This window comes from Pseudomonas sp. GM78 (genome assembly GCF_000282475.1).
Classification (GTDB): domain Bacteria; phylum Pseudomonadota; class Gammaproteobacteria; order Pseudomonadales; family Pseudomonadaceae; genus Aquipseudomonas.
This window is the reverse complement of the sequence record NZ_AKJF01000203.1, coordinates 1-57,024: the sequence shown is the minus strand read 5'-3', so window position 1 is coordinate 57,024 and position 57,024 is coordinate 1. Positions and strand designations below refer to the sequence as shown.

The 57,024-nt window shown below is 58.9% G+C and carries 53 protein-coding genes and 2 pseudogenes; 33 read left to right on the top strand and 22 right to left on the bottom strand.

Annotated features, from left to right (window positions below):
* The first annotated feature begins 156 nt into the window (after window positions 1-156).
* The 7 genes from PMI35_RS03335 to PMI35_RS03365 all read left to right on the top strand — a co-directional run bounded on the left by PMI35_RS03335 (window position 157) and on the right by PMI35_RS03365 (window position 5,090).
* The gene (locus PMI35_RS03335; RefSeq protein ID WP_008065431.1) at window positions 157-603 is read left to right on the top strand and encodes a DUF411 domain-containing protein; all 447 of its coding nucleotides are present in this window, start codon (window positions 157-159) and stop codon (window positions 601-603) included.
* Window positions 603-1,037: a YqaA family protein gene (locus PMI35_RS03340; RefSeq protein ID WP_086936021.1), complete on the top strand. Its 435-nt coding sequence runs from the start codon at window positions 603-605 to the stop codon at window positions 1,035-1,037. The genes PMI35_RS03335 and PMI35_RS03340 overlap by 1 nt, the downstream gene beginning before the upstream one ends.
* Before the next feature lie 83 nt (window positions 1,038-1,120).
* The gene (locus PMI35_RS03345; protein ID WP_008065429.1) at window positions 1,121-2,143 is read left to right on the top strand and encodes an alpha/beta fold hydrolase; all 1,023 of its coding nucleotides are present in this window, start codon (window positions 1,121-1,123) and stop codon (window positions 2,141-2,143) included.
* 13 nt (window positions 2,144-2,156) lie between these two features.
* Window positions 2,157-3,110 carry a D-2-hydroxyacid dehydrogenase family protein gene (locus tag PMI35_RS03350; protein WP_008065428.1) on the top strand — a complete coding sequence of 318 codons (954 nt, stop codon included), beginning with the start codon at window positions 2,157-2,159 and terminating at the stop codon, window positions 3,108-3,110.
* A 136-nt stretch (window positions 3,111-3,246) separates the two neighbouring features.
* Window positions 3,247-3,780, top strand: a complete 534-nt coding sequence (locus PMI35_RS03355; RefSeq protein ID WP_008065425.1) for a tetratricopeptide repeat protein — start codon at window positions 3,247-3,249, stop codon at window positions 3,778-3,780.
* A gap of 66 nt (window positions 3,781-3,846) precedes the next feature.
* Window positions 3,847-4,332 carry a sigma-70 family RNA polymerase sigma factor gene (locus tag PMI35_RS03360; RefSeq protein WP_081504868.1) on the top strand — a complete coding sequence of 162 codons (486 nt, stop codon included), beginning with the start codon at window positions 3,847-3,849 and terminating at the stop codon, window positions 4,330-4,332.
* Window positions 4,329-5,090, top strand: a complete 762-nt coding sequence (locus tag PMI35_RS03365) for an anti-sigma factor family protein (RefSeq protein ID WP_008065421.1) — start codon at window positions 4,329-4,331, stop codon at window positions 5,088-5,090. The genes PMI35_RS03360 and PMI35_RS03365 overlap by 4 nt, the downstream gene beginning before the upstream one ends.
* A 107-nt stretch (window positions 5,091-5,197) precedes the next feature.
* On the opposite strand, the gene PMI35_RS35765 is transcribed toward PMI35_RS03365, so the two are convergent.
* The 6 genes from PMI35_RS35765 to PMI35_RS03380 all read right to left on the bottom strand — a co-directional run bounded on the left by PMI35_RS35765 (window position 5,198) and on the right by PMI35_RS03380 (window position 8,847).
* Entirely contained in the window at window positions 5,198-5,827 is a 630-nt protein-coding gene (locus PMI35_RS35765; protein ID WP_338010045.1) for a hypothetical protein, read from the bottom strand.
* A gap of 17 nt (window positions 5,828-5,844) precedes the next feature.
* Window positions 5,845-6,030, bottom strand: a complete 186-nt coding sequence (locus PMI35_RS35760; RefSeq protein WP_338010044.1) for an RHS repeat-associated core domain-containing protein — start codon at window positions 6,028-6,030, stop codon at window positions 5,845-5,847.
* Window positions 6,031-6,039: 9 nt separating this feature from the next.
* Window positions 6,040-6,312: a hypothetical protein gene (locus PMI35_RS35755; protein ID WP_008065419.1), complete on the bottom strand. Its 273-nt coding sequence runs from the start codon at window positions 6,310-6,312 to the stop codon at window positions 6,040-6,042.
* 164 nt (window positions 6,313-6,476) lie between these two features.
* The gene (locus tag PMI35_RS03370; RefSeq protein WP_008065418.1) at window positions 6,477-6,731 is read right to left on the bottom strand and encodes a hypothetical protein; all 255 of its coding nucleotides are present in this window, start codon (window positions 6,729-6,731) and stop codon (window positions 6,477-6,479) included.
* Window positions 6,732-6,842: 111 nt separating this feature from the next.
* On the bottom strand, window positions 6,843-8,141 hold the full coding sequence (locus PMI35_RS03375) for an ATP-binding protein (protein ID WP_008065416.1): 1,299 nt from the start codon (window positions 8,139-8,141) through the stop codon (window positions 6,843-6,845).
* A gap of 4 nt (window positions 8,142-8,145) precedes the next feature.
* Window positions 8,146-8,847, bottom strand: coding sequence for a response regulator transcription factor (locus PMI35_RS03380; RefSeq protein ID WP_008065414.1), 702 nt, complete (start codon window positions 8,845-8,847; stop codon window positions 8,146-8,148).
* Window positions 8,848-9,138: 291 nt separating this feature from the next.
* Between PMI35_RS03380 and PMI35_RS03385 the strand changes: the two genes are divergently transcribed.
* The 3 genes from PMI35_RS03385 (at window position 9,139) to PMI35_RS03395 (ending at window position 14,150) form a co-directional block, all read left to right on the top strand.
* On the top strand, window positions 9,139-10,296 hold the full coding sequence (locus PMI35_RS03385; RefSeq protein ID WP_008065413.1) for an efflux RND transporter periplasmic adaptor subunit: 1,158 nt from the start codon (window positions 9,139-9,141) through the stop codon (window positions 10,294-10,296).
* Window positions 10,297-10,311: 15 nt separating this feature from the next.
* Window positions 10,312-13,410 carry an efflux RND transporter permease subunit gene (locus PMI35_RS03390; RefSeq protein WP_008065412.1) on the top strand — a complete coding sequence of 1,033 codons (3,099 nt, stop codon included), beginning with the start codon at window positions 10,312-10,314 and terminating at the stop codon, window positions 13,408-13,410.
* Between the two features lie 98 nt (window positions 13,411-13,508).
* The gene (locus PMI35_RS03395) at window positions 13,509-14,150 is read left to right on the top strand and encodes a DUF1345 domain-containing protein (protein ID WP_008065410.1); all 642 of its coding nucleotides are present in this window, start codon (window positions 13,509-13,511) and stop codon (window positions 14,148-14,150) included.
* Here the strand turns inward: PMI35_RS03395 and PMI35_RS0133095 are convergent.
* Window positions 14,139-15,863, bottom strand: coding sequence for a fibronectin type III domain-containing protein (locus PMI35_RS0133095; protein ID WP_008065408.1), 1,725 nt, complete (start codon window positions 15,861-15,863; stop codon window positions 14,139-14,141). The genes PMI35_RS03395 and PMI35_RS0133095 overlap by 12 nt on opposite strands.
* Window positions 15,864-16,120: 257 nt before the next feature.
* On the opposite strand from PMI35_RS0133095, the gene PMI35_RS03400 reads away from it, so the two are divergent.
* The 5 genes from PMI35_RS03400 (at window position 16,121) to PMI35_RS03420 (ending at window position 21,469) form a co-directional block, all read left to right on the top strand.
* Complete coding sequence (locus tag PMI35_RS03400; protein WP_008065406.1) at window positions 16,121-17,146, top strand: LacI family DNA-binding transcriptional regulator; 1,026 nt, start codon at window positions 16,121-16,123, stop codon at window positions 17,144-17,146.
* Between the two features lie 167 nt (window positions 17,147-17,313).
* Window positions 17,314-18,096: a sugar phosphate isomerase/epimerase family protein gene (locus PMI35_RS03405; RefSeq protein WP_008065397.1), complete on the top strand. Its 783-nt coding sequence runs from the start codon at window positions 17,314-17,316 to the stop codon at window positions 18,094-18,096.
* Window positions 18,089-19,114 carry a sugar kinase gene (locus tag PMI35_RS03410; RefSeq protein ID WP_008065396.1) on the top strand — a complete coding sequence of 342 codons (1,026 nt, stop codon included), beginning with the start codon at window positions 18,089-18,091 and terminating at the stop codon, window positions 19,112-19,114. Before PMI35_RS03405 ends, PMI35_RS03410 begins: the two co-directional genes overlap by 8 nt.
* A gap of 67 nt (window positions 19,115-19,181) precedes the next feature.
* Window positions 19,182-20,477 carry an MFS transporter gene (locus PMI35_RS03415; protein ID WP_008065395.1) on the top strand — a complete coding sequence of 432 codons (1,296 nt, stop codon included), beginning with the start codon at window positions 19,182-19,184 and terminating at the stop codon, window positions 20,475-20,477.
* Between the two features lie 14 nt (window positions 20,478-20,491).
* Window positions 20,492-21,469 (top strand): 2-hydroxyacid dehydrogenase, encoded by a 978-nt coding sequence (locus PMI35_RS03420; protein ID WP_008065394.1) that lies wholly within the window; start codon window positions 20,492-20,494, stop codon window positions 21,467-21,469.
* A 127-nt stretch (window positions 21,470-21,596) separates the two neighbouring features.
* Here the strand turns inward: PMI35_RS03420 and PMI35_RS03425 are convergent, their stop codons facing one another.
* On the bottom strand, window positions 21,597-22,784 hold the full coding sequence (locus PMI35_RS03425) for a pyridoxal phosphate-dependent aminotransferase (protein WP_008065393.1): 1,188 nt from the start codon (window positions 22,782-22,784) through the stop codon (window positions 21,597-21,599).
* Between the two features lie 343 nt (window positions 22,785-23,127).
* Between PMI35_RS03425 and PMI35_RS03430 the strand changes: the two genes are divergently transcribed.
* Complete coding sequence (locus PMI35_RS03430) at window positions 23,128-23,412, top strand: helix-turn-helix transcriptional regulator (protein WP_008065392.1); 285 nt, start codon at window positions 23,128-23,130, stop codon at window positions 23,410-23,412.
* 150 nt (window positions 23,413-23,562) lie between these two features.
* Entirely contained in the window at window positions 23,563-24,210 is a 648-nt protein-coding gene (locus PMI35_RS03435; protein ID WP_063887085.1) for a response regulator transcription factor, read from the top strand.
* Window positions 24,211-24,261: 51 nt separating this feature from the next.
* Here PMI35_RS03435 and PMI35_RS03440 read toward each other — a convergent pair whose 3' ends face one another.
* The 3 genes from PMI35_RS03440 to PMI35_RS03450 all read right to left on the bottom strand — a co-directional run bounded on the left by PMI35_RS03440 (window position 24,262) and on the right by PMI35_RS03450 (window position 32,111).
* Entirely contained in the window at window positions 24,262-29,016 is a 4,755-nt protein-coding gene (locus tag PMI35_RS03440) for an RHS repeat domain-containing protein (protein WP_008065389.1), read from the bottom strand.
* A gap of 76 nt (window positions 29,017-29,092) precedes the next feature.
* Window positions 29,093-31,336 (bottom strand): Ig-like domain-containing protein, encoded by a 2,244-nt coding sequence (locus PMI35_RS03445; RefSeq protein ID WP_032832099.1) that lies wholly within the window; start codon window positions 31,334-31,336, stop codon window positions 29,093-29,095.
* Between the two features lies 1 nt (window position 31,337).
* Window positions 31,338-32,111, bottom strand: a complete 774-nt coding sequence (locus PMI35_RS03450; protein WP_008065387.1) for a hypothetical protein — start codon at window positions 32,109-32,111, stop codon at window positions 31,338-31,340.
* 334 nt (window positions 32,112-32,445) lie between these two features.
* On the opposite strand from PMI35_RS03450, the gene PMI35_RS34790 reads away from it, so the two are divergent.
* Window positions 32,446-32,982, top strand: coding sequence for a hypothetical protein (locus PMI35_RS34790; RefSeq protein ID WP_157295819.1), 537 nt, complete (start codon window positions 32,446-32,448; stop codon window positions 32,980-32,982).
* Between the two features lie 226 nt (window positions 32,983-33,208).
* Here the strand turns inward: PMI35_RS34790 and PMI35_RS03455 are convergent, their stop codons facing one another.
* Both PMI35_RS03455 and PMI35_RS03460 read right to left on the bottom strand, forming a co-directional pair.
* Window positions 33,209-34,351 (bottom strand): glycerate kinase, encoded by a 1,143-nt coding sequence (locus PMI35_RS03455; protein ID WP_008065386.1) that lies wholly within the window; start codon window positions 34,349-34,351, stop codon window positions 33,209-33,211.
* A 112-nt stretch (window positions 34,352-34,463) separates the two neighbouring features.
* A complete protein-coding gene (locus PMI35_RS03460; RefSeq protein ID WP_008065385.1) occupies window positions 34,464-35,585 on the bottom strand; it encodes a sugar diacid recognition domain-containing protein in 1,122 nt (373 codons plus the stop codon).
* 169 nt (window positions 35,586-35,754) lie between these two features.
* On the opposite strand from PMI35_RS03460, the gene PMI35_RS03465 reads away from it, so the two are divergent.
* Together PMI35_RS03465 and rarD are read left to right on the top strand one after the other, a co-directional pair.
* Entirely contained in the window at window positions 35,755-36,765 is a 1,011-nt protein-coding gene (locus tag PMI35_RS03465; RefSeq protein WP_008065384.1) for an aldo/keto reductase, read from the top strand.
* A gap of 201 nt (window positions 36,766-36,966) precedes the next feature.
* Entirely contained in the window at window positions 36,967-37,854 is an 888-nt protein-coding gene (gene rarD / locus PMI35_RS03470; RefSeq protein ID WP_008065383.1) for an EamA family transporter RarD, read from the top strand.
* 104 nt (window positions 37,855-37,958) lie between these two features.
* On the opposite strand, the gene hppD is transcribed toward rarD, so the two are convergent.
* A complete protein-coding gene (hppD, locus tag PMI35_RS03475) occupies window positions 37,959-39,035 on the bottom strand; it encodes a 4-hydroxyphenylpyruvate dioxygenase (RefSeq protein WP_008065380.1) in 1,077 nt (358 codons plus the stop codon).
* A 443-nt stretch (window positions 39,036-39,478) separates the two neighbouring features.
* Between hppD and PMI35_RS03480 the strand changes: the two genes are divergently transcribed.
* Together PMI35_RS03480 and PMI35_RS03485 are read left to right on the top strand one after the other, a co-directional pair.
* A complete protein-coding gene (locus tag PMI35_RS03480) occupies window positions 39,479-41,011 on the top strand; it encodes an EAL domain-containing protein (protein WP_008065379.1) in 1,533 nt (510 codons plus the stop codon).
* A 237-nt stretch (window positions 41,012-41,248) separates the two neighbouring features.
* On the top strand, window positions 41,249-41,611 hold the full coding sequence (locus PMI35_RS03485) for a histone-like nucleoid-structuring protein, MvaT/MvaU family (protein ID WP_008065377.1): 363 nt from the start codon (window positions 41,249-41,251) through the stop codon (window positions 41,609-41,611).
* Window positions 41,612-41,777: 166 nt separating this feature from the next.
* Here PMI35_RS03485 and PMI35_RS03490 read toward each other — a convergent pair whose 3' ends face one another.
* On the bottom strand, window positions 41,778-42,302 hold the full coding sequence (locus tag PMI35_RS03490) for a DUF4946 domain-containing protein (RefSeq protein ID WP_032832108.1): 525 nt from the start codon (window positions 42,300-42,302) through the stop codon (window positions 41,778-41,780).
* Window positions 42,303-42,447: 145 nt separating this feature from the next.
* On the opposite strand from PMI35_RS03490, the gene gloA reads away from it, so the two are divergent.
* Complete coding sequence (gene gloA, locus PMI35_RS03495; RefSeq protein ID WP_008065374.1) at window positions 42,448-42,969, top strand: lactoylglutathione lyase; 522 nt, start codon at window positions 42,448-42,450, stop codon at window positions 42,967-42,969.
* 135 nt (window positions 42,970-43,104) lie between these two features.
* Here the strand turns inward: gloA and ahpF are convergent, their stop codons facing one another.
* The gene (ahpF, locus tag PMI35_RS03500) at window positions 43,105-44,667 is read right to left on the bottom strand and encodes an alkyl hydroperoxide reductase subunit F (RefSeq protein WP_008065373.1); all 1,563 of its coding nucleotides are present in this window, start codon (window positions 44,665-44,667) and stop codon (window positions 43,105-43,107) included.
* Between the two features lie 127 nt (window positions 44,668-44,794).
* Window positions 44,795-45,358 (bottom strand): alkyl hydroperoxide reductase subunit C, encoded by a 564-nt coding sequence (gene ahpC, locus PMI35_RS03505; RefSeq protein ID WP_007975937.1) that lies wholly within the window; start codon window positions 45,356-45,358, stop codon window positions 44,795-44,797.
* Window positions 45,359-45,566: 208 nt separating this feature from the next.
* Here ahpC and PMI35_RS03510 point away from each other — a divergent pair, with 208 nt between their 5' ends.
* The gene (locus PMI35_RS03510) at window positions 45,567-46,580 is read left to right on the top strand and encodes a DNA-binding protein (RefSeq protein WP_008065372.1); all 1,014 of its coding nucleotides are present in this window, start codon (window positions 45,567-45,569) and stop codon (window positions 46,578-46,580) included.
* Here PMI35_RS03510 and gorA read toward each other — a convergent pair.
* Both gorA and galU read right to left on the bottom strand, forming a co-directional pair.
* Complete coding sequence (gene gorA, locus PMI35_RS03515; protein WP_008065370.1) at window positions 46,577-47,935, bottom strand: glutathione-disulfide reductase; 1,359 nt, start codon at window positions 47,933-47,935, stop codon at window positions 46,577-46,579. The two genes, PMI35_RS03510 and gorA, sit on opposite strands and share 4 nt — an antisense overlap.
* Window positions 47,936-48,632: 697 nt before the next feature.
* Window positions 48,633-49,472, bottom strand: a complete 840-nt coding sequence (gene galU, locus PMI35_RS03520; protein WP_008065368.1) for a UTP--glucose-1-phosphate uridylyltransferase GalU — start codon at window positions 49,470-49,472, stop codon at window positions 48,633-48,635.
* A gap of 293 nt (window positions 49,473-49,765) precedes the next feature.
* Here galU and PMI35_RS03525 point away from each other — a divergent pair, with 293 nt between their 5' ends.
* Window positions 49,766-49,954, top strand: coding sequence for a hypothetical protein (locus tag PMI35_RS03525; RefSeq protein WP_008065365.1), 189 nt, complete (start codon window positions 49,766-49,768; stop codon window positions 49,952-49,954).
* Window positions 49,955-50,084: 130 nt separating this feature from the next.
* Window positions 50,085-50,366, top strand: coding sequence for a hypothetical protein (locus PMI35_RS03530; RefSeq protein WP_008065363.1), 282 nt, complete (start codon window positions 50,085-50,087; stop codon window positions 50,364-50,366).
* Between the two features lie 11 nt (window positions 50,367-50,377).
* Here the strand turns inward: PMI35_RS03530 and PMI35_RS03535 are convergent, their stop codons facing one another.
* Window positions 50,378-50,608, bottom strand: coding sequence for a hypothetical protein (locus tag PMI35_RS03535; RefSeq protein ID WP_008065361.1), 231 nt, complete (start codon window positions 50,606-50,608; stop codon window positions 50,378-50,380).
* A gap of 72 nt (window positions 50,609-50,680) precedes the next feature.
* Window positions 50,681-51,037, bottom strand: a complete 357-nt coding sequence (locus PMI35_RS03540; protein ID WP_008065359.1) for a hypothetical protein — start codon at window positions 51,035-51,037, stop codon at window positions 50,681-50,683.
* 212 nt (window positions 51,038-51,249) lie between these two features.
* On the opposite strand from PMI35_RS03540, the gene PMI35_RS03545 reads away from it, so the two are divergent.
* The 5 genes and pseudogenes from PMI35_RS03545 to ada all read left to right on the top strand — a co-directional run bounded on the left by PMI35_RS03545 (window position 51,250) and on the right by ada (window position 54,407).
* Complete coding sequence (locus PMI35_RS03545; RefSeq protein ID WP_008065357.1) at window positions 51,250-51,552, top strand: DUF1883 domain-containing protein; 303 nt, start codon at window positions 51,250-51,252, stop codon at window positions 51,550-51,552.
* Between the two features lie 35 nt (window positions 51,553-51,587).
* Window positions 51,588-51,755 carry a hypothetical protein gene (locus PMI35_RS34860; protein ID WP_162135948.1) on the top strand — a complete coding sequence of 56 codons (168 nt, stop codon included), beginning with the start codon at window positions 51,588-51,590 and terminating at the stop codon, window positions 51,753-51,755.
* 120 nt (window positions 51,756-51,875) lie between these two features.
* The gene (locus PMI35_RS03550; protein ID WP_008065347.1) at window positions 51,876-52,580 is read left to right on the top strand and encodes a 2OG-Fe(II) oxygenase; all 705 of its coding nucleotides are present in this window, start codon (window positions 51,876-51,878) and stop codon (window positions 52,578-52,580) included.
* Between the two features lie 5 nt (window positions 52,581-52,585).
* A pseudogene (gene alkB, locus PMI35_RS0133090) lies at window positions 52,586-53,252 on the top strand (DNA oxidative demethylase AlkB).
* Window positions 53,253-53,339: 87 nt separating this feature from the next.
* Window positions 53,340-54,407: a bifunctional DNA-binding transcriptional regulator/O6-methylguanine-DNA methyltransferase Ada gene (gene ada, locus PMI35_RS03555; protein WP_008065345.1), complete on the top strand. Its 1,068-nt coding sequence runs from the start codon at window positions 53,340-53,342 to the stop codon at window positions 54,405-54,407.
* Between the two features lie 125 nt (window positions 54,408-54,532).
* Here the strand turns inward: ada and acuI are convergent, their stop codons facing one another.
* Window positions 54,533-55,516 carry an acrylyl-CoA reductase (NADPH) gene (acuI, locus tag PMI35_RS03560; RefSeq protein ID WP_008065344.1) on the bottom strand — a complete coding sequence of 328 codons (984 nt, stop codon included), beginning with the start codon at window positions 55,514-55,516 and terminating at the stop codon, window positions 54,533-54,535.
* A 174-nt stretch (window positions 55,517-55,690) separates the two neighbouring features.
* Between acuI and PMI35_RS03565 the strand changes: the two genes are divergently transcribed.
* The gene (locus PMI35_RS03565; protein ID WP_008065343.1) at window positions 55,691-56,755 is read left to right on the top strand and encodes an NAD(P)H-dependent flavin oxidoreductase; all 1,065 of its coding nucleotides are present in this window, start codon (window positions 55,691-55,693) and stop codon (window positions 56,753-56,755) included.
* Window positions 56,756-56,876: 121 nt separating this feature from the next.
* Window positions 56,877-57,024 (top strand): annotated as a pseudogene (locus PMI35_RS03570) (molybdate ABC transporter substrate-binding protein); the annotation flags it as partial.

Below are 57,024 nucleotides of genomic sequence, written 5' to 3'. Positions count from 1 at the left end.
ACAAACTCGTCATCTTCCCCTCATCCACCTGACAGCCTTGCTCTACGATAATAAGGCCAAGCAACTCGGTAGCACTTCGAAACACACTCGGAACGCCTACCCGCAAAAAACCTTCAAAATATAATCTTTTGCCCGCAACCCGAGACCCCTTCCCTCATGCGAACCCCTTTACGTCTGGCTGCCTTGGGCGCCCTGTTCATTTCCTCCCTGGCCCAGGCCGCCGACCTGATCCCGATCGAAGTCCACCGGGATGCCAATTGCGGTTGCTGCAAGAAATGGATCAGCCACCTCGAAGCCAATGGTTTCAAGGTAGAAGACCACGTCGAAAGCAACATGAGCGAGTTCAAGCAACAACACGGCGTACCGCCGCGCCTGGCGTCGTGCCACACCGGCTTGATCAACGGCAAATTCGTCGAAGGCCATGTGCCGGCCGATCAGGTGCTGGCCCTGAGCAAGCGCGATGACCTGCTGGGCGTTGCCGCCCCCGGCATGCCAATGGGCTCGCCGGGCATGGAAATGGACGGCATGAGCGATGCCTATCAAGTGATCGGCCTGAAAAAGGACGGCACCGATGTGGTGGTGGCGGACTACCCCGCCCATTGATTTTCACGGCCTGCTTCGGCTTGTTCCTGGCTGCATTCGGTGCAGCGACTTTGCTGCCGCTGCAGTCCGAAGCGGTGCTGGTTGGCCTGATCCTCAGTGATCGGTACTGGTTGTGGTTGCTGCTGGCCGTTGCCACCCTGGGCAATGTCCTCGGCTCAGTGGTGAACTGGTGGCTGGGGCGCGCCATCGAACGCTTCCAGGACCGGCGCTGGTTTCCGGTCAGCGCCAAACACCTGGAACACGCCCGTCGTCACTATCAACGTTACGGCCACTGGTCGTTGCTGCTCAGCTGGCTCCCGGTGATCGGTGACCCACTGACCCTGGTGGCCGGCGTCATGCGTGAATCGCTGGGGCGCTTCCTGCTGATCGTGACCCTGGCCAAGGGCGCCCGTTATGGCGCACTCGCCTTGGCCACCCTGGGGTGGATGGGTTGAACCAAGTGCCGCGGCGATTGCCTGTTTAATGTCGCCCTAATCGTGTCGATCCAGTATCGGCGGATTTTCAACGGAGTTCATCCATGCCCCCTACCCGCTCAAGCTGGCTGTCCGGCCTGCTGCTGACCGCCGCCCTGCCCGCCATCGCTGCCGAAGGCCCGGCCTACGGCCCGGAACTGCAAGGGTTCGAATACCCCTACACCGTCAAGCATTTTGCGTTCCAGTCCCAGGGCAAATCCCTGCAAATGGGCTACATGGACGTGGCGGCCCATGGCAAGGCCAACGGCCGCAGCGTGGTGCTGATGCACGGCAAGAACTTCTGCGGCGCCACCTGGGAGACTTCGATCAAGGCCCTGAGCGATGCCGGCTACCGGGTCATTGCACCGGACCAGATCGGTTTCTGTACGTCCAGCAAACCGGACAATTATCAGTACACGTTCCAGCAACTGGCGAGCAACACCCAGCAACTGCTCAAGGCCCTGGGCATCCAGAAAGCCACCTTGCTCGGGCATTCCACCGGCGGCATGCTCGCCACTCGTTACGCACTGCAATATCCCGAGCAGGTCGAACAGCTGGCGCTGGTCAATCCCATCGGCCTGGAAGACTGGAAAGCCCTCGGCGTGCCTTATCGCACGGTGGACCAATGGTATGAGCGCGAACTGAAAGTGAACGCCCAAGGCATCCACGACTACCAGCGCAGCACCTACTATGATGGCCGCTGGAAACCTGAGTTCGACCGCTGGGTCGACATGTACGCGGGCATGGCCAAGGGCCCTGGCAAAACCCAGGTGGCTTGGAACTCGGCGCTGATCTACGACATGATCTTCACCCAGCCGGTGTACTACGAGTTCAAGGACCTGAAGGTGCCGACCCTGCTGCTGATCGGCACCGCCGACACCACGGCCATCAACAAGGACATTGCGCCGCCTGAAGTGAAGGCAAAAATCGGTCATTACGATGTGCTCGGCAAGCAGGTGGCGAAACTGATTCCCCAATCGACCCTGGTCGAATTCCCCGGCATGGGCCACGCGCCGCAGATGGAAGAACCGGCGCAGTTTCACAAGGCTTTGCTTGGCTGGCTGGACAACACCAACCCCGTTCCTTGATGAGGTAAGGCTGATGGCGCTACAGATTGCAGTGATTGATGATTGGCAGGACGTGGCCCGAGGCGTCGTGGACTGGTCGGCGCTGGAGTCCATCGGTGAGGTCGCGTTCATCCACGACTACCCCGCCGACAACGCGACCCTGGCCGATCGCCTGGGCAGGTTCGAGGTGATCTGTGTGATGCGCGAGCGCACGCGGTTCGACGACGACCTGCTGCGCCGCCTGCCGAAACTCAAGCTGCTGGTCACCGGCGGCATGCGCAATGCCGCCCTCGACCTCAAGACTGCCGCAGCGCTGGGCATTCAAGTCTGTGGCACCGACAGTTACAAGCATGCCGCGCCGGAGCTGACCTGGGCACTGATCATGGCCGCGACCCGCAACCTTGTGGTCGAAGCCAATGCGTTGCGCGCCGGGAAGTGGCAGCAAAGCCTGGGTGGCGACCTGCACGGCAAGACCCTGGCGATCCTGGGACTGGGCAGCATTGGCCAACGGGTCGCCCGCTTCGGTCAGGCCTTCGGCATGCGGGTCATAGCCTGGAGCGAAAACCTCACCGCCGAACGCGCTGCCGAGTTCGACGTGACCTATGTCGGCAAACAGGAATTGTTCGAGCAGGCCGACGTGTTGTCGGTGCACCTGGTACTCAGTGAGCGCAGCCGTGGCCTGGTGGACACCCAGGCGCTGGCATGGATGAAACCCACGGCGCTGCTGGTCAACACCGCACGCGGGCCGATTGTCGATGAGGCGGCGCTGATCAAGGCCCTGCAGAAACAACGCCTGGGTGGTGTGGCGCTGGACGTGTTCGAGCAGGAGCCCTTGCCCGAACATCATCCGTTCAGAACCCTGGACAACGTGCTGGCAACGCCCCATGTCGGGTACGTCAGCCAGCAAAATTACCATCTATTCTTTGCGCAAATGATCGAGGACATTCAAGCCTGGTCGGCGGGAACACCGATTCGCCTCTTGAGCTGATAGCGCCCGGCGGCTGGGGTTTTTCTTGCAAAAAACGCTGCAAAAAATGAATAAATGTTCAGGCTGCGGTGTTTATGTTTCGGTTGAAGGGTCATCAGCCCTTCTCAACATTTTCGGTCCGTTCGGAGCATTGCCCATGAATCGCCGTCTCTCGATCGTTACTGCACCGCTGGTGCTCGCCGTCGCACTGTCCAGCTCCCTGGCATGGGCCAACGGCGAGGAAGATACCCCCGCCAAACCGCAGTGCCCTCGAGGGCAGGTGTTCGACAGCAAAGCACAACGGTGCGTCAAGCAAACCAGCATGCTCTTGCCGGACGCCGACCGCACCGATTACGCCTATCAGCTGGCCAAGGATGGGCGTTACGAAGAAGCCCTGGCCCTGCTCGATACGCTCATGCAGCCCAACACCGCCAAGGCCCTGAACTATCGCGGCTACGCCACGCGTAAACTGGGGCGCACCGATGAAGGCATCGGTTATTACCTGCAAGCGGTCAAACTCGACCCGCAGTATGCGCTGGTGCGCGAATACCTCGGCGAAGCCTATGTGATCAAAGGCCGGCTGGACCTCGCCCGGGAACAGTTGCAGCAGATACAATCGATCTGCGGCAATACCACCTGCGAGCAGTACCAGGACCTGGCCGAAGCCATCAACGCGTCATCGAACACCTGACAACCCGATTGGAGGGAGGTCGCTATCGCCAGCGATCAGGAAATTAGGGCAGAACTGGGGCAGCATCTGGCGCGCCTGTGGCGCTATGGCCTGCTGTTGTCCCGACAACGGCATGTGGCCGAGGACCTGGTGCAGGCCACCTGTGTGCGGGCGCTCGAACGCGGCGGGCAGTTCGAATCGGGCACGCGCATGGACCGTTGGCTGATGAGCATTCTGCATTCGATCTGGATCAATGAAGTGCGCACCCGCCGAGTGCACCAGGGCCAGGGCGTGGTGGATGCCGATCAAGCCTTGTCGTTCGATGGCGAACAGGCTGCACAGACCCATGTGCGCGCCGCACAGGTGATCCGACGGGTAGAGGCGTTGCCCGAGGCCCAGCGCGAAACGGTGTTTCTGGCCTACGTCGAAGGTTTGTCCTACCGCGAAGTGGCCGATGTCCTGCAAGTCCCCATCGGCACCGTGATGAGCCGACTGGCCGCCGCCCGGCTGAAACTGGCCGAGTATCCGCCGTTGCACACGGTGCCGAACCCTTCCACCGGAGAACGTCGATGAACGCGAAACTGTCGGATGAGCAACTGGTGGCCTACCTGGACAACCAGCTCGATGCCGAACAACGCACCCGCATCGACGCCGCCATTGCCGAAGACCCGATGCTCGGCCTGCGCCTGCAATGGCTGGACCGCAGCAGCATGCCATTCAAATCGGCTTACGACGAAGTGACTCGACAAGCCCCGGTCGAGCGCCTGCAAGCCATGCTCGACACCTTGCCCGCCCCTGCACGCCCGGGGCTGAGTCGGCGCTGGTTCCTCGCGGCCGCCGCCGGATTGCTGGCCGGCGGTGTGCTGGCGGACCGTTTGTTCCTCGGTTGGCAAACCAGCCAGCAAACGCACAACTGGCGCGGCCTGGTCGCCGACTACATGGTGCTTTACGTACCGGAAACCCTCGACCATCTGCCCAGTGACGAAGCGACGCAACTGGCGCAGTTGCGCACCATCGATGCACGCCTGGGTCTCAATCTTGCGCCGGCAAAACTGGCGTTGCCCCGCGCCCAGTTCAAACGCGCACAAATCCTTGAGTACGACGGCGTGGCCATCGCCCAGATCACCTACCTGGATCCGGTTCACGGCCCGATGGCGTTGTGCGTCACGCGCTCCAACAGCGGCAGTCGGCATTTCGCCAAGGAGCGACGGCACGGGATGAACATCGTGTATTGGGCGGATATGGAACATGCCTGGATGCTGATCGGGCGTAATCCAGCGGTGGATCTTGAGGAGATGGCCACGCAGTTGCGTATCCGACTAAGCGTGTAAAAGTAATGTGATAACCCATTCGAATTTTGACCATCAGGCTTGACCAACCACCGCTCCGTGCTGGGAGCAGTCGTTACGAGGAAGGTACGATGTATGAGTAAGCAGAGTTACTTTCCACCTCTGATTTTCGCGATATTAGAAGGTATAAAGATTTCTCTTTGTAGTAGAAAATCCGGAATAGGCTCGTTTGCCTGCCTGTAGATTTCAAACTGCCTATGCCGATCCAGCATTAATGGACCTTGTCTTTTTGGGTGCCCAAAATTGTGAACCCTGGAGAGTACTGGATGCGGATATTGGCCTTCTGAGATCAACCGCGAATACTCATTAGCTCTCTGGGGTAAAACCCCATTCAGATTTCCAGCAACACCCTCACTAATGATTTTGTACTCCGAAAGATGATCTCGCATGTCAGTAGCACCGAGGTGGAATTCCATATTGGCCAGCCCAGTTTTTCGATTCCAAATTTGCACCGAATTAGCCATGGGGCCATTGTGCAAAGCTTCTATCTGCTTTCCTGGCATCGCACCCAACACTCTTTCTACTTCGGTCATCGCCATATCGTTAAGCGAAAGTGAGCTCGATTTACTTTTTACGTAATCAGCGACATTAAACTCGTTATAAAACAATGGATTACTCTTCACTCCAACCGATTTATCACCTCTAAACATTGAAGCAATACGAGCAAAAAAACCTGGTTTATGACCGCTTGAGTCTCCCAGATTAATCGGATCGCCCAAACAATACGCATACGGATTTAACCCCCCCTTCCAAATGGACTCCAACTGTCCGGACTGTTGAAGCGCATCAGCACAGGATTGAATGCGCGATAACCGTTGCCCAACAGATAATGACCGGTCAATGGATCAGGGCGCTCACCATTGAACGCTAGCAGGATGCCAGCGCCACTTTCGCCATGATGACCATAAGGTGTGTATGCCAACTGATGTCGTTACTCATCTTTCAGTGCCTGTAAAATCGAGCGTTGTAAATCGCTACCCAACAGTGTAGTTTCAACTTTTCCATCCTTGCGTAGTTGCTGCGCCAACAACTGCTCGCCCTGTTGGACAATAGAACGTCGAACCTGGCCTTGAATTTCTGTGACCAGTCGGTTTTTGCAGTAAAAGCGCTGAAGTAGTTCATCCAATACAGGTGCGTAGCCGACCAAGCGACTCAGTGGGTCATAGAGGTAGCGGCACTTTATTTTTTCGTGTTCGACGGGCATTTTTCTGTCCCTCAAAAGCTGATGGTTCGATATTTAGCCTGCAATACTTTGGGTGCCTTTCCTCCTATCAAATCTGATAGTACCGGTTGGCTTCAGAAATCATGGCTTAATGGCACCAACTGTCAGGAATCATTCGTGATCGAGTTTGACGGTTCGCCGCAAGGTCAAAACCTCACCAGATCCTGCGCTCGTGTAACCGCCCCCACCGGCCCCTTCAGCAAGGTGTATTGCACCTTGTCACCCACGTGAAAATAGTCGCTGCCATCCGCCATGAGATTGAGCCCGATCCGAATGGCCAGCCGGGAGCAGCCCTCATCAGGCAGGACCATGGCGAACTGGATCGACGTTGCGTCGACCCAGACTTTCCTGATGGCGTTGATCGTGCCAATGCCCGTTCTTTTTATTGTCGGTCCCTGCATCACTCGCCTCCAGTCCTTGGTGTTTGGCGCGACAACCTGACTGCGATGGGACCATGAAACGCCGAATTGGCATGCCTGGCTACTGTCAGGTTTGACAGGTGTGACGCGGTTTCAAACCGGCGCCGGCAACCACAACCGAAACCGCGCCCCGCCCAACGGCGATGCTTGCACGGTCAACGTGCCACCCTGGGCCTCTAGCGCCCGACGACTGATCGCCAGCCCCAGGCCAAACCCGCCAGTCGCCCGGTCCCGGCTGCGGTCGAGTCGGTAGAACGGCTCGAAAATCCGCTCGCGCTCGTCATCGGGAATACCGATCCCGTCATCGTCCACCCAGATCTCACAGCCTTTGGCGCACACCTGTACGCCGACCTGAATGCGTTTTTCGCAGTAGCGCATGGCGTTGCGCAGCAGGTTTTGCAGGGCGCGGGCGGTCAGGCGCGGGTCGAGGCTGAAGCGCTCGAGCTGGCCGTGCAGCAACACGTCGATGACGATGTCCGGCGATTGTTCTTCATCGACGCTGCCCAGGATGCTGTCGATGAACTCATCCAGCGACACCTCGATGGGTTCGGGCAGCCGCGCCGGGTTTTGCAGGCGGCTGTAGGAGAGCAATTCCAGCACCAGTTCGTCGAGTTCTCGAATGTGATCGACCAGCCCTTGCAAGCGTTCGCGGCTGGCGGCGGGCAAATCATCCGACAGCGCCAGGGCCAGGCCAAAATCCAGACGGGTCAATGGCGTGCGCAATTCGTGGGACACCGCGTTGAGCAGGTCCCGCTGCTGATTCAGCAGGTTTTCGATGTCGCCAGCCATGGTGTCGAAGACGTTGGCCAGGCTGCCGATATTGGAGCTGGCGGCAATCTGCGTGCGCTCGCCCAGGTGCCCCTTGCCGAAGCGTTCCGCCGCGCTTTTGAGACGTTCCAGGTCACGCCAGTGCGGACGCAGCCACAGCAACAGGCAAGCGAGCATGGTCGCGCCGATCAGCACGTTGATGCTCCAGTACAACAGGCTGACGTCCATCGGGTCCGGCGGCACGACCATTTGCACCACCGTGCGCTCGTCCAACGGTGCCACCGCCAGGGTGCGCCAGCCCCAGTCGCCGATGCGCACGACGTTTTCGCCGCGTTGTAAACGCTGCTGTTCCTCGAGGGAGAACTCGGCATTGTCGTTACCGCTGAGCAGGATGTGCAGCGGATGGAACTCCTTATCCATTTCCGCCGCCAGGGCCGGCCATTGCTCGACCGGGACGGCTTTGAACTGCTTGACCATCAGGGTTTGCAGCCCCCTGGAATAATCAAGGTTGTAGGTAACGAAACGCTCGTGGAAGACCTTGATCACCAGGTCCGGCACCAGGTAGATCGCGGCGCTGAACGAAATGATGGTCACCAGGTACAGGCGAAAGAGGATTCTGAACATCGCTTCAGCATTCCCACTCGGATCGACTGAACAGATACCCCTTGCCCCACACGGTCTTGATCTTGCGGGCCTCGCCGGCATTGTCGTCGAATTTGCGCCGCAGCTTGGAGATGGCCACGTCCACCGAGCGGTCGGTACCGTTGAACTCGATGCCGCGCAGGCGTTGCAGGATCTGGTCGCGGCTCAACACTTCGCCAGCATGCCGGGCCAGCACCACCAGCAGGTTGTACTCGCCGCTGGACATCTCCACCGCTTGCCCGCGCCAGGTCACCGTGCGCTCGGACAGGTCGATGCACAGGTTGCCAATGAGGATGCGGTCATTGGCCGCCAATGGCTCGGCGAGGCTGCTGCGCCGCAGCAAGGTGCGCACCCGGGCCAGCAGCACCCGGGGTTCGCAGGGTTTGGTGACGTAGTCGTCGGCGCCCATTTCCAGGCCCAGCACCTGGTCGTGACTGTCGTCGCGGGCGGTGAGCATGAGGATCGGCAAGGTCGCCGAATCGGCGCGTAGCAAACGGCAGACTTGCAGGCCATCGAGGCCGGGCAGCATCAAGTCGAGGATCACCAGATCCGGCGGCGTGAGCCGTGCGCGTTCGCGCACCTGGTCGCCTCGGGTGATCACGTTGACGGAGTAACCGTTGCGTTCCAGGTAGCTGGCGATCAGCTCGGCGAGTGCGGTGTCGTCTTCGACCAGGAGGATGTTGGGCATGGGGTGTTTCCAGAAATGCTGTGGCGCCAGTCAGGCCCTCATCGCGGGCAAGCCCGCTCCCACAGTGATTGATGGTGTACACATAATTTGTGTTCACATCGGACCCTGTGGGAGCGGGCTTGCCCGCGAAGGCGACCTGACAGGCGCAATAAAATTCAAGGCCTCAAGGATATACGCCCCGGCACACACCTGAGCAAAACCCTTACACAATTTCACACAGCACTAACAAAGCTTCACCGCTACCATCGCCCCCGCCCAGTAGGATGCTGGGGGTCACTATTGGGGTCATTCATGTCAAAGAATCCGCTTGCCAGGCTCAGCCTGATAGCACTGGCGTTGGCGCTGGGCGCGTGCGACAAGTCCTCGATCGCCGAAGAGCAGCCGCCGTTAGCCAGCGTTCGCATCGAAACCATCGAAACCCGCGCACTGTCGATCAGCAGCGAACTGACCGGGCGCATTGCCGCCCCGCGCATGGCCGAGGTGCGCGCCCGGGTCGCAGGCGTGGTGCTGCAGCGGGCCTTTCGCGAAGGCAGTGACGTGAAAAAGGGCGAGGTACTGTTCCGTATCGATCCAGCGCCGTTCAAAGCTGATCTCGATAGCGCCGAAGCGGTACTGCGCAAGGCTGAGGCCAACGCGTTCCAGGCCAGACTGCAGGAGCAGCGTTACGCCCAGTTGATCGATGACAAGGCCATCAGCGGCCAGGACTATGACAACGCACGGGCCAGCGCCCGGCAAACCGCCGCCGAGGTGGCCGCCAGCAAAGCAGCGGTTGAACGCGCGCGGCTGAACCTCGGTTACGCCACCGTCACCGCGCCGATTTCCGGACGCATCGGCCGCGCGCTGGTCACCGAAGGCGCGCTGGTCGGGCAGAACGAAAACACGCCCCTGGCACTGATCCAGCAACTCGATCCGATCCACGCCGACCTGACCCAGTCGACCCGCGAACTCAACGACCTGCGCCGGGCCTTGCGCTCCGGCCAGTTGCAGCAAGTGGGTCAAGGACAGGCCAAGGCCACCCTGATCGAGGACGACGGCAGTCTCTACCCGCTGCCCGGCAAGCTGCTGTTCACCGACATCACCGTCGACCCGGGCACCGGCCAGGTCATCCTGCGCAGTGAATTCCCCAACCCGGACCTCGACCTGCTGCCTGGCAGCTTTGTGCGCGTGCGCCTGGAGCAAGCGGTCAACCAGCAAGGCATCAGCGTGCCGCAGCGGGCCATCCAGCGTGACAGCGCCGGCATCGCCCAGGTGCTGCTGCTCGATGCAGAGCAGCGCGTCAGCCAGCAGCCGGTCGAACTGGGGCCGGTGCAGAACGACCGTTGGGTCGTCACCGGCGGGCTGAAACCCGGCGATCGCATCGTCATCGAAGGACTGCAACACGCCCGTCCCGGCGAAAAAGTGCAGATCGACGACACCCCTCTCCCCCTTGCCCAGGTTTCTGGCCAGTAAGCAGGACGCTTGTTTATGCCGCAGTTCTTTATCGATCGCCCGGTGTTTGCCTGGGTGGTTGCCCTGTTCATCCTGCTGGCCGGCGCCCTGGCCATCCCGCAGTTGCCGGTGGCGCAATACCCCAACGTGGCGCCGCCGCAAGTGGAAATCTATGCCGTGTACCCCGGCGCCTCGGCGCAGACCATCGACGAGAGCGTGGTCAGCCTGATCGAAGAGGAGCTCAACGGCGCTGACAACCTGTTGTATTTCGAGTCCCAGAGCAGCCTGGGCAGCGCGACGATCAAGGCCACTTTCCAGCCGGGCACCAACCCGGAACTGGCCCAGGTCGATGTGCAGAACCGCCTGAAAGTGGTGGAGTCGCGCCTGCCCCAAGCGGTGAACCAGCAGGGCTTGCAGGTGGAAAAAGTCTCCTCCGGCTTCCTGCTGCTGATCACCCTGACGTCCAGCGACGGCAAGCTCGACGAGACCGCGCTCAGCGATTACCTGGCGCGCAACGTGATGAACGAGATCAAGCGCCTGGACGGCGTCGGCAAGGCCCAGCTGTACGGCGCCGAACGGGCCATGCGCATCTGGATCGACCCGCGCAAGCTGATCGGTTTCAACCTGACGCCGGCCGACGTCAACGCAGCCATCGCCGCGCAGAACGCCCAGGTCTCGGCCGGCAGCATCGGCGACCTGCCGACCCGTGGCACCCAGGAAATGACCGCGACCATTCTGGTCAAGGGCCAACTGTCGACCCCGGAAGAATTCGCCGACATCGTGCTCAAGGCCAATCCCGACGGTTCCACCGTACGCATCGCCGATGTGGCGCGGGTGGAGATCGGCAGCCAGGAATACCAGTTCGGCACGCGCCTGAACGGCAAACCCTCGACCGCCGTCAGCGTGCAACTGGCGCCGAGCGCCAACGCCCTGAACACCGCGACCCTGGTGCGGGCGAAGATGGATGAGCTGGCGCGTTACTTCCCGGCCGGCGTCGAATACAAGATTCCCTACGACACCTCGCCCTTCGTCAAGGTCTCGATCACCAAGGTGGTCTACACCCTGGTCGAAGCCATGGCGCTGGTGTTCGCGGTGATGTTCCTGTTCCTGCAGAACATCCGCTACACGCTGATTCCGACCCTGGTGGTGCCGGTCGCGCTGATGGGCACCTTTGCCACCATGTTGGCCCTGGGTTACTCGATCAACGTACTGACGATGTTCGGCATGGTCCTGGCGATCGGCATCCTGGTGGATGACGCGATCGTGGTGGTGGAAAACGTCGAGCGGATCATGGTCACCGAAGGCCTGTCGCCCAAAGAGGCGACGCGCAAGGCGATGCAGCAGATCACCGGGGCAATCATCGGCATCACCCTGGTGCTGGTGGCGGTGTTCATTCCCATGGCGTTCATGCAGGGCTCGGTCGGGGTGATCTACCGGCAGTTTTCCCTGTCGATGGCCACCTCGATCCTGTTCTCGGCCTTCCTCGCCCTGACCTTGACCCCGGCCCTGTGTGCGACCTTGCTCAAGCCGATCGCCAAGGGCGAGCATCATGAAAAACGCGGTTTCTTCGGTTGGTTCAATCGCAGTTTTGAACGACTGACCGCGCGTTATCAATCCTGGGTCGCCTATGCGCTCAAACGCACGGGTCGCTACCTGTTGATCTATGGCGTGCTGCTGATCGGCCTGGGGATTTGCTTCGTTCGCCTGCCCTCCTCGTTCCTGCCGGTGGAAGACCAGGGCTACACCATCACCGACGTGCAACTGCCGCCGGGTGCCAGCAAGAACCGCACGGTGGCGGTGGTCGAGCAGATCGAGGCGCATAACGCCGGGGAGCCGGGGGTTGGCGACAGCACGGTGATCCTCGGCTTCAGTTTCTCCGGCAGCGGACAGAACGCGGCGTTGGCATTTACCACGTTGAAAGACTGGTCCGAGCGTGGCAGCGACGACTCGGCCAGCTCGATTGCCGACCGTGCCAACATCGCCCTCAGTCAGATCAAGGATGCCGTGGCGTTCTCGGTGCTGCCCCCTCCGGTGGACGGCCTGGGCACCTCCAGCGGCTTCGAGTTTCGCCTGCAGGATCGCGGCGGCCTCGGCCATGCCACGCTGATGCAGGCGCGCACCGAATTGCTGGAGGCGGCCGAGAAAAGTCCGATCCTGATGAACGTGCGCGAAAGCGCCCTGGCCGAAGCGCCGCAGGTGCAATTGATCGTCGACCGCAAGCAGGCCAACGCCTTGGGCGTGTCGTTCGCCGAGATCAGCAACGTGCTGTCCACCGCCGTCGGCTCAACCTACGTCAACGACTTCCCCAATCAGGGGCGGATGCAGCGGGTCGTGGTCCAGGCCGAAGGCGACCAGCGCAGCCAGGTGGCCGACCTGCTGAAAATGCACGTGCGCAACAACGCTGGAAAAATGGTGCCGTTGTCGGCCTTCGTCCAGGCCAGATGGACCCAGGGCCCGGCGCAGCTGACCCGCTACAACGGCTACCCGGCGATCAGCATTTCCGGGGAACCGAAACCTGGGCATAGCACCGGCGAGGCCATGGCCGAAATCGAACGGCTGGTTGCGCTGGGGCCGATGGGACTGGGCCAGGAATGGACCGGACTGTCCTTGCAGGAACGGCTGTCCGGCAGCCAGGCACCGATACTCTTGGGTTTGTCGTTGCTGATCGTGTTCCTGTGCCTGGCGGCGCTTTACGAGAGCTGGTCGATCCCGACTTCGGTGCTGTTGGTGGTGCCGCTCGGCGTGCTCGGCGCGGTATTGGCCGTGACGTTGCGCGGGATGCCCAACGACGTGTTCTTCAAGGTCGGGCTGATCACCATCATCGGCCTGTCGGCAAAAAATGCGATCCTGATCATCGAGTTCGCCAAGAGCCTGTACGACGAAGGCCACGACCTGATCGACGCCACCCTGCAAGCGGCGCGCCTGCGATTGCGGCCGATCGTGATGACGTCCCTGGCGTTCATCCTCGGCGTGGTGCCGCTGGCGATCGCGACCGCCGCAAGCTCGGCAAGCCAGCAGGCCATCGGCACCGGTGTAATCGGCGGGATGATCACCGCGACCCTGGCGGTGATATTCGTGCCGGTATTTTTTGTGGTGGTGATGAAGCTCGTCCGCAAACACCATAAAGATCGATAACCGACACCACAAACCCATGTGGGAGCGATCCCGGATTGTGGTCACACCTGACGGCGTTAGGCTAAGGTGCTTTCAACGCACTGACTCATCGAGCCTCCATGCCCTACCTCACCCACACCCACCCTCGCCTGTCCGCCGCCACCACCCTTGGCGTCGCGGCAGGCATCCTGGCCCCCTCCGACTCGATCATCGGCAAAATCCTCATCGGCTGGAACGTCGGGGTCTGGACCTATCTGCTGCTGATGTTCTGGCTCACCGTGCGCTCCAAGGCAACCGATGTGAAACGCATCGCCGAGATCGAAGACGAAAACGCCGGGCTGGTGCTGTTGGTGGTGTGCATCGCGGCGATTGCCAGCCTGGCGACCATCGCCTTCGAGCTGGCGGGCAGCAAAGACCTGGAAACCACCCGCAAGCTGCTGCACTACGGCTTCACGGCGTTCACTGTCATTGGGTCATGGTTGCTGATCGGGGTGATTTTCAGCGTGCACTATGCGCGACTGTTTTACACCTGGGAAGGCAAGGAACCGGCACTGCGTTTTGCCGATGGCTTGACGACCCCCAATTACTGGGACTTTCTGTACTTCTCGTTCACCATCAGCGTGGCGGTACAGACCTCGGATGTCGGTGTAGCAACCCGTGATTTGCGCAAGACCGTACTGGCACAGTCGTTGATCGGTTTTCTGTTCAATACGGCGATTCTCGGGTTTTCCATCAACATTGCCGCGGGACTATTTGGATGACGGCAGCGCTGTTGCGTGGTTAAAGCCAAGTTCGGTCGGCACGTTCGTTAACTCGCCTTCAACGATAACGTTGACAGTCACTGTCTCGGAGACGTTTGCCAACGGATCCATGGCGCATACCTCAAAGGTATACATGCCGGGCAGAAGATTAACGGCTGTGTAGGTATTAAGCGTCGTGCTATCAAAGTACTCACGATTGTTATAGACAACGTATTCAAGTACATCGGTTTCATCTTCTGCAGCGTCCCAGCCCAATGTGACCGAATCGGCGCTCGAATCAATGCATCTTAAATTTTCCGGACGGCTGGGTGGCGTCACGTCCTTTTGCTCATGATAAATAGTTGTTGGCTCTGACATCTTCCCTACTGAATCATAAGCAAATATTTCAATAACATATTCAGTGCCCGGAATCAGATTCCGTAGCAACGCAGAATTACTCACCATCGTCGTTTCGTAATGACTGCCGTCAAGCATGATCATTACCCCAACCGGCGGTAAGCTGCCACCCTCGTCAAGTGACCACTCCAGTCTGGCTGTCGTGGGTGTCAGGGCGGTAATGGCGGCTACCGGCGAAGGTAAAGGGTCATCCTCCGGCCCTGAGTGTCTAAACACAGTTCGCTCGCTGGGTATGGAAAGGTTCCCGTCCTTATCTTCCGCCCGTATATAGACACACTTGTATTTGCTGGGGCCTGTTCGAAGAATGCAATGGGTATTCACGGTAGTAAAAACACGTATACCGTTGAGCACTACCCTGTACCCGGTAACACCCGTATTGTCGCTTGCTGGCGCCCAAGTCAACTGTGCTGAGTCATGAGTAATATCACTAACAACAGGCTTTCCAGGTTGGGTGGGCGATACGAGGTCATCCAAGGTGGTCGTAAACGTCGTTATTTCGGAGACTTGCAAACCCAGTTTAGCCAGGATCGTAAAGTGGAAGTGGTGCGGCGCTAGCCCAGGAGACAGCTCGGCAAGACTAAAGCTATAACCCAGAGGCCCGGCGGTGAAGGGCTTCCCGTTAACTGTCCCCTCATGAGTGGGTAAACTCGCAAAACCAGGATCCCAGGTCAGTCTGCAGGTTCCAGCATTGTGCCGCAGCCTCAGATTGGCCGGGGCACGCAGCAAGGTCCTGAAAGTGGCCCACGCGGGATCGGACACACCTTGCTCGTTGATTGCGCAGATCTGCACTAAAAAACCGAAACTTGATTTCAAAAAACTCAAGTTGAAACGAGTCTCTTTTGTCAGGCCAACCAGAAACCCATTCAGATAAATTCCATAACGTTTGATCTCGCCACTGTCGGTCGACGGTGTCCAGGACAATGTCGCGGATGAATACGTGATATTGCTCAGCTGTGGAGTGCCGGGCTTGTTGGGTCTGGTCTTGCAAAAATGACAGACGCTGGGCGTCGATACATTATCCCCTCCCGCTTTAGCGGTAACGTAGACCAGATACTCGATATGTGTTTGCAAACCCGTTATTTCACAAGGCGGTCGAACCACATGTTGTGTAGTAATGCCTTCGCCGTAGACATCATAGCCAATGGCATCTGGGCATATACTGCACGTCGCGTAGGGTTCGTCCCAAGTCAACTCGGCGGTGTTGGGTGGTTTGCGCTGTGCTCGTATATTACCGGGGGCGCAAATTCGCACCTCAGAGTTGGATACGGAATTAAACGGCTTTTCGGTCGGGCTGCCGGGGGGGTCGTAACTGCTCAAGGTGCATCTCCTCGCGCAAGTGATTCAATACAGTAAAACTGATACCTGTCGTGCGCACCACTATCAGACCTGATAGTGGTGCGGTTGGTTTGTCTGTGGTAAAGCCCATTGCACAACATCGCTTTGCCGCCGCCGGTCGGTATGAATCGATTCCGGGAGAAATCGGTACTTGACGGCACATTTGCTTTTGGTGTCTCCTGAAACCGGTTTCAGCGCCATGCGCCAGCCATATAAATCCAATAACAAGGTTTCAGACCGTGAACGATTTCTCCGCCGCCCAGCGCAGCCGCGTGACCATGCTCGACGTGGCCGAACATGCCAAGGTCTCCAAGGCCAGCGTGTCACGGTTCATTGGCGAAGACCGCGCCCTGCTTTCCGATGCCATCGCCCAGCGCATCGAACAGGCCATTGCCGAACTGGGCTACCGCCCGAACCAGATGGCCCGCGGCTTGAAACGCGGGCGCACGCGCCTGATTGGCATGCTGGTGGCTGATATCCGCAACCCCTATTCGATTGCCGTGATGCATGGCGTGGAAACCGCCTGCCGTCAGCACGGCTACAGCCTGGTGGTGTGCAACACCGACCGCGATGACGAGCAGGAACGCCAGCACCTGGCCCTGCTGCGCTCCTACAACATCGAAGGCCTGATCGTGAACACCCTCGGCCATCACCGCGACGAATTGCATGAGCTGCATCGGGAAATGCCCCTGGTGCTGGTGGATCGCAAGGTCCAGCACCTTGAGAGCGACATGGTCGGGCTGGACAATCCGGCAGCCGTCGACATGGCCCTCGCCCATCTTGAAGAACGCGGGTACCGCGACGTGATGCTGGTGACCGAGCCTTTTGACGGCACCAGTTCGCGGATCGAACGGGTCAGCAGCTTCAAGGCGCGGATCGAGCAGCGACCCGCACTTCGCGGGGCAATTACAGAAACCGGCAGCGAGCTGACGGCGAATCTGAAAACCTTCCTCGACACACCTGGCCCAGGCCTCAAAGCGTTGTTTTGCGCAAACGGGATTGCGGCGTTGGCCAGCACCCATTCATTGCGAGAGCTTGGCTGCAACCTGTTCGAGGACGTGGGCCTGATTGCCCTGGACGACCTGGATTGGTACCCGTTGGTGGGTAGTGGCATTACCGCCCTGGCACAGCCGACCACCGAGATGGGCGCCAGCGCGTTTGAGTGTTTGCTCAGGCGTTTGCGTGGCGAAGATGGCCCGGTACGGACGCTGGATTTTGCCGCGCGTTTGATTGTGCGGGGGTCGACCCTTGGAGATCTTCGGTGATTGTTCCGGCCTCATCGCGGGCAAGCCCGCTCCCACAGTGTTAAATGTCGTACAAAACTGTGTGTACACCTGGGATTCCTGTGGGAGCGGGCTTGCCCGCGATGGGGCCAGCAGGATCAACTATTTTTTTGAACAAAAATGAAACCGGTTTCAGAGGTAAAAAAACAATGAATAGACCCGCCGTTTCCATCAGCCTCTCCAGCTATGGCGCCGACCTTGTCCGCCAACGCGGTCAAGGAAGCTTCATCCAAATCCTGGCTCTCGCCGGCGCCACGCGCATCGAATGGCGCGAAGAATTACTGACCGGTGAAAACCCGGCGCAACTGGCCGAAGCGACGCGCGCCGAAGGCCTGGAAAGCGTGTATTCCTCACCCATGGAGCTGTGGCTGGCCGGTCAGTCCAAACCCAACCCCGAATTGATTACTGCCCTGCAACGGGCCCAAGCTTTCGGCGCCAGATGGTTGAAAGTGTCGCTCGGCTATTTCACCGACAACAACGATCTGCAAACCCTCGCCCGGGTATTGAGCGAAAGTGCCGTGCAGTTGCTGGTGGAAAACGACCAGACCCTGCACGGCGGTCGCATCGAACCTTTCAAGCGTTTTTTCGATGAAGTCGAGCAGCACACCCTGCCGATCAAGATGACCTTCGACATCGGCAACTGGCACTGGCAGGACCAGTCGCCTGCCAGCGCTGCGCGATTGCTCGGACGCCATGTGGGTTATGTGCACTGCAAGGCGGTGACCCGTCGTGCCGACGGCAAGCTGGTTGCCATCCCGCCCGCCGCCAGCGATTTGCAACAGTGGGAAGAACTGCTGCGGCACATGGCCCAAGGCGTCATGCGCGCGGCGGAATACCCGTTGCAAGGCGATGACCTGGTGCAGTTGACCCGCGAACACGTCGCCGCCCTCGCCCACCTGGGCCAATCGCAGCGGGAGAACGCCCATGTCTGAGATCGATATTCTGTCGTTCGGCGAAACCATGGCAATGTTCGTTGCCGAACAGGCCGGCGATCTGTCCAGTGTCAGCGCTTTCCACAAGCGCATAGCGGGGGCCGACAGCAATGTCGCCATTGGCTTGTCGCGCCTCGGGTTCAAGGTGGCCTGGTTGAGTCGGGTGGGTGCCGATTCCCTGGGCCGGTTTGTCATCGACACGCTGGAAAAGGAAGGCCTGGATTGCCGCCACGTCGACATAGACCCTGCCCACCCCACCGGTTTCCAGCTCAAATCCCGCACCGACGATGGCAGCGACCCCGCCGTCGAGTACTTCCGTCGCGGTTCGGCGGCCAGCCACCTGTCGCCGCACTCGATCGTGCCCCAATTGCTCAAGGCCCGGCACCTGCACGCCACCGGCATTCCTCCAGCCCTGTCGGAAACCGCGCGGCAGATGTCGTTCGAGTTGATGACCCGCATGCGCGAGGCCGGGCGCAGCGTGTCGTTCGATCCGAACCTGCGCCCCAGCCTGTGGGCCAGCCAGCAAAAGATGATCAGCGAAATCAACCGCCTGGCCGCCCTCGCCCATTGGGTGTTGCCGGGGCTGAGTGAGGGGCGTTTGCTCACCGGTTTCGAAGACCCGGCCGACATTGCCCAGTTTTACCTCGACCAGGGCGCCGAGGCCGTGGCGATCAAACTCGGCCCGCATGGCGCTTACTACCGCACGCACCTGGATGCCGGCTTTGTCGACGGCGTGCCGGTGAAAACCGTGGTCGATACCGTCGGTGCCGGTGATGGCTTTGCCGTCGGCATGATCAGCGCCCTGCTCGAAAACCACAGCTTTGCCGAGGCCGTGAAGCGCGCCAACTGGATTGGCAGCCGGGCGGTACAGAGTCGTGGGGATATGGAGGGGTTGCCGACCCGATCCGAAATGTCCATGGAGTTCGAGGCCGCCATCGCGAGCAGGCTCGCTCCCACACGGGATCGGGTTCCAACACAAATCCCCTGTGGGAGCGAGCCTGCTCGCGATGAGGCCTGACCATTCACTGAAGATTTCTAATCTCGTTACCTGCTGCGACAAAAACAACAAGCTCAGGAGCACCACCATGAAAACCGCAACGCTCGCCACCCGCCGCTGGTGGTACATCATGCCCATCGTGTTCATCACCTACAGCCTGGCGTATCTGGATCGCGCCAACTACGGGTTCGCCGCCGCCTCCGGCATGGCGGCGGACCTGATGATCACTCCGGGCCTGTCGTCGATGCTCGGCGCACTGTTCTTCCTCGGCTACTTTTTCTTCCAGGTGCCGGGGGCGATCTACGCGCAGAAACACAGCGTGAAGAAGCTGATTTTCGTCAGCCTGATCCTCTGGGGCAGCCTCGCGACCCTCACCGGGATCGTCTCCAATGCCTACTGGCTGATCGTCATCCGCTTCATGCTCGGCGTGGTCGAGGCCGCAGTGATGCCGGCGATGCTGATCTACCTGTGCCACTGGTTCACCCGCGCCGAACGCTCGCGGGCCAACACCTTCCTGATCCTCGGCAACCCGGTGACCATGCTGTGGATGTCGGTGGTCTCGGGGTACCTGGTGCAGCATTACAGCTGGCGCTGGATGTTCATCGTCGAAGGTCTGCCGGCGGTGCTCTGGGCCTTCATCTGGTGGCGTCTGGCCGATGATCGTCCGTCCCAGGCCAAGTGGCTCAACGACCAGGAAAAGCAGGACCTGGAAAGCGCCCTGGCCGCCGAACAGGTCGGCATCAAGGCGGTGAAGAACTACGCCGAAGCCTTCCGCTCGCCCAAGGTCATCATCCTGGCCCTGCAGTTTTTCTGCTGGAGCATCGGCGTCTACGGCTTCGTGCTGTGGCTGCCTTCGATCCTCAAGGCCGGTGCGCAGATGGACATGGTGCAGGCGGGCTGGCTGTCGGCGTTGCCTTACCTGGCGGCCGTGATCGGCATGCTGCTGGTGTCCTGGGGCTCGGACAAATTGCAAAAACGCAAACGCTTCGTCTGGCCGCCACTGCTGATCGCCTCGTTCGCGTTCTATGGCTCCTACGCCCTGGGCGCCGAACATTTCTGGTGGTCCTACACCTTGCTGGTGATTGCCGGCGCCTGCATGTACGCACCTTACGGGCCGTTCTTCGCGATCATCCCGGAAATCCTCCCAGCCAACGTGGCAGGCGGCGCGATGGCGCTGATCAACAGCATGGGCGCCCTCGGTTCGTTTGGTGGTTCCTACCTGGTCGGCTACCTGAACAGCTCCACCGGCTCGCCCGGTGCCTCGTACCTGTTGATGAGCGGCGCGCTGATGCTCTCGGTGGTGCTGACGATTTTCCTCAAGCCCGGCGCCAGCGATCGGGAGCGGCCCACGGTCGCATTAACCCGCACCGCTGCGCACTCCTGATTTGGATGACGACAATGAAAAAGCAGGTTGTTCTGTACAAGAAACTCTCGCCGCCGCTGATGGCCCGCTTGCACGAGCAGGCCGAAGTGACCCTGATCGAAAACCTCGATGCCGATGGCCTGGCCCGTTTGCGCGATGCCCTGCCCCGCGCTCATGGCTTGCTTGGCGCCAGCCTGAAGCTGGATGCCGAACTGCTCGACCTGGCGCCCGATCTTGAGGCCATCGCCAGCGTCTCAGTGGGCGTCGACAACTACGACATCGACTACCTGACCGAGCGGCGCATCCTGCTCTGCAACACGCCGGACGTACTCACCGAAACCACCGCCGATACCGGTTTTGCGTTGATTCTTGCGACCGCCCGACGCGTGGTGGAACTGGCGAACATGGTGCGGGCAGGCCAATGGAAGCGTAACCTCGGCCCCGCGCATTTCGGCAGCGACGTGCACGGCAAAACCCTGGGCATCATCGGCATGGGGCGCATCGGCGAGGCACTGGCCCAGCGTGGGCATTTCGGTTTCGGCATGCCGGTGATCTACCACAGCCACTCGCCGAAACCTGCGGTCGAGCAGCGTTTCAATGCACAATACCGCAGCCTGGACGAGCTGTTGCAGCAGGCGGATTTCATCTGCCTGACCTTGCCGCTGACCGCTGAAACCGAAGGGTTGATCGGTGCTGAACAGTTTGCACTGATGCGCCCCGAAACCATCTTCATCAACATCTCCCGGGGCAAGGTGGTGGATGAAGCGGCGTTGATCGAGGCATTGCGTGCAGGGCAGATTCGCGCGGCGGGGCTGGATGTGTTCGAGCGTGAACCGCTGAACCTCGACTCGCCGTTGTTGCAGATGGACAACGTGGTGGCAACGCCGCACATGGGTTCGGCGACCCATGAGACACGGGAGGCGATGGCCAGCTGTGCGGTGGACAATCTGTTGGCGGCGTTGGCGGGTGAGCGGCCGGCTAATCTGGTGAATGTGCGGGCGTGGAAGGCCTAAGAAACTTGTCGGTTGTCAGTCAGTCATCGCGGGCAAGCCCGCTCCCACAGGGGATCTGTGAACACCGCAAATCCAATGTAGGAGCGGGCTTGCCCGCGAAGGGGCCGGTGCGCACAACACAAACCCCTCATGCCCGCCGTGCCTCCAGCAGGTCCATGGCACACAGCGCAATCCGCCGACAGGCATCCGCCAGTTTGCGCTGATCCACCACCAGGCCGATGCGGATATGCCCCGCCGCACTCGGCCCGAACGCTTCACCTGCCAGCACCGACACGCCATACCCCTGCAGCAGCCGCTCGGCGAAATGCTGGGCGGACAACCCGGTCTGGCGCACGTCGGCCATCACGAACATCCCGCCGTCCGGGCGAATGGCCCGGATGCCCGGGCATTGGTTCAGGCTGGTACACACCAGGTCGCGGCGCTGGCGATATTCTTCGCGCATCATTGCCACCTCCGGCAGGTCTTCATCCAGTGCCAGCTGCGCCGCCTTCTGGACGAACTCCGGAATGCCAAACAGCATGCTCAACGAGAGATGCTCCAGATGGTCGTTCAAGAGTTTGGGCCCGATCACCCAACCCACGCGCCAGCCGCTCATGGCGTGGGATTTGGACAGGCTGTCGATGGTCGCGGTGCGCTCGGCCATGCCCGGCAGGCTGGCCGGGCTGATGTGCTCGCCCTCGTACAGCAGATCACCGTAGACCTCGTCGCTGATCAACCACAAGTCGTGGCGCACACACAGCAAGGCCAGCTCCTGCCAGATCATCAGCGACAAACTGGCCCCGGAAGGGTTGTTCGGGCTGTTGAGCAGCAGCGCCCGGGTCCTGGGAGTGATGCGGGCTGCTACATCCGCCGGATCGACCCGAAAGCCGTTCTCCGGACGCACCGGCACCGGCACCACGGTGGCCCCGCACGCACCGAACACGCCTTCATAGGTCACGTACATCGGCTCGGCGACGATCACTTCGTCGCCCGGATCGAGCAGGCATTGCGCGACCGAGTACACCGCGCATTGCGCACCGGGCATCACGATCACATGGTGGGCATCCACCACCTGGCCACTGCGACGCCGATGTCGGCGGGCAATGCTGTCGCGCAACCCCCGACTGCCGCGCACTTGTGAGTAATGGGTGTCGCCCGCCAGCAAACTGTCGATGGCGGCCTGGATGATGGGTCTGGGTGTATCAAAATCAGGGTCGCCGACCGACAGCAGCAGTATGTCGACACCCTGTTCGCGCATTTGCAGAGCGCGGTCATGAATCTGCCAGGCCGCGGCGCCTTCACCGGCGATGCGTTGGGTCAAACCTGAATAGCGCATGTATTTCTCCAATCGCGCGAGTTCCTGAGTCAACCCTATCTCAAATCGCGCCACGCGCCACTGCCGCAATCAAATCGACGAATGGATTAAGCGACGAAATTTCAGCGATTTCTCCTACAAGACTGGGTTCCTTTGCTGACAGCCAATTCACTGGAGTCCGATTAAAGTCCACCACCTGTAATTTGTGACAGGTTCCAAGTGGAGTGATTCGCGCTATAAGGAAACCGAGCCTCCAGCCCTCAAACCAGGTGCCTGAAGGACGGCCGCGCGAACCATGCCATCAAGATGTAGGAAGATTCCGCCGCGCCCACGCCGTCAATGATGATGAATGGGAGATTCAACTATGTACCGTGCCAATACCGTATCGGCTAGTTCAACGCCCGCCCAGGCCAATTTCCAGCCGCAAGAGTGTCCCCTCCCTAAAGCGATCAAGCTGACGGCACGGGAAAAAGAGCTTTTGCAGTGGACAGCCATTGGTAAATCGTCCTGGGAAATCGCGCAGATCTGCCAATGCACCGAGGCGGGTGTGAACTACCACTTTTGCAATATCCGCCGAAAATTCGGCGTCAGGTCGCGCTGGATCGCCATGGTGATGGCGCTGGAACGAGGTCTGATTCAGGCTCCTTGAACCACGTCTCTGCAGCGGTCGACCTGTCATTGACCCCTGTTGAGACTTTTCATGAACCCAGCCCCCGCACCTCGATCCCAACCGCTTGACTTCTCCCGAGCCAGTGCCCGTGAGGATACGCCAGTATCCCATGGGCTCCGCCCAAACAAAATGCTGCGAATCATCATCGCCGACGATCATCCGGTCGTGCTGACGGGCATCGAAATGGTGCTCTCCTCCTTTGCCGATCCCACCTGTTCAGTGGTCGCCAAGGCTGAAAATGCCGATGAGCTGATCCATCATCTGCAGCACACGCCCTGTGACCTGGTGATCAGCGACTACGCGATGCCTTATGGACGCCACCCCGATGGACTGGCATTGATGGGCTACCTCAAACGGCACTTCGCCCCGCTGCCTCTGATCGTGGTGACCATGTTGCGCAACCGGTCTTTATTGCAAGCACTGCTCAACATCGGGGTGAACGGCCTGTTCGACAAGCGCAGCGCCTTGAGCGAGTTGAAACGGGCGGTAATCGCTGTCACCAAGGGACGTCGATACCTTTGCCCCACTTTTGCCGGGATCCTCGATACCCAGTCGTTGCCTGCCTGCGGTACCAACGCACCCTCAGCGAGCCTTTCGAACCGGGAAATCGAAGTCGTCCGGTTGTTTGCCCAGGGACTGTCCGGACGACAGATTGCCGCGCAATTGAACCGCAGCGAAAAAACCATCAGCCGACAAAAGCGCACCGCCATGGACAAGTTGGGACTTGGCCATGACGGTGGGTTGGTGGAGTTTGCGCGGGTAAGTGGGTTGGGATGAGGAGGTGTGCACCCGCATAAGCGCAGGTGCACTAACTCTCAAGCCATTGACTTACTGCTGCTCATGCTGAAACCGTCCTTTTCTTTCAGGCGCTGCCGGTTTCCGTAGCCCTTGGGCGCGTTTGGGCACACCAAAATATTCATCATGTCCCTCGATGCGTGGGAGATTGAATCTCTCCAGGCCATTCTCCAGCTTTTTGGATACAACTGTACCCGGCTCACTGGCCTTTCGAAGTTTTTCAAAGTGATCTGGAAAGTTGGCTCTATTTTTTTCAATCGCACCTTTTACTAATTTTGGCTCGTTCTGCGTCACTGCTCGAGTAGCCTGTCGGGGTGCCGATGGACCCGCTAAACTCGCGACTTGTCCCTCCCTAATTGGAGAATAATCCACCTCAGGCGAAGCATCGCGAGCCGCCCTTGAAGGAGCACGTGTAGAGGGTCTGGATCTACTTTGAAGAGTGAGATCGGCCATTCGGGAAGTGACCCGGGCGCCTCCCACATCAGCCACCTCCGATACAGTGCCAGTCACTTGCCGAGTCGGGCCAGCACCGGGGGATATGAACATGAGAGGCAACATTTTTGGAACACCCATATGCCCTGTGTGATCGGTAAACCCGACCGGATTCCCCAAGCAATACGCATAGGTATTCAACCCGCCACTCCCAAATGGACTCCAGTTGTCGGGGCTTTGGAACAGCATCAATTTCGGATTGAACACCCGATAACCATTGCCCAGAAAATAGCAATCCGTGTGCTTTTCGCGTAACTCACCGTTGTATCCCATCGCGCCTGTTGTGCCATCAGCATGGCCATAGGGAGAGTAAGCAACGTGATTGCGTTCTACCCCTCCACACTCACTGAGCACACTGTTCTTTTCATCACTGGCCAGCAACAGGGACTTTGGGACAACACCTGCCTGGTGCTCGGCGAGCACAACTCCATTTTCTGCGCGCACGAAGGTGCTCAGTTGTTCACCCTTAAGGCGGTTCGCCAGTAGATCACGACGATAAAAACGTTGCTCTTCCTTGCTGGCGCTGCTCATTGTCGACAAGATGTTTTCGCTGTCGTACCGATAGGATTGGGATGATCCACCGTTTATCTCACTGACACTTGCCAACCGTCCCAAGGCGTCGTAGCCCAGAATGCGCTTTTCTTCATCCTGCAACAGGTTGCCATTGGCGTCGTAGTTCAAAGTGAGGTTGGGGTAGTCGGCATGGTCATTGGTGACACTGCTCAATTGTGCAGGGTCGTCGTGTTCATAGGCATACTTCGCAATATTGGTGCCCCCCACGAACTTGGTCCGGACTTCCTCGATATTGTCCCAGGGACTGAAGAAAAATAGCTGTTCGAGCAGTGTTTTGCCGTAAGGGTCCACCGGGGATAGCGGGCCGGAACAGCTGTAGAATTCCAGGCGTCCTCGCAATTCATATTCATAACGCTCGTCCCGCAGCGTTGTCCCCCCTGCGTCAGCCCCCTCGCTCAACAATCTGCCCATCAGTTGATCAAGACCGTTCCAGGTCTGGCTCAGGCGTTGCGCAGAATCACCAAAATCAAACACACGCAGCGTCTCTCGGCCCGAGGCGTCGTACTCGAGGTTAATCTTCAGGCTTTGCCCGGCCGTGGCCTCCCGGGTATGAATGCTCTCCGTCTGACCCTGTGCCGTGTACGTGAACTCGCTCTTGATATGGCCGGGCTGGCCTTCTTCCCCCAATGCCGTCCACTCAAGACGCCCCTTGTCGTCGTACTCGTAGTGCTGCACCTGTTTAAGCACGTCGATGTAACGTATCAAGCGTCCTGCGCGGCTGTAGACGTAAAACATTTCATAAGGCGGGTTGCCGTCATGAACGCGCTTTTCACTGTTCACCTCCCCCTGGCTGTTATACGTGCGGCTCAATACCAGGCCTTGTTCTGAAGAACTCTCTAGCCGTGCGTCTTTTGGGTCGAAAAAATAGGACGCTTCAATGGCGGCCACGGTCGGTGTTTTTGGAATCGCGGTGCGTTTGGTCGGCTCCTCCGTCAGTTCAAGCATGTAATCATAGGCGATGACATCACCGCTGGGTTGGATCACCCGATCCGGCTTGCTCTGGCTGGAGTCGAACTCATAAATGGTTTTTCGACCGCCAGTGACAGACTCTTTCATGCGCTCCAGCCCATCGAAGGTCTGAGTGCCCAACACGGTCGCGTTAACGCGAATCAAAGTTGGCAAATCGCCTCGGCTGTGCGCCGCATACTCACGCACGACCTTGTTGCGATCGGGCAAGGTGGTTTCGGTCATGCGACCGTACACGTCGTAAACGTACCTGGTTTCCAGTTTCGCGGTAATCTCAGGGGCAGTACGCATCTCGGAGGCGGTACGCGCCAGCCCGTCGTACTTGTAGCTGTGCAAACTGATGCGTTTTTCGCCCAGGTCAAAACGTTCGACCGTGACCGGCTTCTCGAATCGATTGGTCAGGGTCCTGGTCTTGCCCATGCCCTCGATCCACTCTTCATTGATGAAGGTAATCGGGTTGTTCCGGGTGAAATTTTTCACCCCGTCCGGCCCCGTCTCGGAGTCCTGCTGGCTCCAATCATCGTAGGTGTAGGTGGAAGTCAATCGCAGATCCCTTGTTTCCAGCCAATCGATCTCGGTCTCATTGATCAATTGCCCCAAGGGGTTGTAACGGGCTTCATAGATATCGCGCATGACCGGCGCTTTACCCCCCGCGTTGTCGACGTCCTGCTGCGCCTCCCTGACCGCGCGGCTCAGCCCGTCGAACCAGGTCCGGGTGATCACACCCTTGACGTTCTCCAGTTCCTGGCTCGCCTGTTCAGTCACCGGTGAATCGCTTGGGCCTGCAGGGCGAATCAATGTGTAGCGGTAGGTTCGAGTCGCCGAGTTATCCGTGCCCGGAGCAACGGTTTCAGTGAGCACCCGGCCCAGTGGGTCGTAGGTGTTGCGAATTTTTACATCTTTGTCGCTGATCAGTACTGGCAAGCCGCTGAATAGCGAGACTTCTTCGGTAATGCTTTTGCGGGTGGTATCCAGATCGTTGCTCAACTCTCGCAACGTTCGCAGTACGGTTTCACCGGCAAAGCTTTCGTAAGTAGCGTTTTCCCTGGTGTAGGTAAAGTCGGTGAATGTGGTGCAACCAGCCAAGTTGCCAAGGGTCACGACTTCACGATTGCGCTGACCGTGAAGAAACGCGTCGTCAGGCTGGTCGATGTATGTGTAAACCGAGTGCTCCAGTTGCGTTTCAGTTAGTGCATTGACCTCCAGCAGACGCTCATCCACCAGCGCCACCCAAGGTGTAGTGCTGGCGCGGATGCCGGGTAGCTCTACATACCGATAACGGGAGCGCAAAATCGGCGCGCCCGTTTGCACATCAGGCACCAGTGCGGTGTCCGAGGTTGGGGTCACGGTTTTTTCCCGCACATGCCGGACGAAGCCATAGGGGTCCTTCGGACATTCGCCGGCCACCCCTTCGGCCGGAAAGTAAGTGGTGGCTTCAGTGACACCGCTGGCCTGAACACTCAAGGTTTGATTGCCGTGAATGTCGTACTCGCTGAGCTCCTTGTCTTCACGCCATTCACGGGCATCGTTGGTCAGCTCCCAACGTGTCACCACCTGTTTGGGCAATTGGCACTGGCGCACCTGCTTATCAAACGGTTCGGTATCGTTGGCGTAGTAGGTGGTCTTGACCGTGTTGCGATGGGTGCCCTGAGTGGTCTCTTCCGAGACCAGCAAGTGAAAGCGGTTGAAAGTGCGGTGGACGGTGCGAACCGCATCCTCACCCACCATGAGGCTTTCGGTGACTTCATATTGGTAGGCGCCGATAACTTCGTACAGATTGTCCTCACCGTCGGTCTTCCAGTCGATCGGCGCGTTGTAGCCCAGGAAGTTATTGCCGCTGTAGCTGTATTTCACCTTGATCGGTGGCTGACCGGCACCCGGCTCGGTGACATGGTCGGTGACCCGCGGCAGGTTCAGGTACTTAATGTTACCGGGGAAACCGTGACCCTCATCGTTGTACTGGATCCGCTCATGACTGCCCAACGGGGTCCAGACTTCCTTGATGCACAGTTGGTCGCGCTCCAGGCCGTAGAGAAAACGCCAGCCGGCGTTGTTCGAGGTCGGCAGGGTCAACCGGGTCATCCGGTCGCCTTCCAGATGCAGGACAAACAATGCAGATGGCACACCCGCTACCGGTTTGACACGAATCTCGACAGTACTGGTGTCGGTATTGCGCAGCACCTCGAGCAACAGGCCCGTGCTGTCCCTGACCGTGCTGAGCATACGCCCGTCACCAAAACTGCCGTACTCAAGCGTGACTTCGTGACCCTGCGAGGAGTACATCATGGCCGGCATGGCCACCTGCGGCGTGGCGCCGGTGAGCTTGAGGATTTCGACCAGGCCGGAGGTGTGCACGACTTTGTATTGCCCACGCGGATCGCCGATCAACTGGTAGAGCTTGAAGCTCTGGATTTTCTGCTCTTTCATCTTCAGGCGATTGGCGTCGCCTTCGTCACCGTAATTGCCGGTGACCTTGAAACTTTCCCCCGAATGCACGGCGATGATCTGCGTACTGGGTGTGTATTGAGTCAGTCCCAGGCTCCAGCCAACACCGTAACCATTGTTGACGGTATTGATCGGATTAAAGTGGGCTTTCAGCGGCACCACCGGGCCACGCAAATCGTTGGCTTCCACCTCATGAAGGGAAAACCCAACGGTATACAAACCCGTGCGTGGATCGACACCGGATTGAACAAAGCTTTTAAAGTTGAAGGCATTGGAATGGACAGCGGTTTTTTCTTCGTCAATGGCGTTCATGAACGAGGCCTCGAAAAATAGAATATCGAAAACATTAGAAAGCGGCGCATTGCGCACCGCTTATATGAAGTGTCAATTACTCACGCAGAATCTTAAGTGCCGGTCTGTTCCTGTTTGTCGTAAACTCGACTGTGAGCGGATGTCGGTGGCCTTCGATGTCAGTCAGGATCAAGTTGACCTCCTTTTTCAAAGGATAAAGGTCCGCGTTACCAACCTTACTTGGATCATCCGGGTGGGTTGCCTGTCGGACGTCAGTCCGGCGAAACACTCCGATCAGAAAGCGACCTTCTGCCAACTCCTCTGCAAGCATTGGATCAAAATGATCTTTGAGCGCCTTATTATTTTTTATGATCGAATCAAACTTCATCAGCTCATGGTCGTGAGGGGCCTTGGGATTATTGAAAGCATAACCGGTAAAAGTAATCAGTTGTTCATTGTGAAAGGTGCTTTCCCACCTGACGGTCGAAATAAATGGATCCTTTCTTGGAGCGCCAGGGAGTCCTGGCACTCCCGGAAATTCCAATGCAGCGAAATTCAAACTAACCGACCCCTCTCGTTTATAGGTCAAGTCCCAGTAATCAATTGTTGTCAGGTACAGGTCAAAGTCATCGTCATTCTCTTCGCTGCCTGTCCCCTCATCAGAAATACGACGCCTTTCAAAGGTGTAGTCCTTCAAATCAATAATGGGAGAATTTTGAGGCTCCAGTGTGATGATTCCGTCTGGATGGCCTGTATGTATATCTGATCGGTAGAATTTATCTAACTCCTCATCGAAAAACCCTGCATAAAACCTTTTGACTTGAGTGGACCGACTTACCACAAACAGGGGTATATTGGTTTTCGGAATATCGGCCGGGGCGTCGTCCAACCTGCCCGCTGGCGGCCGGAAGCGGCTCTCAATACGCGTCTGGCTCCACAGGACAGGCATATCGGGGTCGTAGGGAATACCGTCCTGTAAAGACGGAACGTCGGGCACTACCTGGTCAGAATCGACATAGTAAAGCCTCAGTGAGGCCGCTTGCTCAGGCGTCAGCTTTGCTCCCAATGTTTCAATCCTGGCCTCAAGGGGCAATTGCTGATAGCCATTTCCGTATAGCTTGTTTTGACGCAAGGCCACCAATATGAACGATTTTATCTCTTCGAAACGGGGCTCTGGAGTGAAGTTGGCCAACTGGATGATGCTATATCCGGTCCTGACGAGCAGCTCATTCCAATAGATATCGCATTTAACGACGCTATAAAGGCTTGAAGACTTGCCTGGCGCGGTGAATGTTCCATCTTTCACCGTGCCACCCCCTAACACGTCCCAGCGCCGTTCAAATTCAGGTGGTAGGGTTTCGGTCACTTTCAAGTCCACTGTTGCGGAGGGTGCCAGAGCGCTTACAAACGGCGGTTCAATCGTTGTGGATGCCGCAAACTTGGTCAGGAGTACGCAGGCTTGCACGGTTTCGCCGGCGCCATCCTTGACTTCAATGGGTTGCACAACAAAATGCTCCGGCAACGACTGGGGGTCAGCGGGCGGGGTGTAAATCGCCGTGTTGCCATTGACCGACAACGTACCGTGCGCAGGTACGCTCCAAGTCAAGGTGCTGCTGCTGAGTGCCGTCGCGACAAAGGTAACCGGAGCGCCGCCGACGCTGCGCGGAACATAGCCAGGAGACAGCGTCATGGCTTCCGTTGTTACCAACAGCAATGCCGAAACCCTGTGTTTCTGCCCGCTGGTATCGGTATACGCTGCGGTGACAATATTGCGCACCGACTGCTTGCCGATCAGCTCGGCAGACACTGGCTGATAGACCCCGCTAACGGAATCGATCATGCCGGAGGACGTGTTGGTGTTAAGACTTTTTACGCTCCAGCTAACACCGTCCACCGGCAGGTTGTTCAGCAACGCCTTATACGACAACGGCTGGCCGCCAGCCTTCAGGCTATACACGGCCGGCTCGATGGTCAGCGAAGTTTTCGACGGATCCAGGCTACCGAAAATCACCAGGTCGTGGGGTATGTGACGTGAGTGCTCGACAAACACATTTTTCTGACCGGGGAACAAAACGCTACGGATCAATTCCAGCTTGTCGTCGTCAGAACGCTCGATGAATTCCTTGGCCAGCACCATGGTTGCAGAGTACTTTTTGACCCCGTTTTCCATGTCGTCCGCAATCAGGTAGGGGAAATGGTCCTTTGAAGGAATGTCTCCCCCCATGGCGTTTCCTCTGAGCTTGATCATCACCACCACAGCACCGTCGGCCACGTTCAAGGCATTGGGTTGTTCTGCACCTGGTGCACGCTGGGTCAGAATGATGAAATTCGTTGGGGTCAAGTCACAGCACGTAGAACACACCATCCTTCTTGTCTTCTATATAGGCGCGGGGAATGGTGACACTTCGACTGGCGGGAACATCTGCTGGAGGCGCTACGGGCGTGAGCGACGAGGGGTCGGGTGGCAAAGGATCACTGGCGTACCAGTAGACAAATTGATCCCCCGGGGCCTTGTCGGTGTAGTCGGGGATGGAGCCGTTTACACTGCCGATGTTGCTGTCATCCAGTTGTGTCGTGGCGAATGTCATGGCTTGGGGTTCAGGAGGATCGGTCATTTCATACGGAGCAGTGATGTCGCTGGTGACGTGAATCAGCGGGCTGTCTACAGGTTTGCCGCCGGTGTGTAGATACAGTCTATGCTTGAAGGTATAAGGTCCATTGGGGGTAATTTTGTTTAACGCAACGACGAAGTCCCCTACCCAGGTATCTGCAAAGGGATATATCAGCTCGGGAATATCACTGACCTTGACGAAGGACGCATCCTCCGGATCGACGACATGCCCCGGGGCGATATGTAGCTCGAGCGTCTGTATATCCAGATCAGGTACACTACCGGTATCCGCCCAGATTGGAACATTGACCTTCATGCCATTGGCCTTGATGGCAGGACCATTCAACAACCCAAGGGGATCCAGGGGTTCGATGATTGCCTCGATTGTCGCGCCGGGAAGCGCGTGTGGGCCATCTGCCGCACGAGCCTGATTACGTTGGTTTCGCAGCTTGCGATACGCCTCACGCGCCTCATCCGACTGGCGCTTGGTCTGCATGGTTGTCATGTTCACTCTCCACAGAATTGAAAACTGCCATTTGAACTGCGATGGCTATGGAGGCTGTGCGGCGGTCCGAACACTGCGAGGGATGTCTGAACGTTTCCCTACGATCTGCACCACGGGGCCTTGGGCTGATTAAGCGTCAAAACCCCAAGCTCCGATACTGTCAAAGTTGACAGGTACACCAAGCTGAAAATGTGTGCGAACATTGGCCGGTTAATGCCTGGAGTTCTTTAGCGTTTGAACTAGCAGATTTGCTAGGTTTCACAAATAAAAAATCCTGTTAGTGTTTTATTCAACGGCCCTGGTGGCCACAGTAAAGTCGCGACAGGAGATAAACATGAAATATTTCAAGAAAACCTTTAGTAGCTTGGGTATTGGATTTTACCTTCTTCTAACGGGTTGTACTTCCCAAGCTGTGGACATTCCCGAAACAACATCTGGCCCTGGATATATCGTTTTAAGCGAGGTAGAAACCTACGGTGTTGATCCCGAGCATTGCGTTATCCCTGCAGTGCCGGGCACGTATATGTTGAACCAATTAACAGGCTGCTACACCGACGATTATGACTTAATTCGGTTCAATGAAGTAGATTCCGGATTGAGCGTCAAGATAATGGATCATGGCAAATGCACCGACAACAAAGACAACTGGGCAATTGAAATGAAAACCGTTAAACAACCCACTACCACTCCTGGCGCAGATAGTAACGCTCCATCAGACTGGATTTCATTTCAACGAATTTGGGCAACCGAACCAGACGGAGCAGTTATATCACCAGGGGTCATGAAAACAGGTCGCTGGCAAGACGGCAACTCGTCCGAAACTCCAGACTTTATAAACACAGCGAGCTGTGTCATGATTTATCGCCATTAGTCACTCAAGTATAACTAACACATTATTGCTCACGTGCTTTCACGTACAAAACAATATCTTGAGCACATGAGATAAATTATTGTACTCAAGCTTGGAAAACAGCCCTACTATCAATACAGTGAGTACGCCCACAAAATTTGAAATCGTACTCATTGTATCTGATTACTGACATGGATAAGGATTGCATACGGAAGCTCATCCTCGAACCTTATCAGGTATCGAACACTCAGCGGTTGCGAATCGCCAGGCTCCATACCCGCGCTATATCCCCCGCCCGCTCGCGCAACAATTGCGACGCATGGGCACAGGCTTGCGCAAGGCTCATCGGTCCCGAGGGCAAGGCAAATGCGGCGTCGACGCCGTGTTCATACATCTGCTCGTAGCCATCACCCAAGGTGCCGGCGATGACGATCACCGGCACGCCGTGCTGCCTGGCAATCCGCGCGACACCGAACGGCGTTTTGCCACGCAGGGTTTGCGCATCGAAACGACCCTCGCCGGTAATCACCAGATCGGCATCTTTCACCGCATCCTCCAGACCGACCAGTTCGGCGACCACGTCAACTCCGGCTTTGAATTGCGCCCCCAGAAATGCCTTGGCGGCAAACCCCAGGCCGCCTGCCGCACCGCTGCCCGGCTCGTCGCGCACGTCGTTGTTCAGGGCTTGGGCGCAGAGCTCGGCAAAGTGCCCCAAGGCGCGATCCAGTTGCTGGACCTGTTCCGGCGAGGCACCCTTTTGTGGGCCGAAAATCGCCGAAGCGCCTTGAGGGCCACACAGCGGATTGTTGACGTCGGCGGCGATGTCGAAGCGCACCTCGGCCAGGCGTGGATCGATGTTGCTCAGATCGATGCGGGCCAGTTGTGCGAGCGCCAAACCGCCGGGTTCCAATTCCTCGCCTTGAGTGTCGAGCAGCCTCACTCCCAAGGCTTGCATGGCCCCGGCGCCACCGTCATTGGTCGCACTGCCGCCAATCGCCAGGATCACCCGTTGCGCGCCGGCATCCAGTGCAGCGCGAATCAATTCACCGGTGCCGAAGGTGCTGCTGATGCAGGCATCGCGGCGGTCGACCGGGACCAGCTGCAAGCCGCTGGCCTCGGCCATTTCGATGATCGCGGTGTGGCTGTGGGGTAACCAGCCCCAGGCAGCGTCGACGACTACGCCGAGCGGTCCGCGAACAGTTGTGTGACGCAGCTCGCCATTACACGCGGCCAGCACTGACTCGACCGTCCCTTCCCCACCGTCGGCCATCGGGCATTTGACTAGCTGTGCATCGGGCCATACCTCGGCCAGACCGAGGGCAATGGCATCGGCGACACCTTGAGCGCTGAGGCTGTCCTTGAACGAATCGGGGGCGATGACGATTTTCATGAGGGTTCTCCTGTTCCAATGCGACCATGCTGCCAGCCGCCATGAACAAAGACGCCAGGCTGCTGCACAAGCGGCACTGGGGATTATTGTTCATTTCCACAAAACCCGGGGTTCACGCAGGGGTGTCTGCCTGGGGCAGCAACTGCACGCCAAGGTAGAGGGTGAGCATCCCGTCCAGCTTCAGTGGATCAACGCCACTGAGCTCGGCAATCCGCTCCATCCGGTACCGCAAACTGTTGCGATGTATGCCCAGCGCATCGGCACAGGCCTGGCTTTGCCCATCGTGCTCGCACCAGCTGCGCAGGGTTGCCAGCAACTGGCCGTTGTTGTCCCTGGCGATGACTTTACGCAACGGGTTGAGCAGCTCGTCCAGTGCATCGTCGTTGCGATGGCGCCACAGCAACACCGGCAGCCGATAGCGGGTAAGCGTCAGCAAACGAGACTGGGGCAACACGTCGCGCCCATAGGCCAGCAAGTCGCCGACCCGGTGATAGCAACGACGCAATCCCGGCAGCCCATCCGCTTGCCCGCCCACGGCCATGCGCAGGATGTTCCAGCCCAGGCCATCGAGTTTTTCCAGCAGCCGCTCGTTCTCGATGGCCTGGTTCGCCGATCGGCACCACAGCAACGAAGACTTGGCCGAACTCACGCACCAGCTGTCCGGGTAACGACTTGTCAGCCACGCACTGAGCGTCTCGACGGTGTGCCCCGGCCCCTGTTCCGTGCCCAGCTCAAACAGGTAAGGCACCCGCGCCATGTGCGGCTTGAGCCCGAGCTGCTGCGCTTCATCGATCAATCGCGGCGAGCTGCCGCCGTCGCTGAGCAACAACGCCAGCAGGTCATCGCGACGCTGGCGCCGCCATTGCTGTTCGGCCTGCTGGTTGCGCTGGCCCACCAGCATCTCGGCGGTCATGCGCACCAGCTCGGCGTAGGTGCGCAATTGCTCGGGTTCGCCGGTGATGCCCAGCACGCCGATCAAGCGCTGGTCGAGCATCAGCGGCAGGTTGATGCCCGGCTGCACGCCTTTGAGGTGGATCGCGGTCTGCGCGTCGATCTCCACCACGCGACCGTTGGCCAACACCAGTTGCGCGCCTTCATGCCGGGTGTTGACGCGCTCCGGCTCGCCGCTGCCCAGGATCAGCCCCTGGCTGTCCATGACATTGACGTTGTACGGCAGGATGGCCATCGCCCGGTCGACGATGTCCTGGGCCAGGTCGTGATCGAGTTCGAACATAACGGGGTTCCTTGAAACGGGGGGTGGTCGAAACTCATTGGGCGATCAACGTTACCCTGTGCATCGCAAGAAATCATGATAAAGCGTGCCACCCTGTCACAGAGCGTTTGCCCCGCCCTGCCATTCTGGTATTTGATTGAGCCTTTCCCTCCGGCAAAAGGATTTCCCCATGAGCTATCGCACGCTGGGTCACTCGGGCCTGCAGGTGTCCACCCTGACCCTGGGCACCATGATGTTTGGCGAGCAGACCAATACCGAATATTCCCTGCGGATCATCGACAAGGCCTGGGACCAGGGCATCAATTTCATCGACACCGCCGACGTCTACACCAGCGGCCGGTCCGAAGAGATCGTCGGCGAGGCCATCGCCAGTCGCCGCCAGGAATGGGTGCTGGCCACCAAGGTCGGTTTCGGCCCGGCGGACGGTGTGCCGAACCGCAGCGGCCTGAGTCGCAAGCACATCTTCAACGGCATCGAGGCCAGCCTGACGCGCCTGGGCACCGACTACCTGGACATCTATTACCTGCACCGCGAAGACCACAACACGCCGCTGGAGGTCACGGTGTCGGCCATTGGCGACCTGATTCGCCAGGGCAAGGTCCGCTATTGGGGCCTGTCCAATTACCGTGGCTGGCGCATCGCCGAGGTGATTCGCGTGGCTGACAAGCTCGGTGTCGACCGACCGGTGATCAGTCAGCCGCTGTACAACATCGTCAACCGCCAGGCCGAAACCGAGCAGCTCACTGCCGCGCAAAATTACGGCCTCGGGGTGGTGCCCTACAGTCCGTTGGCGCGCGGCGTGCTCAGCGGCAAGTACGCGCCGGACGCCAAGCCGGACGCCAACAGTCGCGCTGGACGCGCGGACAAACGCATCCTGGAAACCGAATGGCGCGTCGAGTCCTTGCGCATCGCGCAGAAAATTGCCCAATACACTCAGGAGCGCGGCGTCGGTATCGTCGAGTTCGCCATCGCCTGGGTACTGAACAACAGTGCCGTGACCTCGGCCATTGTCGGCCCCCGTACTGAAGAACAGTGGGATGCCTACACCAAGGCGCAGGCGGTGAAGATTACGGCTGAGGATGAGGCCTTCATCGATTCGCTGGTGACACCGGGGCATGCATCGACGCCGGGGTTCAATGATGTGAGCCACTTCGTGACCGGCCGCAGACCGTATAGCTGAAGAAACACTAAGCCACTGTAGGAGTGAGCCTGCTCGCGATAGCGGTACTACATTCAACAGAGATGTTGACTGAAAGACCGCTATCGCGAGCAGGCTCGCTCCTACAGGGGATGTTGTAAATATTGATCATCCGGCCAATATTCAACACAAAAACCACGTATCCTCCGCACCCCGTTTTACGTTCAATCTCGCGAGGACAGCTTGTCAAAAGGTATCGCTTTATCGGTTTCGGCCTCTGTGCTGTTTGCCGTCATGTATTACTACACCTCACTGCTCAAGCCGTTGAGCGGTGTGGAGATTTTCGGCTGGCGCATGCTGCTGACGGTGCCATGCATGACCCTGTTCATGCTGGTGTCGGGAGAATGGCGGCGCGTGGCCGATCTGCTACGCCGATTCAGCGCCCAACCAAAATTGATCGGCATCCTGTTCGTCTCGGCAGCGTTGCTAGGCGTGCAGCTTTGGCTGTTCATGTGGGCACCGCTCAATGGCTACAGCCTCGATGTGTCACTGGGCTATTTCCTGTTGCCGCTGGCCATGGTGCTGACCGGGCGCATCGCCTACGGTGATCGGCTGTCCTACCTGCAAAAAGTCGCAGTGTTCTTCGCCAGCCTCGGTGTGCTCAACGAGCTGTATCAAGTCGGCGGATTCTCCTGGGCGACGGTGGTCGTGGTCGTGGGCTATCCGCTGTATTTCGTGGTGCGCAAATGGTTGAAGACCGACAACCTCGGCGGACTGTGGGTGGACATGACCCTGATGCTGCCGGTCGCGTTCTGGTTCGTGCGCAGTGGTGAGCAAGGCTTCGGTGTCTTCGATCAACACCCGGCCCTGGCATGGCTAATCCCCCTGCTGGGCCTGATCAGCGCTTCGGCGCTGGTGGTCTACATCATCGCCAGTCGCTTGCTGCCGTTCAGCCTGTTCGGGTTATTGAGCTATGTCGAGCCGGTGCTGTTGCTGGGCGTGGCGTTGTTGCTGGGGGAAAGCATCAAGCCTGGGGAATGGCTGACCTATATTCCGATCTGGATGGCGGTAGTGGTGTTGGTGTTTGAAGGGTTCAAGCATCTGGTTCGACAACGCCGCAAACCAATGTAGGAGCGAGCCTGCTCGCGATAGCGGTCTGCCAGCCAACATCAATGTTGACCTTGAAGACGCCATCGCGAGCAGGCTCGCTCCCACAGTTTTTACGGTGTAACGATTTAATCAGTGCTCAACACACCACGACGCACCTGATCGCGCTCAATCGACTCGAACAGCGCCTTGAAGTTGCCTTCGCCGAAACCGTCATCACCCTTGCGCTGGATGAACTCGAAGAACACCGGCCCCATCAGGGTTTCCGAGAAGATCTGCAGCAGCAGGCGCTTGTCGCCCGACTCGGACGAACCGTCCAGCAGAATGCCGCGCGCCTGCAGCTCGCCCACCGGCTCGCCGTGGTTGGGCAAACGGCCTTCGAGCATTTCGTAGTAGGTGTCCGGTGGCGCGGTCATGAAACGCATGCCGATGCTTTTCAGGTGATCCCAGGTCTTGAGCAGGTCATCGCTGAGGAAGGCGACGTGCTGGATGCCTTCACCGTTGAACTGCATCAGGAACTCTTCGATCTGCCCGGCGCCCTTGGACGATTCTTCGTTCAATGGGATGCGGATCATGCCGTCCGGCGCGGTCATGGCCTTGGAGGTCAGGCCGGTATATTCGCCCTTGATGTCGAAGTAACGGATTTCGCGGAAGTTGAACAGCTTCTCGTAGAAGTTCGCCCAGTAGGCCATGCGACCGCGATACACGTTGTGGGTCAGGTGATCGATGATCTTCAGGCCAGCGCCGACCGGGTGACGGTCAACCCCGTCCAGGAACACGAAGTCGATGTCGTAGATCGAGCTGCCTTCGCCGAAACGGTCGATCAGGTACAGCGGCGCACCGCCGATACCCTTGATCGCCGGCAGGTTCAGCTCCATCGGGCCGGTCTCGATGTGGATCGGCTGGGCGCCGAGTTCCAGGGCACGCTTGTAGGCCTTTTGCGAATCCTTGACCCGGAACGCCATGCCGCACACCGATGGACCATGCTCGGCGGCAAAGTACGAGGCGACACTGTGGGGTTCGTTGTTGAGGATCAGGTTGATCGCGCCCTGGCGATACAGGTGCACGTCTTTGGAGCGATGGGTCGCGACCTTGGTGAAGCCCATGATCTCGAAGATCGGCTCCAGGGTATTGGGGGTCGGCGATGCGAGCTCGATGAATTCAAAGCCCATCAGGCCCATTGGGTTTTCGTATAAATCTGCCATGGTTGGCGCCTCATCATCTTTATCAATTAACAAATGTTAGTTGCTAGCAATGCTGAGACCGGCGGGTGGCGCACAGGAGATGCCCCGCACGCTGCGGGCGAGGAAATCACCGTAGATCAATTGGAACCCGAATATCTTCATTGTCGACCCAAGGCTCTGAGGGCGAGGCTTCTGCTGCCAGAAGACGATTATTATTGTATGCGTAACCTGATTCTACACAGCGTAAATCATTTTGTCCGCCTTCTGTATGAAATCCCCTTTTTCCCCCGACGCGCAAGGGCTTTGTTTTACCCCCGAGGTCCGCTCATCGCTACGTCTGGGGCTCCCAAGAGCTGCGTAAGTGCCAGGGGCCAACTATCCTGCCTCGTACTTGAACGCTTCATGGGAGGCATCACTTCCTGCCAGCCGTTGAGAGCCCGACTTCATCGATACAGGTTTCGTCAATGCCACTTAAAACCAACGCCCGCCCGCGCGGCATCAGGCTCGCCGTGACCTTGCTGTGCGGACTGCTTCCGGTCCTGCTGGGTTTTGCCATTCTTTATATGCAAGCCGAACGCGTACTCAGGCAAAGCACCCAACACACCGCCGAAGAAGCGACGCGCCAGTTCGAACTCATGCTCGACAACACCGCCCAGGCGGCGCGCGAGTTGCTGCCCTTGGCGGGCCAGAGCTGCATTGACGTCAACCTGGCGTTGCGCGAGCAGGTGACACGGCGGCCATTCGTGCGCTCGACCAACCTGCTGTGGGACGACACCATCTATTGCAGTTCACTGTTCGGTGACTATCACGAAAAAATGGCCCCCGGACATTATTCCAAAGGCCAGTTGCTGTTGATGAAGGGCAACCCGGTGACGCCCGACACCGCGTTGCTGGTTTATCGGCTCAGCGACGGCAAACGGGGTGCCATGAGCACACTGGACGGTTACCATCTGAGTAATCTCATGCGCCTTATCGGGCGTCGGACTTTGCTGTTGCTGCAGGTCGGGCCTGCCTGGTTGTCCGCCGACGGCAGCTTTCACGAGGGCGAACCGCCCAGGTTCCCCGTCGCAGATAACAGGCTGGCATCTTCGCGTTATCCCTTCAGCGTTACGACCGGCTTCCCCGAAGGCGAAGTGTGGCGGTACATGAGCAGCGAATATCCGCCACTGTTCAGCTTGTTGCTGTTCTTCGGTGTGATTTCCGCCTTGATCGGGCACGTCTTGCAGAAACGCTCATCGTCGCCAACCGTTGAGATGCAGCGCGCACTGATTGCTGGGGAGTTCGTTCCGTATTTCCAGCCAGTGGTGCAGGCGCAGAGCAAGAAATGCACGGGGGTCGAGGTGCTGATGCGCTGGAACCACCCCAAGGAAGGCCTGGTCCGCGCCGATCTGTTCATTCCGTTCGCCGAACACTGCGGACTGATCGTGCCCATGACCCGTTCGATCATGCAACAAACCGCCAGGCTGTTGGCACCGCGGTCGGCGTCCTTTGACGAGCCGTTCCATGTCGGCATCAATATCACCGCCAATCATTGCCAGGATCTTGCGCTGGTCGAGGATTGCCGCCAGTTCCTCGACGCCTTTGCCCCAGGCTCCATCCACCTGGTGCTGGAGTTGACCGAGCGCAAGCTGATCGAGCCCACAGCCATCACCCTTCAACTGTTCGAGCAACTGCATGAGCTTGGCGTGATGATCGCCATCGACGACTTCGGGACCGGCCACTCGAGCCTCGGTTATCTGCGCCAGTTCAACGTGGACTTCCTGAAAATCGACCAAAGCTTCGTGGCCATGATCGGCATCGATACCCTTTCCAGCCACATTCTGGACAGCATCATCGAGCTGGCGGCCAAGCTCGACCTGGCAACGATTGCAGAAGGTGTGGAAACCCCGGAGCAAAGTGACTACCTGACGGCCCACAAAGTGAACTTCCTGCAAGGTTATCTGTTTGGCCGACCGATGCCCGCGGCAGACTTCATTAATGCATTAAGTGATCATTAACTAGTGGCCTTTAGCATCGATTCAACGACACGCCGCCCTCCTCCATTTGAATCTAGGCACAACTCTTGTTACATGAACAAAAAGTCATGATTTACTCTTGATCCATTAACTACTACAATTTTTCATGCCTGCACCAGATTGGCAGGTGAGCCATTTAATCACCGAGTCGCTTCAAGGCTCTTGGCTTATAGCTTTGTTTGCGGTTGGTATCAGCCACACACTATTGGAGTAAAGATATTGTCCAGACTCGCTGAATTTCGTGCAGCTGAAAAGGCCCTTCAAGAGCAGCTCAAGCAGCTGGAATCCCTGAAGAACGATGCCGGGCTCAAGAAAGAAATCGAATTCGAAGAAAAGCTCCAGGGGCTGATGAAAACCTACGGCAAGAGCCTGCGCGACATTATCGCCATCCTCGACCCGAACCCGGCAAAATCCGGTCTGCAACAGGCCGCACCGAAAACCCGCCGCGCCCGCGTGGTCAAGGTTTATCAGAACCCGCATACCGGCGAGCTGATTGAAACCAAGGGCGGCAACCACCGTGGACTGAAGGCCTGGAAGGAACAATACGGTGCAGCCACCGTTGATTCCTGGCTGCGCGGCTAAACCCTCGCACTGAAAAAACAAAGCCCTGCACCTGCAGGGCTTTTTTCATTGATGGCATCTAAAGACATGCCCGCCCGGCACTTTCCAGGCAACTTTGTGCTTAATCCTTTTGGCTATCTAACGCTATCGGCACAGGCATGAAATCGGCGCTCATTGAAGCCTTCAACTAAAGTTTCAAGCCGTTACGTGCCGCCTCTATTTCATTCTGACTGGCCTTATAAGCCTCGGCCTGCCCGGCGTAGGAAAGTACGTAGGCTTTGTCGGCATCCACCGCGGCGACCAATGTTTGAGACAGCACATGCCGGCCGTTCTGCGTGATGGTGCAAGTGGTTTCAAGCGCCGGCAAGCGACTCAAGGTGGTCGAGTGAATCCGGTTGCAGACACTTTGATAGCCACCCTGGAAAAAGTCTTTCTGCACCGACTTGCGCATCTCCAGCAACACCGCTTCCAGGTTCACCTGATGACCGCTTTGCACCCGGGTCATGGTCAATTCCATCACCATCAAGGGCTCGCCTTGCGCATCGTTCTTGACCGCACGCTGGCGACTGACACCGGAGCCGGCCTCACCTTGGGCAATGGCTTCGACCTGCCAGCCCGGCGGCCACTCCACCACTGGTTCGTCGGCTTGGGCCCGGGCAAGCACCGAAAGCACAGCACTCAGGATAATCAAAGACCTGCACAATCGAATCATTGCCATCAACACCCAGCCAGTTAACCCCGGAGTTTGATCTTCGGCCGACGGCCAGGCAATAGCAGACGCTTTGGGTTTGGTGATGTCGCCACCCATGCGTATCATTGTCGTCATTCGTTAGCCCCATTTATTTTCTGGAGGGCCCATGAGCCTGCAAGAACTGAATACCTTCCCCGGCGTGACCGCACAGCCTGACACCGCCACCCAGAACTTCGTCTTCAACCACACCATGCTGCGGGTCAAGGACATCACCAAGTCCCTGGACTTCTACACGCGCGTTCTCGGCTTCTCGCTGGTGGAGAAACGCGATTTTCCGGAAGCGCAATTCAGCCTGTATTTTCTCGCCTTGGTCGACAAGAGCCAGATCCCGGCCGATGCCGCTGAGCGTACGCAGTGGATGAAATCGATCCCCGGCATTCTCGAACTGACCCATAACCACGGCACCGAGAACGATGCGGACTTCGCCTATCACAACGGCAATACCGACCCGCGCGGGTTCGGCCACATCTGCATTTCCGTGCCGGATATCGTCGCCGCGTGCGAGCGCTTCGAAGCCCTGGGCTGCGACTTCCAGAAGCGCCTGAACGATGGGCGCATGAAGAGCCTGGCGTTCATCAAGGACCCGGATGCTTACTGGGTCGAAATCATCCAGCCCGCCCCACTATAAAACAAAATCAAAAGATCGCAGCCTTCGGCAGCTCCTACAGGGTTTTTGTAGGAGCTGCCGAAGGCTGCGATCTTTTGATCCTCAAACACAAAACCCCATGATCACTCATGGGGTTTTGTGTTTACAGCGTCCGGTTTACGCCGGCGCCGAGGTGCGGATCAAGTGGTCGAATGCGCTCAGGGAAGCCTTGGCGCCCTCGCCCACCGCGATCACGATCTGCTTGTACGGCACGGTGGTCACGTCACCGGCAGCGAACACGCCAGGCACAGACGTTTCGCCACGGGCATCGACGATGATCTCGCCACGCGGTGACAGCTCGATCGTGCCTTTGAGCCAATCGGTATTGGGCAACAGACCGATCTGCACGAAGATGCCTTCAAGTTCCACGCTGCGTAATTCGTCGCTCTGGCGATCCTTGTAGCGCAGGCCGTTGACCTTCTGCCCGTCGCCCGTCACTTCAGTGGTTTGCGCACGGGTGATCACGGTCACGTTCGGCAGGCTGTGCAACTTGCGCTGCAACACCGCATCGGCACGCAGCTGTACATCGAACTCCAGCAGCGTGACATGGGACACGATACCGGCCAGGTCGATGGCTGCCTCAACGCCGGAGTTACCGCCGCCAATCACCGCCACGCGCTTGCCTTTGAACAACGGGCCGTCGCAGTGCGGGCAGTACGCCACGCCCTTGTTGCGATATTCCTGCTCACCCGGCACGTTCATCTCACGCCAGCGCGCACCGGTGGCCACGATCACCGTTTTGGCTTTGAGTTTCGCACCGCTGGCGAAGTGCACTTCGTGCAACTCCCCCGCTTTGCCTGGCAGCAATTTGTCGGCGCGCTGCAAGTTCATGATGTCCACGTCGTACTGCTTGACGTGCTCCTCCAGGGCGACCGCCAGTTTCGGCCCCTCGGTTTCCTGCACGGAGATGAAGTTTTCGATGGCCATGGTGTCCAGCACCTGGCCACCAAAACGCTCGGCCGCGACACCGGTGCGAATGCCTTTGCGAGCAGCATAAATCGCCGCCGAAGCACCGGCCGGGCCACCGCCCACCACCAGCACGTCAAAGGCCTCTTTGGCGCTGATCTTCTCGGCCTGGCGCTCGATGCCGCTGGTGTCGATTTTCGCGAGGATTTCTTCCAGGCCCATGCGGCCCTGGCCGAAGTTCACGCCGTTGAGGTAGATGCTCGGTACCGCCATGACCTGGCGCTCATCGACTTCAGCCTGGAACAGCGCGCCGTCGATGGCGACGTGGCGGATATTGGGGTTGAGCACCGCCATCAGATTCAATGCCTGGACCACGTCCGGGCAGTTCTGGCAGGACAGCGAGAAATAGGTCTCGAAGTTGAACTCGCCATTGAGCGAGCGGATCTGTTCGATCACTTCGACACTGGCTTTGGAGGGATGCCCGCCGACTTGCAACAAGGCCAGCACCAGGGAGGTGAATTCGTGGCCCATCGGGATACCGGCAAAACGCAGGCTGATATCCGCTCCGGGGCGATTGATCGAGAACGATGGCTTGCGTGCATCATCACCGTTGTCGAGCAAGGTAATCTGGGTGGAAAGACTGGCAACGTCTTTCAGCAATGCGAGTAGTTCCTGGGATTTCGCACCGTCGTCGAGGGAGGCAACGATCTCGATCGGCTGGGTGACCCGTTCCAGGTACGACTTCAACTGGGTTTTAAGATTGGTGTCCAACATACGGGCGATTTCCTTAGCTTATTTGAGGCGAAAAAAAGCCCGAGCGAAACTCGCCCGGGCTTTTCTATTGGGCGGTGCAGCTTACTGAGTAGGTGCGGCGATCCGCCCTGATGCAGCGATCACAGACTTAGATCTTGCCAACCAGGTCCAGGGACGGCGCCAGAGTGGCCTCGCCTTCTTTCCACTTGGCTGGGCAAACCTGGCCCGGGTGTGCAGCAACGTACTGGGCAGCCTTGATCTTGCGCAGCAGCTCGGAAGCGTCACGGCCAACACCGCCGTCGTTCAGCTCAACGATCTTGATCTGGCCTTCCGGATTGATCACGAAGGTGCCACGGTCAGCCAGGCCAGCTTCTTCGATCAGCACGTCGAAGTTGCGGGAGATGGCGTGGGTCGGGTCGCCGATCATGGTGTACTGGATCTTGCCGATGGCTGGCGAAGTGTTGTGCCAGGCAGCGTGGGCAAAGTGGGTGTCGGTGGAAACGCTGTAGATCTCGACGCCCAGCTTCTGGAAGGCGTCGTAGTTGTCAGCCAGGTCTTCCAGCTCGGTCGGGCAGACGAAAGTGAAGTCGGCCGGGTAGAAAAACACTACAGACCACTTGCCTTTCAGGTCAGCGTCCGAGACTTTTACGAAGTCGCCATTTTTGAATGCGTCAGCTTTGAACGGTTTAACTTGGCTGTTGATGATAGGCATCGTTGACTCTCCGTCAGGGGTTAAGAAGTTGATGGAGAGAACTTTACCCACTCGACGGACGGTTGGCTCATTGGCAAACCTCATGCTGCTGATTGGCTTTCGCTATTAACAAACAGTATTGATAGAAGAAAACCGAATTTACCCTCGCAAATGCTAGAATCTGCTTTTTCGTGGTACGTACCACATAGCAAGAATCGCAGGAGATTCCATGGCCCGTGGCGGCGTGAATAAACAGGTGGTGCAAGCGGCGCGATTGGCAATCCTTGCCCGTGGCGAAAACCCCAGCATCGATGCCGTACGAATTGAAATGGGCAATACCGGCTCGAAAACCACGATCCATCGCATTATGAAGGAGCTCGATGATAGCACCCCGGACACCGACGAGGCGCCACCCGAGCCGATCGACGAAGAGCTGTTGGCGTTGGTAACGCGCCTGGCGCAGCGCCTCAAGGAGCAGGCACAGGAACCCATTGACCAGGCCCGCGAGGAATACGAGCAACAACGCAAGGCACTTGAAACGCAGCTACAACAAGCCGAGCAAGCCAATACCCAATTGCAGCAACACTACGAACTGCAGAGCCTGGCACTGACCCAGGAATCCGAGGCGCTGCAAAGCACGCTTGCCCTGCTGCAGGGTGAACAAACCCGCAACGCCGGGCTGGCTCAGGCACTGGCTGATTTCGAGCTGCGCCTGCGAGACAAGGACGAGCAGATTCGCTCGCTCGAAGAGAAACACCTGCACAGCCGTGATGCCCTGGAGCACTACCGCAATGCGATCAACGAGCAGCGCGAGCAAGAGCAGAGCCGCCACGAAAATCAGGTGCAGCAACTGCAGATGGAGGTGCGCCAGGCACAACAAAGCGCCTTGGTCCGCCAGGACGAAATCACCCAACTGCACCGCGACAACGAACGCCTGCTGACCGAAAACCGCGGCACACAGCGCGAGCTGAGCCTGTTGCAAGAGCAGCTCAAGCAAAGCAACACCCGTCAGGATCAACTGTTCGACCAGACCACGCGTGTCGACAGCGACCGCACCCTCCTCCAGGAACGACTTCGCGTGGCCATGCTGGAAAGCCAGGCGCTCAAACAGAGCGTCGAGGAACAAGCGCAGGTCAACAAGTCACTGGACATCGAACTGCAGAAAACCCGGGCAGAACTGGAAGAAAGCGTGCGCCTGGCCGCTGCCAATGCAGCAGCGCCAGACGTCGCCAGGGACGATTAAGCGCCGACCGGTGTCCGCAGGGTGACGAACTCTTCGGCGGCCGTCGGATGCACACCGATGGTTTCGTCGAAGTGGCGCTTGGTGGCACCGGCCTTCAAGGCGATGGCCAGGCCCTGGACGATTTCGCCAGCCTCCGGACCGACCATGTGGCAGCCCAGCACCTTGTCGGTCTGGGCGTCCACCACCAGCTTCATCAACGTGCGCTCCTGGCATTCGGTCAGGGTCAACTTCATCGGCCGGAAGCGGCTCTCGAAGATCTGCACCTCATGGCCGGCTTCGCGCGCTTCTTCCTCGGTCAGGCCGACCGTGCCGATGTTGGGCAGGCTGAACACCGCCGTTGGGATCATCTTGTAATCCACCGGGCGATACTGCTCAGGCTTGAACAAGCGCCGCGCCACCGCCATGCCTTCGGCCAGCGCCACCGGCGTCAGCTGCACCCGGCCAATCACATCGCCCAGGGCCAGGATCGACGGCTCGGCCGTCTGGTACAGGTCATCCACCTCGACGAAGCCTTTCTTGTCGAGTTTCACCGCGGTGTTTTCCAGCCCGAGATTGTCCAGCATCGGACGCCGACCGGTGGCGTAGAACACGCAATCGGCCTCCAACTGACGGCCATCCTTGAGTGTCACTTTCAGGCTGCCATCGGCTTGCTTGTCGATACGCTCGATGTCGGCATTGAACTGCAGGTCCATGCCGCGCTTGGTCAGTTCTTCCTGCAAGTGCTTGCGCACCGAACCGTCGAAGCCACGCAGGAACAGTTCGCCGCGATACAGCAAGGTGGTCTGGGCGCCCAGGCCGTGGAAGATGCCAGCGAATTCGACGGCGATGTAACCCCCGCCCACTACCAGCACACGCTTGGGCAGTTCCTTGAGGAAAAACGCCTGGTTGGAACTGATCGCGTGCTCATGCCCGGGAATCTCGGGAATCTGCGGCCAGCCGCCGGTAGCGATCAGGATGTTTTTAGCCGTGTGGCGCTCGCCATTGATCTCGACGGTATTTGGGTCGACGATCTTGGCGTGGCCTTCGTGCAGCGTCACGCCACTGTTAACCAGCAGGTTGCGGTAAATGCCATTGAGGCGATTGATCTCGCGATCCTTATTGGCGATCAGCGTCGCCCAATCGAACTGCGCCTCATCCAGGCTCCAGCCAAAACCCGACGCCTGCTCGAAGTCCTCGGCGAAATGTGCGCCGTAGACCAGCAATTTTTTCGGCACACAGCCGACGTTCACACAGGTGCCGCCCAGGTAGCGACTCTCGGCCACCGCCACTTTCGCGCCAAAGCCGGCCGCAAACCGGGCCGCCCGCACACCGCCAGAACCGGCGCCAATCACATAAAGGTCAAAATCGTAGGCCATTTTCAATCTCCTCGGCAGGTGACCAGCATACCTGCGGGCGGCCGATGAGCAAGCGTTGCGCTGAAATGCCCGTGCCGTGCGAGGCGTGACCCTATCTCCGTAAGCCTGGCTACTACAGAAAACCAGGCGCTGCGGTGTTTCTGTTGGACCGCGTTATCGTTCTTCGCCGGCAAGTCGGACCGCCGCCCGCTGGCTCTGCAAAGGCTCACGTAACACCGAAATCAGGCCGGCTGGGAGGCCGCCTCGCTTTGGCTTTTGATCTTGCTCTGGCTTTGATTTTCTTACCCCACCTCACGCCCTGAGCCGGTGCGTCAACTTGTGACTACCTCCATCGGCACCTCTACCAGCGTTGATCCATGCCGCGTCAAAGCCTCTGGGAGATGGTTGTCTGAGTACATATCCGTTACCGCAGGAATGGATATGTACTCAGTCAACAAAATTCAGGTCGGCTGCAAGGCCGCCTTCGCGAGCAGGCTCGCACAGTAGAGCGGGTACAGATGAATGCGATTGGTCTGCTCTCGGGAGGCCTTCGCTGGCAAGTCGGATCGCCGCACCGCTGGCTCCTACAGGAAACCAGGCGCTTTTTAGCGCGTACAAAAACAAACGCCCCGATCAAGTCGGGGCGTTTGTTTAGGCCTTCATCAGCTTGATTACAGCTTGTGAAGATCGCTTTTCAGTACGAGCAACCAACGCGCTATCAGTAAGCCTTGCCCGTCTTGTAGAAGTTCTCGAAGCAGAAGTTGGTCGCGTCGATGTAGCCTTCGGCGCCGCCGCAGTCGAAACGCTTGCCCTTGAACTTGTAGGCCATCACGCAGCCGTTCTGGGCCTGTTTCATCAGGGCGTCGGTGATCTGGATTTCGCCGCCCTTGCCTGGCTCGGTCTGTTCGATCAGGTCGAAGATGTCCGGGGTCAGGATGTAGCGACCGATGATGGCCAGGTTCGACGGCGCATCTTCAGGTTTTGGTTTTTCCACCATGCTGTGCACGCGGTAGATGTCGTCGCGGATCATCTCGCCGGCGATTACGCCGTACTTGTTGGTCTCTTGCGGGTCGACTTCCTGGATGGCCACGATCGAGCAGCGGAACTGCTTGTACAGCTTGACCATCTGGGTCAGTACGCCGTCGCCTTCGAGGTTGACGCACAGGTCGTCCGCCAGCACCACGGCGAAGGGTTCGTCACCGATCAACGGACGGCCGGTCAGGATCGCGTGGCCCAGGCCTTTCATTTCGGTCTGGCGGGTGTAGGAGAACGAGCAGTTGTCGAGCAGCTTGCGGATGCCGACCAGGTACTTTTCCTTGTCGGTGCCCTTGATCTGGTTTTCCAGCTCGTAGCTGATGTCGAAATGGTCTTCCAGGGCGCGCTTGCCACGACCGGTGACAATGGAGATTTCCGTCAGCCCGGCGTCCAGGGCTTCTTCAACGCCGTACTGGATCAGTGGCTTGTTTACCACCGGCAGCATTTCCTTGGGCATGGCTTTGGTCGCTGGCAGGAAGCGAGTGCCGTAACCGGCTGCTGGAAACAAGCATTTCTTGATCATATAAGTCCTTGAAAGGGCTGTGTGTACGAGTTTCGGCGCAGTCTAATCAGGCGGCGTACACCTTACAATGCCCCGCGCTGGCTAACCGATGCCATCATAGAGAAATATTCTCGCCGTTAGTTCCGCAGCGAGTACCGCGAATGGATCAGCAGCCTGTTATTGATAGCAGAGTCCGCCAGGTTTGCACGCCAAGTCAACCCATGGGCAAGCGCACCAACCCGCATCCATCGGCACCCGAACGGTGCATTTGGCGGTATCATGGCGCCCATTGATCCAGTCAACGAGGCAACTAGATGTCAGAAGCAAAAAGCGTCAACGGGTTCGTGATCAACAAGGCCAAAGACGGCCAGTGGTGGGTAACCGGCGTTGGCACTGAGAACACTGTCGGTCCTTTCCCGTCCGAAGCCATGGCGATCGAAGTGGCATCGGTGTTGCAGCTGGAACACCCGGCACCCAAGCGACGGGGCAAGGACAAGAACTGATCCATGCCTGACGCCCTGCCTTGGTGCAGGGCTTTTTTTGCGAATACCGGCAAGAAGTGGCCTTTGGCTATAACCTTTTGCCAACTGCGCTGTCACAGGCTTTGCCTCTCATCCTGACGACGACAACGACATGACCAAATTTTTGCCGCTGATTGCGGTTCTGGCCCTCGGTGGCTGCGCCACTTCCGAAACCACTTACCTGAACAATGGCGAACAAGGACTGGCCATCGACTGCTCCGGCGAGGCCAACTCCTGGGCAAGCTGTTACGAAAAGGCCGATGCCTCCTGCGCCGGCACCGGCTACCGCATCGTTGGCACTGACGGCTCACCCGCCCCCGAAGAAAGCGACAAGACCCTGGGTGTCGACGTTGGCAACTACAAGAACCGTAGCGTCGTGGTGGTCTGCAAGTAGGGCGTGGTGCACTACATGTGGATTTCCGCGAACTTGATCCCCAGGCTGCGTACGGTCTCGACCAGTTCGTCGAGACTGCTGAAGGACTCGACTTCGTCACTTTCGTCCACCAGGAAAAAACTGCGCCCGGCGCTTTTCTTGAAAAACACGATCCACTCCCCCGGATTTGCCGGGTTCTGAATTACATGGGTGGCGCAGATTTGGCCCTCTGCGTGTCGCTCCCGTACCCGCTCTCGCTTCATGTTCGACTCCAGAAATGACAATGCCGCCAAAGGGTCGCTTTGACGGCATCGGTGCTGACGGTCGACAGTCTATCAGCCGGAAATGCACGCCGTGGCGGCATCGCGTACATCGAAAGGTCGTATAGGCACGTTGGAGATTCGCTCATGCAGCTTGATGCTGCTGCCGCCGGAGCGCTCCTCGATATCGAACACTGCGGCCGGCCCCGAGGAAAGCTTCTGCGGCACGATCACCCGCACGCCGTCTTTCTGCTCTTCGATCTGCAAGGCGCCTCGGCTGTCGGCGAGTTTTTCGCTCAGGCACTGGGCATATTCCTGGGGCTTCTTGCCTGAAATCACATTCATGGTCGGCAACGTCTGGTTGATGTCCGAGACACTTGCACACCCACTGATTGCCAGGACCCACGGCAAGCCCAACATGCCCCACTTCATATGAAACCTCCGTTAAAGACCCTCCGACAGCTCAAACACGGGTTTTCTCCGGGACCGACTGCTTTTTTCTTTCACGGTGTGCGTAATATCCGGTTTTTATTGTCCAACCGGGCCCGCACAGCCGGATAATAACGCCCCGGGGCTGATAAACTGCGCCAATCGCCCATGCTATCGTTTTGATTTTGTAGAAAAAGCCCTTCTGGAGGCGCCTCATGAAATTTATCCACCAGCGCGAGCACCTCAACGAGGACGACATCGTCGTCATTCAATGCTCGCAAACCTGCAACATTCGCTTGATGAACGACGCCAACTTCCGCAGCTTCAAGAATGGCGGTCGTCACACCTATCACGGCGGCGCGTTTGACACCTTCCCGGCCCGCATCACGGCGCCGAGCACCGGTTTCTGGAACATCACCATCGACACGGTCAATCGCCGGCCGATCAGCGTGACGCGCAAGCCGACCCTGACCCACTCGATCAAGATCATCCGCCGCTCCAGCTCGAAACTGAGCTGAGCAGCGCCTCAATACGCAGACAGACAGGTATGACCGTGGCCCAGACGACCAAATACGTCATCAAGTACAAACTCAATGGCGAACGCCGCTTCGAATTTGCCCAGCTGGAAAACGGCACCGCAGAAGAAGCCAAAGCCGCGCTGGATGCCCTTCATGGCGGCGAAGACGTCATCAGCGACATCAGCGTCAGCAAAGCGCTGTAACATCGCCTGGAGCGACAACCCGGACGTCCGCTCCCTGCCGGGATTCGACCGCAAGTGTCGGAGTGTTTACATTCGTCATGCCCCTTAGTCTCGCCACCTCAATCACCTGAGGGCCCGGCAATGAGCGAGCAATACCTGGACAGGCTGGACTGGCCACTGCTGGAACAGCAACTCGACGAGGACGGCTGCGCGGTCATCGCGTCGCTGTTGAGCCACAAGGCCTGTGATCAGATCAGCGCCTTGTACGGCCAATCCGAAGGCTTTCGCTCGCAGGTGATCATGGCCCGCCACGGTTTCGGCCGTGGCGAGTACAAGTATTTCGACTACCCCTTGCCGCCGCTGGTGGCCCGCCTGCGCAGTTCGCTTTACCGGCGACTGGTGCCGATTGCCAATCGCTGGCATGAACAGATGGGCTTGCCGAGCCGCTTTCCCGATAGCCACCCGGCCTTCCTCGAGCGTTGCCATGCCGCCGGCCAGCAGCGTCCGACGCCCTTGTTGCTGCAATACGGGCCACAGGACTACAACTGCCTGCACCAGGATCTGTATGGCGAGCATGTCTTCCCGTTGCAGGTGGCGATTCTTCTGTCAGAACCGGGGGAAGATTTCACCGGCGGTGAGTTCGTGCTCACCGAGCAGCGCCCACGCATGCAGTCGCGCCCGCAAGTCATCGGTCTGAAAAAAGGCGATGGCCTGATCTTCGCGGTCAACCAGCGCCCGGTCCAAGGCGTGCGCGGTTACTATCGGGTGACCCTGCGCCACGGCGTCAGTCGCTTGCACAGCGGAAAACGGCATACCCTTGGGATCATCTTTCACGACGCATCATGAGCACCATGAACCCGACCACCCTGGACCTGTTTGCCGACGCCGAGCCCGAGCAAGCGCGCCGACGCGAGCAGATCGGCGAACAGTCCTACGTTCTCAGAGGCTTTGCCCTGCCCTGGCTTGAGCGTTTGCTGCCGGCACTGGAGGCCGTGCTGGCGGCTGCACCGTTCCGGCAAATGGTCACCCCTGGCGGCTTCACCATGTCGGTGGCCCTGAGCAGTTGTGGCACCTGGGGCTGGACCACCGACCGCAGCGGTTATTGCTACACCCGCGACGATCCCCGCACCGGCCTGCCCTGGCCACCCATGCCCGAGGTGTTTTTCCAGCTGGCTCAGGCGGCGGCACGGGAGGCGGGATTTGCCGATTTCGTGCCGGATTCCTGCCTGATCAATCGCTATGTGCCCGGAGCGAAAAATGTCCCTGCATCAGGACAAGGACGAAAAATCCTACGCTGCACCTATCGTTTCGGTATCCCTGGGGTTGCCCGCGCTGTTCCTGTTCGGCGGCTTCACCCGCAGCGACAAAAGCCAGCGAGTGCCGTTGCTGCATGGCGACATCGTGGTCTGGGGCGGCGTGGATCGCTTGCGTTATCACGGTGTGCTGCCGATCAAGGATGGCCAACACCCGCGCCTGGGTGAACAGCGGATCAACTTCACGTTTCGGACCGCGCGGTGAGGACGTGGAGTTTGACCGCAAGCGCCGGAGTGTGGCCGTACGGGCCGGTGGTTAATCTGCGGCAAACGGGTCAACGGATGTAAAGCCATGACAAGCCAATCGACAACAAGCAGCACCGAAAACGATCCACGCTGGGCCGCGGTGGTCGCCCGCGACCCACAGGCGGACGGGCAGTTCGTCTATGCGGTGAAAACCACCGGGATCTACTGCAACCCCAGCAGCCTCTCGCGCTTGCCGAAACCACAGAATGTCGAATTCTTCGACAGCGCTGAACTGGCCCAGGCCGCGGGTTATCGTCCAAGCAAGCGCGCGGCGAAGGACCAAAGCGCCGTCGCCGCACAACATGCCGCCACCGTGGCCGCCGCGTGCCGCCAGATCGAAACCGCCGAGGCGTTGCCCGCGCTGAACGAGTTGGCGCAAGCGGCAGGCCTGAGCAGTTTCCATTTCCATCGGGTGTTCAAGTCCGTGACCGGCCTGACACCCAAAGGCTATGCCGCAGCCCATCGTTCACGCCGAATGCGCGAGCGACTGGCGGATGGCCGCTCGGTCACCGATGCGTTGTACGACGCTGGCTTTAATTCCAACAGCCGTTTCTATGAGGCGGCGGATCAGGTACTGGGAATGAAACCCACGGATTACCGTGCTGCGGGGCAAAACAATGACATCCGTTTCGCGGTTGGCCAGTGTTCGCTGGGCGCAATTCTGGTGGCGCAAAGCGAGCGTGGAGTCTGCGCGATTCTGCTAGGTGATGATCCGCAGCAACTGGTCTGCGACCTGCAGGACAAGTTTCGTCGCGCCACCCTGATCGGTGCCGACCAGGCCTTCGAACAGTTGATCGCCCGAGTCGTGGGCTTCATCGAAGCCCCGGCCCTGGGCCTGGACTTGCCGCTGGATGTGCGCGGCACCGCCTTTCAGGAACGGGTTTGGCAAGCCCTGCGGGAGATACCCGCCGGCAGCACCGCCAGCTACGCCGACATCGCCCAACGCATCGGCAACCCCAAAGCGGTTCGCGCCGTGGCACAAGCCTGTGGCGCGAACAGCCTGGCGGTGGCGATCCCCTGTCACCGCGTGGTGCGCAGCGATGGCAATCTGTCGGGGTATCGCTGGGGCGTGGAGCGTAAGCGGCAATTGCTGGAGCGGGAGAAGCCCTTGTAGGAGCGAGCCTGCTCGCGAAGGTCGTCAACGATGACGCTGGGTACCTGACACCCCTCGGTGCTCTCAGGTTCATCGCGAGCAGGCTCGCTCCTACAGTAGATCGTGTACAGCCGCGCGAGGCCTGATCAGCGATTCACATCCACCACCACCCGCCCCCGCAACTGCCCAGCCAACAATCGCGGCGCGGCCTCGATCGCATCGCTCAAACCGATTTCATGGCTGATCAGCGGCAACAAGTCGAAGTCCAGGTCCTTGGCCAAACGCCCCCAGGCCTCCACACGCCTGGCTTTCGACTGGGTCACGCTGTTGATCCCCGCCAGGGTCACGCCGCGCAGGATAAAGGGTGCGACGGACGCCGGAAAGTCCATGCCCTGGGCCAAACCACAAGCAGCGACCGTGCCTTCGGAGCGGGTACTGGCACAGGCATTGGCCAGGGTGTGGCTGCCCACCGAGTCGATGACCGCCGCCCAACGTTCCTTGGCCAAGGGCTTGCCAGGCTCAGACAAAGTGGCACGGTCAATGATCTCGCTGGCACCCAGTTGCTTGAGGTATTCGTGTTCCGACAAGCGACCCGTGGAAGCGACCACCCGATAACCAAGCTTGCTCAACAACGCGATGGCGAAACTGCCCACGCCGCCGTTGGCCCCGGTGACCAGAACCTCGCCCTGGTCGGGCGTCACACCGTTGCGTTCCAGCGCCATGATACACAGCATCGCCGTATAGCCTGCCGTGCCGATGGCCATGGCCTGGGCTTCGGTGAAGGCCTCCGGCAGCGCAATCAGCCACTCGCCCTTGAGCCGCGCCTTTTGCGCCAGGCCGCCCCAATGCCCTTCGCCCACGCCCCAGCCATTGAGCAGGACCTTGTCACCGACCTTGTAGTCCGGATGCGTGCTGACCTCGACGGTCCCCGCCAGGTCGATCCCCGGTACCATCGGGAATTTGCGCACCACCGGGCTGCTGCCGGTGATCGCCAGGCCATCCTTGAAATTCAGCGTGCTGTACGCCACGCGTACCGTCACGTCGCCCTCGGGCAGCTGGTCCTCATTGATCTGTTGCAGTGTGGCCTGGTAACCGCTTTCGTTTTTATCGATCAAAATACCTTGGAACATTGCTGCCTCCTGGTGAGATCACCTGTTGTGGTGCTATTTAAATACCATTTCGCAAAAAATTACCGTATACGACTTTAAGCCAATTCGTCTGCGGCAAACATGACTGGCATAACCTCAGGCATTGCTGCTACAAATCGAGCCTCGCCCGGTTCCAACGTCGGAGTACAACTGAAAATGAGCCAATGGCCAGATACGCGCATCCTTGACCTGCTCGGGATCGAACTGCCAATCATCCAGGCCCCCATGGCAGGCGCCACCACCGCTGCCATGGTCATTGCAGCGAGCAACGCCGGCGGTCTCGGCTCGATGCCTGCGGCCATGCTGAGCGTCGAGCAGTTGCGTGAAGCGCTCAAGGACATTCGCCAGCACAGCCAGCGCCCGATCAACGTCAATTTCTTCTGCCATCAACCGCCGGCGGTCGACGAGCAACGCGCCCAGGACTGGAAGCATCTGCTGCAGCCCTATTATCACGAACTGGGCGTCGACTTCGATGCGCCGACGCCGGTGTCCAATCGCGCGCCGTTCGATCCGGCCGCCTGCGAAGTGGTGGAAGAGTTGCGTCCCGAGGTCGTGAGTTTTCACTTTGGCCTGCCGGAAAAAATCCTACTGGATCGGGTCAAGGCCACCGGGGCGAAAGTGCTGTCCTCGGCCACCACAGTCGAAGAAGCCATCTGGCTCGAGCAGCATGGCTGCGACGCGATCATTGCCATGGGTTATGAAGCGGGCGGGCACCGGGGCATGTTTCTCAGTGATGACCTGAGCAGCCAGGTCGGCACCTTCGCCCTGGTGCCTCAAGTAGTCGATGCCGTAAACGTACCGGTGATTGCTGCCGGCGGCATTGCCGATGCGCGGGGTGTGGCGGCGGCGTTCATGCTGGGCGCGTCGGCGGTGCAAGTGGGCACGGCGTACCTGTTCACGCCAGAGGCCAAGGTCAGCGCCTCGCATCACCAGGCATTGCGCACCGCCCGGGAAAGCGAGACCGCGCTCACCAACATTTTCACCGGTCGCCCGGCACGAGGCATACTCAATCGGGTGATGCGCGAGCTCGGGCCGATGAGCAGCCAGGCACCGCGCTTTCCCCTCGCGGGCGGCGCATTGCTGCCGTTGCGCGCCAAGGGCGAGGCAGACTTCAGCAATCTCTGGGCCGGACAGGCATTCACCCTGGGGGTCGAGTTAGGCACCGCCGAACTGACCCGGCGCCTGGCCGAGGAAGGGTTGGCGAAGTTACTTCAGCGCTGACCGTCGTGGCGGGCAACAGCGGTTGGCGCTGCAACACATTCCGTTTAGCGGCATTTCGCTATATATTCAGATATATAACGAATCACTCTCTTGCAACACTTGCCTGTGACGGAGCCGTTTCATGACCATTCGTGCCTCACGTTTTGCCCCCACCTGCCTGGCGAGCCTGCTCGCCGTGTGCGCCTTCGGCTCTGCCCAGGCGGACGAAGTCCAGGTCGCTGTCGCTGCCAATTTCACTGCGCCGATCCAGGCCATCGCCGCCGATTTCG

Excerpts from the sequence above, each read along its gene's own strand:
- PMI35_RS03350 (WP_008065428.1), top strand. The coding sequence starts at position 2,157 with ATGGCGCTACAGATTGCAGTGATTGATGATTGGCAGGACGTGGCCCGA.
- PMI35_RS03490 (WP_032832108.1), bottom strand. The coding sequence starts at position 42,302 with ATGATTCGATTGTGCAGGTCTTTGATTATCCTGAGTGCTGTGCTTTCG.
- PMI35_RS03465 (WP_008065384.1), top strand. The coding sequence starts at position 35,755 with ATGAGCTATCGCACGCTGGGTCACTCGGGCCTGCAGGTGTCCACCCTG.
- PMI35_RS03385 (WP_008065413.1), top strand. The coding sequence starts at position 9,139 with ATGTCAAAGAATCCGCTTGCCAGGCTCAGCCTGATAGCACTGGCGTTG.
- PMI35_RS03355 (WP_008065425.1), top strand. The coding sequence starts at position 3,247 with ATGAATCGCCGTCTCTCGATCGTTACTGCACCGCTGGTGCTCGCCGTC.
- PMI35_RS03380 (WP_008065414.1), bottom strand. The coding sequence starts at position 8,847 with ATGCCCAACATCCTCCTGGTCGAAGACGACACCGCACTCGCCGAGCTG.
- PMI35_RS03395 (WP_008065410.1), top strand. The coding sequence starts at position 13,509 with ATGCCCTACCTCACCCACACCCACCCTCGCCTGTCCGCCGCCACCACC.
- PMI35_RS03565 (WP_008065343.1), top strand. The coding sequence starts at position 55,691 with ATGAGCCAATGGCCAGATACGCGCATCCTTGACCTGCTCGGGATCGAA.
- PMI35_RS03480 (WP_008065379.1), top strand. The coding sequence starts at position 39,479 with ATGCCACTTAAAACCAACGCCCGCCCGCGCGGCATCAGGCTCGCCGTG.
- PMI35_RS03345 (WP_008065429.1), top strand. The coding sequence starts at position 1,121 with ATGCCCCCTACCCGCTCAAGCTGGCTGTCCGGCCTGCTGCTGACCGCC.
- PMI35_RS03335 (WP_008065431.1), top strand. The coding sequence starts at position 157 with ATGCGAACCCCTTTACGTCTGGCTGCCTTGGGCGCCCTGTTCATTTCC.
- ada (WP_008065345.1), top strand. The coding sequence starts at position 53,340 with ATGACAAGCCAATCGACAACAAGCAGCACCGAAAACGATCCACGCTGG.
- PMI35_RS03435 (WP_063887085.1), top strand. The coding sequence starts at position 23,563 with ATGCTGCGAATCATCATCGCCGACGATCATCCGGTCGTGCTGACGGGC.
- PMI35_RS03450 (WP_008065387.1), bottom strand. The coding sequence starts at position 32,111 with ATGACAACCATGCAGACCAAGCGCCAGTCGGATGAGGCGCGTGAGGCG.
- PMI35_RS03365 (WP_008065421.1), top strand. The coding sequence starts at position 4,329 with ATGAACGCGAAACTGTCGGATGAGCAACTGGTGGCCTACCTGGACAAC.
- PMI35_RS03390 (WP_008065412.1), top strand. The coding sequence starts at position 10,312 with ATGCCGCAGTTCTTTATCGATCGCCCGGTGTTTGCCTGGGTGGTTGCC.
- PMI35_RS03375 (WP_008065416.1), bottom strand. The coding sequence starts at position 8,141 with ATGTTCAGAATCCTCTTTCGCCTGTACCTGGTGACCATCATTTCGTTC.
- acuI (WP_008065344.1), bottom strand. The coding sequence starts at position 55,516 with ATGTTCCAAGGTATTTTGATCGATAAAAACGAAAGCGGTTACCAGGCC.
- gloA (WP_008065374.1), top strand. The coding sequence starts at position 42,448 with ATGAGCCTGCAAGAACTGAATACCTTCCCCGGCGTGACCGCACAGCCT.
- PMI35_RS03415 (WP_008065395.1), top strand. The coding sequence starts at position 19,182 with ATGAAAACCGCAACGCTCGCCACCCGCCGCTGGTGGTACATCATGCCC.
- PMI35_RS03535 (WP_008065361.1), bottom strand. The coding sequence starts at position 50,608 with ATGAAGCGAGAGCGGGTACGGGAGCGACACGCAGAGGGCCAAATCTGC.
- PMI35_RS03510 (WP_008065372.1), top strand. The coding sequence starts at position 45,567 with ATGGCCCGTGGCGGCGTGAATAAACAGGTGGTGCAAGCGGCGCGATTG.
- ahpC (WP_007975937.1), bottom strand. The coding sequence starts at position 45,358 with ATGCCTATCATCAACAGCCAAGTTAAACCGTTCAAAGCTGACGCATTC.
- PMI35_RS03545 (WP_008065357.1), top strand. The coding sequence starts at position 51,250 with ATGAAATTTATCCACCAGCGCGAGCACCTCAACGAGGACGACATCGTC.
- hppD (WP_008065380.1), bottom strand. The coding sequence starts at position 39,035 with ATGGCAGATTTATACGAAAACCCAATGGGCCTGATGGGCTTTGAATTC.
- ahpF (WP_008065373.1), bottom strand. The coding sequence starts at position 44,667 with ATGTTGGACACCAATCTTAAAACCCAGTTGAAGTCGTACCTGGAACGG.
- PMI35_RS03525 (WP_008065365.1), top strand. The coding sequence starts at position 49,766 with ATGTCAGAAGCAAAAAGCGTCAACGGGTTCGTGATCAACAAGGCCAAA.
- PMI35_RS03550 (WP_008065347.1), top strand. The coding sequence starts at position 51,876 with ATGAGCGAGCAATACCTGGACAGGCTGGACTGGCCACTGCTGGAACAG.
- PMI35_RS03425 (WP_008065393.1), bottom strand. The coding sequence starts at position 22,784 with ATGCGCTATTCAGGTTTGACCCAACGCATCGCCGGTGAAGGCGCCGCG.
- PMI35_RS03540 (WP_008065359.1), bottom strand. The coding sequence starts at position 51,037 with ATGAAGTGGGGCATGTTGGGCTTGCCGTGGGTCCTGGCAATCAGTGGG.
- PMI35_RS03370 (WP_008065418.1), bottom strand. The coding sequence starts at position 6,731 with ATGCAGGGACCGACAATAAAAAGAACGGGCATTGGCACGATCAACGCC.
- PMI35_RS03430 (WP_008065392.1), top strand. The coding sequence starts at position 23,128 with ATGTACCGTGCCAATACCGTATCGGCTAGTTCAACGCCCGCCCAGGCC.
- PMI35_RS34790 (WP_157295819.1), top strand. The coding sequence starts at position 32,446 with ATGAAATATTTCAAGAAAACCTTTAGTAGCTTGGGTATTGGATTTTAC.
- PMI35_RS03530 (WP_008065363.1), top strand. The coding sequence starts at position 50,085 with ATGACCAAATTTTTGCCGCTGATTGCGGTTCTGGCCCTCGGTGGCTGC.
- PMI35_RS35755 (WP_008065419.1), bottom strand. The coding sequence starts at position 6,312 with ATGCCCGTCGAACACGAAAAAATAAAGTGCCGCTACCTCTATGACCCA.
- galU (WP_008065368.1), bottom strand. The coding sequence starts at position 49,472 with ATGATCAAGAAATGCTTGTTTCCAGCAGCCGGTTACGGCACTCGCTTC.
- PMI35_RS03405 (WP_008065397.1), top strand. The coding sequence starts at position 17,314 with ATGAATAGACCCGCCGTTTCCATCAGCCTCTCCAGCTATGGCGCCGAC.
- PMI35_RS03440 (WP_008065389.1), bottom strand. The coding sequence starts at position 29,016 with ATGAACGCCATTGACGAAGAAAAAACCGCTGTCCATTCCAATGCCTTC.
- PMI35_RS03410 (WP_008065396.1), top strand. The coding sequence starts at position 18,089 with ATGTCTGAGATCGATATTCTGTCGTTCGGCGAAACCATGGCAATGTTC.
- PMI35_RS03420 (WP_008065394.1), top strand. The coding sequence starts at position 20,492 with ATGAAAAAGCAGGTTGTTCTGTACAAGAAACTCTCGCCGCCGCTGATG.
- PMI35_RS03455 (WP_008065386.1), bottom strand. The coding sequence starts at position 34,351 with ATGAAAATCGTCATCGCCCCCGATTCGTTCAAGGACAGCCTCAGCGCT.
- PMI35_RS03460 (WP_008065385.1), bottom strand. The coding sequence starts at position 35,585 with ATGTTCGAACTCGATCACGACCTGGCCCAGGACATCGTCGACCGGGCG.
- gorA (WP_008065370.1), bottom strand. The coding sequence starts at position 47,935 with ATGGCCTACGATTTTGACCTTTATGTGATTGGCGCCGGTTCTGGCGGT.